Raw genomic sequence first — 57671 nt, 5'->3', positions numbered from 1 at the left:
TTGTTGAAGGGAGGATGAGAGAATAACGTACACCGAGATTACTAAAATTTGACGAAAAATGAAAGTATTTGTTCTTTATTCATTGTTGGGTACGGGATTTTATCAAATGAATAACATTTTCAGATAGCAGCATAACAAAGAGACTTAACCGGTAATCATTAACGCGGAACGCAGAACGCTTAAGGCTTAACGCTAAAGGCGTTTTTTTGCGATATGCGATTTGCATTAAGCAGGTCCTCCCCGAGAAGCCACTACCCGAATAAAACGGGTAACAGGCGCCAGGGCCTACATGCATCAGTACGCTACCGAACCGCCTACATCGGGCACAGTGTGGATCAGTGAAGGAACTACCCTTGCTTATAACACATTCAAGGGGCTCCGGTCTACTGTGAGATACTGGTTCAGGGTGGTAGCGCTTGGTCGTAACGGCCAAACGGTGGTTTCACCGGTTGCCGGGCGGGTTATTCAATAATCCTGAGCGAAGTCGAAGGACAGAGTTCCGCAACGTACGAAAAGGATTATTATCCAAATAAAGGCTCTGGTTTAACCGGGGCCCTTTTCTATTGAAGAGCGTCTCCCCCATTTGTTTTGCTCGTATCATATTTATTTGTACCTTCTACTTCCAAATTCAACTTATCTACCTTCTTCCTTTACATATCCGCACAATCTGAATCTCAGTTCCCCAAATCAGCTTTGTTCATTTAAAAAAATAGGAGGTTTTATGATTGTTCGACTCACTTACCTGAGCTTTCTGCCGCAAAATCTGCAACAGGCTAAAAGAGTTTACAGCGAACAGGTTGTTCCTGTTGTAAGAAGCCAAAAAGGCAATCTCGATTGCAGATTGCTGGAACCCCTTGAAAAAAACGAAGACTATATTTCTATGACAACCTGGGAATCACAGGCCGACGCTGATGCTTATCAAAACAGTGGTACATACAGAGACCTCGTTGAAAAAGTAAGAAAAGATTTTGCCAAAGATCCGGTATTGAAAGTTTATACTACCGAAAGCATTCTGGAACATGCATAGGCTGTGAAGATATCTTATTAACAAGTAAGGGCCTGTCGAAGGCCCTTTTTACTTTACCTGCCGGCTCAATCGTACTCAACTATATCATCAATAAACAGCCTGCCGTTTTGAGCTATGATTTTTATATCTCTGTGATATTTTGTTTTAAAATCCAGGTCATCAATTACGACTTTATAAAGCGATGCGTTTTGTGATTTGTTTTTAAGGAAGTTACATGTTGTTACTTTTACTTTTCCATTGTCCTGGGCAGAGGTAATAAAACCGCCGCTACCCACAAATTTTATATTGTACTTATTCTGCCATTTCTTTTTAAATGATGCTACCGTTAGTGTTGTATCTCCATTGTCATAATCTAAATTAATGGCGTCCTGTTTGTAGTTGTAATAGTCGGGCGTCAGAGTCTGCTTCAGCTTTTCAAATCCTGCATTGAGATCCTGGCCGTTAGTATAATTTTCAATGACTGCAATCAGCCACTTTTTAACTTTAACGGTATCGGCCAGCATGTTATCCGTAGAAATCCCCTCCTTTTGAGTAGTTTTAACAGTCTTAGCGGTATCGGCTTTAGTCTTATCGCCGGAAGAAGATTCTGCGGAGCATGCTGCAAATGTCAATGCAATAGCTACCGGTAAAAAAAGTCGTGTCATTTTTGATTTTAGCGTTTTATAGGATGAGAACAAAAGTAGTATTTGGTAATTGTAAAATAATAGGATAATAATCAGATAATTGTTATCTTAGGTGTGATAATTTGAGCTTCGCAGTAGTAGTCATTAATTAAAAGCTTACCTGCATTTTTATTTAGTACTTACTTGTTGCCTTCCTCAGATTTTTTAAAATATTCAATCGCAAAGCATGAACATTTATGTCTCAAATTTAGGCTTCAACGTACAGGATGAAGACCTGAAAGATTTTTTTATTCCTTATGGAGAAGTAACCTCAGCCAAAGTGATCATGGACAGAGAAACAGGCAAATCCCGGGGATTTGGCTTTGTTGAAATGCCCGACGACGCAGCTGCCCGGAAAGCCATTCAGGAACTTGACCAGGGTACCGTTGAAGGCAGGGTCATAAAAGTTACAGAAGCCAAACCCAGAGAAGAAAGACCGGATCGTAAAAATAATTCTTTCCGTAATGATAACAGGGGCGGCGGTTTTAAAAAGAACAGGTGGTAACACCGATGTAGGTAATTTTTAAGTATTTGTATGTTTTAGGACAGGCAACACAGGTGGTATTCCTTCCCCTCCCTTAATTTATTATACGGCGTGGAATGTTATTTGATGCATTCATGATATATCTATGCCTCTCCCGGCCACATTGTGTGCGTAATTAATTGTCTTAAAATATTATCAATATGCTACCTCTTAAAATTGGTGTAATTGACCTTGTATGTAAAGGTCCGGCTAACACCTTATGGGCAAAAATTATGCATGCTAATCTGGCAAGCATTATGCCCCAGGTGATAGCGACCTGGTGCGAACAGGAAGGACATGAGGTAACCCTGATTTGCTATACCGGAAACGAAGATCTGCATAAAGAAATTCCCAAAGGAGTAAATCTGGTATTTATCAGCGCTTTTACACAGGCTGCACTGCATGCCTATGCACTGAGTAATTATTTTCGCAGTATGGGCGCTGTTACAGTGCTGGGTGGGCCGCATGCAAGATGTTATCCTGATGATGCTACACATTATTTTGATTATGTGCTGGGATTTACCAACCGGTCAACTATTACAGAGGTGCTGAATAATTGTACAGCACAACGCCCCGTTGGAAAACAATTGTCGGCCGATAAACAGCCGGCTACTTTATGCGGCGTTCAGGAGCGTTGGAAATTTATAGAACCCACTTTAAAAAAAGCTCCGTTAATCAAAATTGTGCCCATGCTTGGCAGCGTCGGCTGTCCTTATACCTGCCCATTTTGTATTGATTCAACAGTGCCCTATCAGCCACTTGACTTTCAAACCATCAAAGCAGACCTTCGGTTTTTACTAACCAAATTTAAAAAACCCTGGATTGCCTGGCATGATCCGAATTTTGGCGTGCGTTTTAATGAGAATATGGAAGCCATTGCGTCGGCAGCCCCGGGTAAAAGCTTTCATTTTATAGCCGAAAGCAGCTTGTCGATTTTAACTGAAAAACATTTAAAAGTATTACAGCAAAATGGATTCGATGCCCTGTTACCCGGGATAGAATCATGGTACGATTTAGGTAATAAGTCGGGCACTTCACGTATTGCGGGTGAAGAAAAAGTAAAACAGATATCGGAACATGTTAACACAATGTTTCACTATGTTCATTATGTGCAAACGAACTTTGTACTGGGGCTTGATAGTGATTCAGGTGATGAACCTTTTGAGCTTACCAAACGATTTATAGATAGTACGCCCAGTGCTTTTCCCGGTTATTCGCTGCTCACCGCTTTCGGCGAAGCCGCTCCCCTTAACCTCGAATACCAAAAGAAAGGACGTGTTCTTCCTTTCCCTTTTCATTTTTTGAATAATCACCTCGCGATGAACGTTAAACCCCAAAATTATGATTGGATAGATTTTTATGATAAGGTGATCGACCTTACTCAATACTCTTTTTCGGCAAAGGCTATTTACCGCCGTTTCAGGGGCACGCCCGGTATTACAACCCGGTGGATGAACTTTATGAGAGCTATTTCGTCGGAGGGATGGGGCCGGTTAAAATTTTACCGGCAGATTCGTAAAAACCTTGTTGAGGACCGTGGTTTCAGGAAATATTTTGAAGGAGAATCGTTACAATTACCTGAATTTTATAAAAACATCATTAAAAAAGATCTTGGCAGTTGGTTTCAATGGTTACCCCAGGGGGCGATGGAACATAACCCAAATGCCTATTTACATAAATCAATACACAGTCATACACAACCTTCGCTGTAAATTTTACACCCGGTAGCAAACAGCATTAATATTCATACCTGCACCAACCGATGCAAACAACAATACATCTCCGGGATGAAGTGTTTGATTGTTCACTTTTTCTTTACGAACGAGGTCATATAATGTAGGAATGGTAGCCACCGAACTGTTGCCAAGCCAATGAATGCTCATAGGCATAATATGTTCAGGCGCCTGTTTACCATAAAGATTATAAAAGGCTTTCACGATAGCTTCATCCATTTTTTCATTGGCCTGATGGATAAATATCTTTTTTAATTCCTCAATAGCCACGCCGCTTTTTTCCAAACAGCCTTTCATGGCTTCAGGAACATATTTCACGGCATACTCATACACCTTTCTGCCCTTCATTTTGATATATCGTGTACAGGGATTCGAGTCAGGCAGGAATGATTTACCATAGTTTATGTATGAAACTTCATCCATGCAATCAGACCTTGTACTGGCTCCCAATATTCCGGCCGGGTTGTCGCCGGTTTCTTTATATTCTATAATGCAGGCGCCGGCGCCATCCGAAAAAATCATGCTATCTCTGTCGTGCTCATCCAACACCCTTGATAGTGTTTCGGCACCTATTACCAAACAGGTTTTGGCACTGCCTGCTTTAAAAAAAGTGTCGGCCTGTATCAAACCCTGAACCCATCCGGGGCAACCAAACAAAATATCATACGGTACACACCAGGGATTGCGAATGCCCAGCTGATGTTTTACGCGCGATGCCAGTGATGGCACGGTATCGGGCTGTAAAGTTCCGGCCAGTATATCGCCATAATTATGCGCTACGATCACCTGATCAATAGTTTCGGCATCAATGCCGCTATCTTCAATAGCCAGCCGGGCAGCCCGGGCAGCCATATCAGATGTGTTGATGTTATCGGGAGCATACCTGCGTTCGGCTATGCCTGTAATTTGTTTGAATTTTTCTACTACTTCCGCTGGCGAAAGACTATTGGGTTGTTGATTGGCATTATAAAACGTAGTGGTGGTAAAGTCACCGTTTTTCTTAATAACAGGAGGGATATAACATCCTGTTCCGGTAATGATGGAACGTAACATATTCTATACAAGGGCATGTGAGATTGCACTCCTTGACCGGATGAATCGATCATCCAGACAACAGAATAGCAAATAAATGAGTTATAATTCAGCAGCACCACTGATCAATCTATGGTGCACCCAGCTTTGTTATTTCAGATCCGCTGAATATCCTGGCCAGATTCATATCTTTCGACTTCCGGTAACTTTCGATATTTAATTCACCTACAATTCGCCAGAAATTCTTCGATTTAAGTTCACTGTAATCGGCTGTTTTGATAAAAATTCCTACAACCGGCTTCCTTGTTTTAAAAGTGATTTTAACAGGAGCTTTGTCAAGGTAGTTCTGTTGCAGAAATCTTTCAATCTGATCGTTTGTCATAAATAAAAAACATTTTCAATGTAGGCCAAACGGGAGCCGTTTTGCCGGCAGGCTTACGATCTTACCTTCACGAATGTTGAATTATGAAATCAAGATAAGTGTAGGGAGGAAATAAGTTGCGCAAAGGTACACTTTATTATGGAAATAGACCGGGAAAACATCCGATCACAAGTGTAACGCATTCATTTATACCTATTTGCAAAATATTTATGCCATTTCCTTCCAAAAATAAACCAGTTTTTTACCATTTATCAGGCCTGTAACACATTGCATTGCAATTATTCATCATATGCCCGGCTAAAGTATCCGAACGCCCGCCGCAGGCAGCCATTTACCAAAATGATTGATAGTATCAACTAATTTTTCTACTTTCGTTTTATATACTCATATGGGAGATCAAATAAAATCCACGCCGCTCATTGCAGGCATCGGCGCCCTGCGATTAAACATATTGCGTGAGTGCGACAGGCTTTTCAGGGAAAAAGATTTTCCCCTTGATATGGAGCAGGTATCTGTACTCAGATTGTTGTATAGCTCTCCGGGCATCTCGCAAAAGGACATTGCAATCCGGTTGCAGCGCGATAAAGCCTCTGTTAACAGAACCGTAGCCCTTTTCAGTGAAAAAGATATTGCGAAGATTGTTCCCGATAAACAGGATAAGCGGAAAACCAGCATTGAGTTAACAACCGAAGGAAAGAAACTGGCGAAGCAAACGGAACTTGTACTTGCAAAATACGAGCAGCAGCTTGCCTCTCATTTCAGCGAAGAAGAATATCGAACATTCAATCTTCTTATAGAAAAATTGCTCAATCAGCGTTCTGTTTAAACTCAAAACTCCGGAGGCTTAAGGCCTGATCAGTTAATATTTTAATAATACATAAAGATGATGCATTCAAACAATCAAAACACAGCCCTGCTGGTAATGGATATGCAGTTAGCAATAGTTCGCAATCTTTCTGATTACAATGAAATTACCGGTAAGGTGGCCAGGTCCATTGCATTTGCACGCGCTGAAAATATACCTGTTCTTTTTGTGGTAGTTGGTTTTCGGCCGGGAATGCCTGAAGTAAGCATGAACAATAAAATTTTGTCGGCAAGCAAGCAACGATCGGCTGGTATGAATATGGATGACGCGATGAAAATCGACAGCACAGTAACTCCGGCACCGGGCGACATTATCATTACCAAACGTCGTGTTAGTGCATTTACAGGTAGTGACCTTGAAGTTGTTCTTCGTGCCCAGGGTATTCAGCACCTTGTACTTACGGGCGTTGCCACCAGCGGAGTGGTGTTATCAACTTTACGCGAAGCTGCAGATAAAGATTATCGCATTACGGTACTGTCAGATTGCTGTACCGATGCAGACGCTGAAGTACACAGCATTCTTATCAATAAAGTTTTTCCGCGCCAGGCATCTGTTTTTACATTGGATGAATGGACTTCAGCGGTCAACATTTAATCTTCTACTAATCTTCTACATTCAATATTATTCCACTAATGCCGTTATTTTGTATCGCCTTGCCGTAGCATGTTTATGTATAGCATAATTATCCCATGAATACCAGGACCCGTAAAAGACTATTCCGTTTTTTGTTAATACCCCTTTTTGCCCTGATTTTGTTGTTGGCAACGGCATGCTTCATCTTATATTCCCAGCAACAGCGGCTGGTTAAGCTGGCCGTAAAAGAGTTGAATAAAAAACTGCACGGCGAAATATCAATAGACGGCAGCAATATTTCATTATTTCAGAATTTTCCTTATATCTCTGTTCGGTTGAACAATGTACGCTTTTATGCTTCCAAACAAACGACGGGCAAACCTTTGTTTGCCGCAGAACGGCTGTTTGCCGGATTCAGCCTCCCCGATGTGCTGAAACAGAAATATAAAGTAAAAGTGATTGTACTGAAAAACGGACAGATCGACCTGGTTGTAGAAAAAAACGGACAGCTGAATATTGTTGAAGCCAGCCGCCTCACCAATGATACAACCACTACCACCGATACCGCTTCAACCGCGCTCGACCTCGATATAAAAAAGATCGTGCTTAAAAACATGACCGTTTCTTATCTCGACAAACAAAACGGTCAGCAGGTGGTTTCGCATATCGAACGCATACAGTCGGCCCTTGAATACGACAGCCTGAAATTAAGCGCCGGCTTGAAAGGCAAACTGATCATCGATTACACAAGTCCGGGTAACACCACCCTGTTGTTCCGGAACAAACATATTGAAACCGACCTGGCCATAGGGTATGAAAAAAACACCCGGGTGCTATCGCTTACTACCGGTAAACTGAAACTCGAAGACGCTGTTTTTAACATCACCGGTACTGCCGACCTGCAGCATGATAACACGATCGATCTGCATTTTTCGGGCGATAAACCCGACCTGAAACAGTTGTTTGCTTTTGCACCGGAACCGGTAGCTAAGGAACTGAAACATTTTCGCTACGATGGCCATGTGAATTTTGAAGGAACCGTAAAAGGCAGCGTTGCCAGGGGCCGCCAGCCGCGAATCGACCTGTCGTTCTCCTGCGCAAACGCCTGGGTGCACAATGCCCAATCCAATAAAAAACTCGATTCAGTTGCCTTTAAAGGATCTTATACCAATGGCGACGGGCACAATATGCAAACCTCCGAACTGCGGTTGCTGAATTTGCATGCAAAGCCGGGCACAGGCATTTTCGACGGCAACTTTATCATGCGCGATTTCAGCAATCCTAAAATTCTCATGCAGGTGAACTCGAACCTCGAACTGGAGTTTGTTGGTGCATTCCTTGGCATAAAAGACCTGCAACGCTTAACAGGCCAGATCAGCCTTAAAATGAATTTTAAAGATCTCGTCGATATCAGCACACCCGAAAAATCGATTGGTAAATTAACCGAAGGTGTACAAAGCGAGCTGTCGGTACGCAATCTTACCTTTCGCATTCCCTCCTATCCGTACAATGTGGAGCACCTTAACCTGCATGCCGATATGAAAAACGGATTTGTTCATCTCGATTCATTGGTGTGCAATATTGGTCAATCAGATTTTTATGTAGATGGATCGCTGAGCGATCTGCCCGCGATCTTTCATGCGCAGCACAAACCGGTTATAGTGAATGTAAATGCACGCAGCCGTAAAATGGTTATGCGCGAACTGCTGAACATCGATACTACCAAAACCCGCAGGGGAAAAGAAGAAATTTACGGATTTACCGCCGGCCTGTCGCTCGAAACTTCGGTCAGCGAACTGTTGCATCCCGCTCCGTTGCCAAAAGGTGTTTTGAAACTGGAACACCTCAACGCATCTTTCAAACGATACCCGCATGCCTTTAAAGAATTCGGTGCCTTGTTAACCATCAGCGATACTACGCTGCGGTTAAAAAATTTTGGCGGACATATCGACAGCAGCGATATCCTTTTCAGCGGCCGTGTAAACAATTATGCCTTGTGGTTCGAAAAAGTAAAACGAGGCAGAACCGAAATCGCATTCGACCTGAAATCGCAACGCCTGGCTATGAATGATCTGCTCGGCCGTCGCAGCAAAAAATTAGTGTCGAAAGATTATCAGGATGAAGTGGCCACCAATGTATGGCTGCGTTCAAAAACCATGTTGAAGTACGATTCGGTTTTCAGGTTTGCCAATGTTAAAATCGCCAATATCTCGGGCCAGCTGCAAAAACATGCCATTCAGCTCGACAGCATCAGCGGCAATGTAAAATTCAATACCGATAATTTTATAAAGATCGATACGCTGCGCGGAAAAATAGGCCGCAGTGATTTTAATATCAGCATGCGCCTGTATACGGGCAACGATTCGGTAAGAGCCGCAAAAGAAAATTACCTGCAGTTTGCTTCACGTTTTCTCGATGTTGACCAGCTCACCAATTACAGATTAACCGCAATGGAAGAAGCCGCTCCTGCCGGTAACGACTCAACAAATAATACAACTACAGCATCCGCAACTCCATCATCGGCACATGCCAAAGCATTTAATGTTTTTCAGGTTCCGTTTATAAATTTCAATGCAAGTGTAAATGTAGGCAGGGTAAAATACCATCGCCTGTGGTTGAAGAACGTGTGGACCAACGTGCGCATGCTCAATAACCATCATCTGTATCTCGACACATTGCATGTTGAAATGGCGGGAGGAAAAATTGATGCCCACGCCCATTTTAATGGCAGCGATCCCGAAAAGATCTATTTAACCAACCGCATCAACGTTGATAATGTGGATCTGGAAAAACTGATGCTGAAGCTGGATTATTTCGGACAGGATTATGTGATCAATAAAAATATCAAAGGCAGGTTTACCGGAAGAATCAGAAGCTATGTGCGGGTACATCCCGATATGACACCAATGGTTGATCAGTTAAAGGCACAGCTCGAAGTAAATATTTATAACGGCGAGCTGATCAATTTTGCGCCGATGGCAGCCATGTCGTCGTATTTCAAAGACAAAAATCTTAAACAGGTTCGCTTCGATACCCTGCGCAATACGCTTACTTTTAAAGATAATACCCTGAACATTCCCGCTATGAATGTGAACTCGTCGCTGGGTTTTATGGAAATCGCCGGCAGCCAGTCGCTCGATATGAAAATGCAATACTACCTGCGCATTCCGCTGAAAATGGTAACACAGGTAGGTTTTGGAATGCTGTTTGGCAAAAAGCGCGAAGAAATAGACCCCGACCAGGTAGATGCGATAGAATACCGCGATAAAGACAAAAAGGTTCGCTTTATGAACCTGACCATCACCGGTACACCCGATGATTACAAGGTGAAACTGGGTAAACCGAAAAAAGCATAATCTCACGTAAAACAGTTTATAGTTTGTGGTTTGTGGTTTGTGGTTCTTTCGGTGAATCTTACTTTTGCAATATTAATCCTGTTACAATTTTAAGGTGCCGGGAGATAATAATGCTTTTCCAAAGCGCGGTAGCAACCACAAACCTCAAACCTCAAACAAACAAACAAACAAATAAAACCTATCTTCGCAGTCATATCCCATATCCTCCCCCATTTCCTCCAATATTTTAATTAACCACCTTACAGTTTTAAAAATCCAACAAAAATTTATCCTGATACACAAACTTCTATAATTGTACGGTATGAGCCTGCTCAAACTGTTTTTGTTGTGCGCGGTGATAATGGTATTATCCGGTAATAAACCACCGGTACAGGTGATTTCATGCGGCCCGGCATCTTATGTTGCCAAAGGAACAATATACAGCGTTCGGTCGGGCAACTGGAATGACCCTGCCACCTGGGGCGGACGCATACCCACCCCCAACGATGCACCGGTCATTAGTGCGGGGCATGTGGTAGTAGCCAATGTGGATGCATCGGTTAACGGTTTGCAGATTGCCGGTACGTTAACTTTTACGCCCGCAAAACCGATTACGCTGAAAAGCAGCAAGAACCTGCTGGTTACCGGTCTGCTCGAAATTATCTCTCCCAAACCATCCATTGTTCATACCATACGGTTTATACATGTAAACGAAAACATATTTGAAGGCGGCGGTATGAACCCGGTCGACAGCGATGTTGGCTTATGGGTAATGGGCGCGGGAAAATTGAACCTGCAGGGCCAAACAAAAACTTCCTGGACAAATGTGACCGGGTCCATTGTCGAAGGCGCTACTACCATTACCGTGAAAGACGCCACCGGCTGGCAACCCGGTGATGAAATCATGATCACGCCAACCGCCGAAAACGCCAATAATTTTGATGTAACAACCATAAAAGCCATTCATGGTAATACGATCACACTAAGTACTGCCACAACCAGCCATCCTATGATCAACGGCCAATGGACGGCCGAAGCAGCCAACCTTACCCGTACGGTTCACATCGAAGGCACCAACGAGGGTAAATCGCATGTGTTTATCAGATCATCGGTTCTGCAAACCATTAAAGATGTGGCATTCCGGTACCTCGGTCCGCGTAAAGATCAGGGCGAAACGCCGGCCACTGAACTGATACAGGGCCGTTATGGATTGCATTTTCATCACTGTATGGATGGCAGCACCGGTTCGGTTGTGGATGGGTGTGTTATGCGTGATATCGACAACCATGCCTACGTGCCGCATGTTAGCAACGGCATTGTAATGAGTAATAATATTGCTTTTAATGTAACGGAAACGCCATTCTGGTGGGATATTCCCGATCCATCGCATAATATACAATGGCTGCACAACCTCGTAGCTTTACCAAAATACATAAAACGTTCAATTGGCATGGATACCAAAGGAGCGCCCACGTTAGGCGTAAATGGTTTTATACTGGGGTTTGGCGATGATAATGTTTGCAACGATAACGTAGTGGCGGGGCAAACAGGGCTCGAAACCACCAATGCCGCTTATGACTGGGAAGAAATGAATATCGAAAGCGAATGGACCTTTAAAAATAATATGGCCCATAACTGCAATAGCGGTTTACGAAGCTGGCAAAATAATACCCGCCTGCATGTTATTGAAAATTCAACGTTGTATCATAATGGCATTGGCATATTTCACGGGGCTTATGCAAATATGTACCGGTATGTGGGCGGCCGGCTGTACAAAAGCCCTGTTCACATCAAAGCAGCATCGGGCGACAGCAGCCGGCTTCGTTTCGAAAACCTGTATATAGATGCGGCCGGCGCTGATTATGCGGTTATACTGGATGAAGGACCATTGAACGGCCCCATCCCTGTTCTGTTCAGGAACTGCACCATAATCGGCGCCCGCAAAGCGCAGGTGATCGACGACAATCAGGGCCCCGGCATCAAATGCGCCGATTTTATTGAGTGCCGGGTGAGTATGCCCGATTTTATGATTTCATCAAACGCACTCAACAATGAAGTGCTGCGTGTTCAACCGGCAACGGGCCCGGCGTTCCAGATAACGAGGAATGGTAAAACAATTATTCCCCCTTTTGCTGCGCGTTCGTGGGGCGAAGGCACCGGGTTGAAGGTCGAATACTATGCAGGAAAATTCGATTCACTGCTTTTTACGCGAACCGAACCGGCCGTTCATTTAACCGAGTTCACTGATGTGTTGTTCCATCATAAATTAACAAACTACCGGTACTCAATCCGCTACACGGGTGATATTATGCCGCAGCAAAACGCCGAATACACTTTTTATACCGAAGCAGGCGGCGGTGTTCGTTTATGGGTAAACGATCGGCTGATAATCGATAAGTGGGCCGAGCGTTATCCCGGTTTTATTACTTCCGATACAATAAAACTCACACAGGGAAAACGTTGTCATATAAAGCTTGAATATTTTAATGAAGATGACCGGTCGGGCATTAACCTGTTCTGGTCTTCTGCTACGCATGACCGGGAATATATTCCGCAATCGCAGTTGTACACTAATTAATTGATAGAACAATCACATATTATTTATTGAACGCCACTCCTACCGCCCCAGGGTTCTTTCCTGTTATCGCTGATAACTGATTTGAATATTTATCTGCCAGTTCTTTCTTTCCGCATTGCAGTGCTGCGGTTGCCGCTCCATTCAAACCGTTGTACCGGTTAGGATGGTTTACCAAATCAGCTTCATATGCATTCAGCGCTTCAACGGGCCGATGCATTTGCAACAGCATATCTGCCAGCAATTCGCGGGCGGGCAATACTTCACCGGGTGTAACCGGATGTTTTTCGGTTTTATCTTCCATATCGGCAGCTGCTGTCATTTTTTCGAGCGCCGCTGCATTATTTCCTTCTTTCCATAATATCCAACCTTCCGAAGCTTTGATCTGAATATCTACCTGATTGGCTTTATAGCTTTCTTTTTGAGCAAGCAACTGGTTGCGAAGCATATTCAATGCGTTTAGCTCTGCCTGTGCACTATCGATGTTATTAATATGAACAAAGCCCAGCAGCCGGGCAAAATGAATAATTGATTTTTGCCAGGGAAATTTTTGCATGGGAAAACCGGCAGGCGATGTTTCAAGAGCGGCGGCTTCTTTCCATAACCGGTTCTCGAGCACATAACGGGCAGGAATAGCAGCAAATGTATAGGCGCCTTTCAAATTAGGCGGGTTTACTTCCCTGAAAGTGTTTAAATAATCCCATTGTTCCTTTGCCCGTTTCAAATCTTTCTTTTGCAGCAAGGCATATACTAAGTAATCCATACTGTGCAGTTCTTCGTCCCAGTGTCCTTTTATACCGGCATTTTCGGCATAACATTTTGCCGATGCAATAGAAGCCAGATTTGACCTGATGCAATCATCCCATAAACCCAGTCTGGTAAAAATATGCGAAGGCATATGCTGTGCATGGGCCGAAGCAGGCGCTACCGAGGCATATTTACGGGCAGCGGGTAATGCCAGTTGCGCCAGTGACGGATAATCGTAGGTATGAATAATATAATGAATAACACCGGGATGCATGGGGGCATTGGGATAAACAGCGTTTAATATGGCTCCTGCTTTTTTCTGATTCGTGTATGTTTTATCGGCAGGATCGGCAGCGGCATCGAGGGCCAGGGCGTAGAATATGGCTGCTTCAGGATCGGCAGCATACTTTTTATACACGGTTTCCATGGCTTTTTCGTACCGGTTACAACGGGTACGATGGTCCAGTTTCTTAAAGTCATTATAATACACCGATAAGGCCCTGATATAATCCGCTTCTCTGTCAGTTACCGGTTTTATACCGGCAGCGATTCGCAACGCTTTTTCGCCTTTTATCAACTCAGGTTCCTCAGGTGGCGTCCATAACGGATGATAATTACTCATGGCAACGCCCCACCAGGCCATGGCGCATCGGGGCTCCTTTTCAATGATGGCAGCAAAAGCTTTTTCGGCTTCGTCGTATTCAAAAGAGTGCAACAAGGCTACCGCAAAATTGAATTGTTTTTGCAGGTTTTCGTTGCCTGAAATGGTAAAGGCTACGGTGCCCACCTGTTTATCATCGGGCCCGCATAAAACGGTAGCGCCCTTTTTCAGGTTAATGGAACTCATTTCTTTTAATAACATTTGTTTTGACGGTTGTTCCCTGCACGACAACAACATAACCTGAACGTATAAAAACAAACCTGTAGATTGAATGAAACGGTTCATAACATAACACATTTGCATACATGAAGAATGGTGCAGGGAACAGATAAGTGTAGTTATCAACGGGATTAGAAACGATCGAAGAGGCTGCTAAAGTTAAAATTTTTACAAATACAAATGGCCACGGATTGCGTTGGCCGCGGCAGGCGGCCCTTTGCTCCTGCGGCCTCATTGCCGGGCGAAACGAAGCATTTCTATTTATAATATTAAATCAATATTTTTACGATTAGCGGTTCCCCTAACATCACCTTAAAAAACAACCAATGAACCAAAAACCCTCTAATGCTTTTATCGCTGCATCATGGATCGCCCTTGGCGCCGGAATGGCAGGCTTTTTAATCGGTTTATGGCGTGCTCAAATGCAGCTCAATGAAAAAGGATACTATTTCACCGTTTTAATGTTCGGACTTTTTGCCGTTATATCGGTTCAAAAAAGTGTACGAGACAGGCTCGAAGGAATTCCTGTTACAGATATCTATTACGGAGTAAGCTGGTTTTGCACCATTCTTTCTATTGTTTTATTAGTGGTGGGACTTTGGAATGCCACCATATTGCCCAGCGAAAAAGGATATTATGCCTTTTCTTTTATGCTGGCCCTGTTTGGCGCTATCGCCGTACAGAAGAATACGAGAGATGCGAAGGCGGTTGAGAAGAAAGATAGTTGATCAGTTGAAAAGTTGACCAGTTAACAAGTTAACTTGTCAACTGGTCAACTTATTACTAATACCTACCTTTATAATAAAAATAGCCATGGATAACAAGGGGCTGCTTTTTATACCCGATATCAGCGGCTTTACCCGTTTTGTTAACGAATCGGAAATTGAGCACAGCCGCTATGTGATACAGGAATTGCTCGAGGTGCTGATCAATGCCAACCGCATCGGGCTTGAAATTTCTGAAATTGAAGGAGATGCCATTCTGTTTTACAAATTTGGCGAAGCGCCTGCCCTTGAGCAGATTTATCAGCAGGTGTCGGACATGTTCTGCGCGTTCCACAGCCACATTACCGCCTACGACCGCCGCAGATATTGCCAGTGCGAGGCCTGTAAAGGCGCCATTAACCTCTCATTAAAAGTAATATCGCATTATGGTGAGTTTACCGATTACCAGGTAAAAAATTTCAGGAAACTGATCGGTAAAGATGTTATAGTTGCCCACCAGTTGTTAAAAAACGATATACAGCAGCATGAATACTGGCTGGTGACAAAAAAACTGATAAATGACCAGCAACCGGCCGATCTGACACAATGGATGCAATGGGCCAGCAGCGCCAAGGAAACCGAAACAGGCGTTATTCCCTTTCACTATACCATGTTAAGCCGGTTGAAAGACCAGTTACCATCCGAACCCGTTGCGGAACCTGATCTTTCGGATAAAGTAAAGATCATTTCGGTATCGAAAGAATACGAAACCAATTTCATCAGGTTGTTTCATGCTACCGGCGATTTCAATCAACGCGATAAATGGTTCGAAGGTGTTAAAAAAGTTGAAACATCAGGGCCTCTGCTGCCACGGGTAGGCATGAAATGCCGTTATATACTGGAAAACGATGAGGCGGTGATCGAAAGCAGCAGCATCAATTTTAATACAGAACTAATCCGGTTCAGCGAAACGGAAGGAAAAAAGCATATTACCAGCCTTTATACCCTTGAAAAAACCGGCGAAACAACCGCCCGGTTTACACTTGATATTTACCTCAGGAAAAACATCATCGCCCAGTTGCTGTTTAATCTCACCGGAAAACACAAAATGGAACAAAATCTGCAAAAATCACTGGCAAATCTCGAAAAGCTATTACTGAAAATGAATGTACCCGCCGCATAACCGCTTTTGTCATTTTGCCGGTTTATTACAGTCTGTTACAGGAATAAATAATGACGCCGGAAAGTCATCATCACAATTCTGTAAAAAAAATATTTTAATTCTGGCAAAGGTGTATTATAAACGAAAAAAAAATGGTAAATTAGGTTAGATTGTAAAACGATCGATTGCTATCAAAAATGAAAGGGTAAGCACTATCACTTTCAAAGGTGTATTGTCTGTAAACGGGCCCAACGAAGCGAAGCAATTCATCGTATAAGTGAAGAAGCATAATTGATGCACGAAAAGAAATTAATAGTTTCATAAAAGAAGAACAAGGATACGCCGGAACAATTTGTTGCGGTTCGCCCGGCATAATTTTTGATCTTTTATTAATAGAAAATATGCACATAACCAGTGCGTTTGCAAAGTGGGGGATTGGCATTTTAACAACTTCCAACAGGTACCGGATCGATTGATGAATTTCATGAACAGGATCTTTTAACTACCACCATTTTGAGAACACTCCGGATGAAAGCATAGCTCAATCAGCTACCTTTTTTGCTTGCATATTGGGCAATTAACAAAAGCAGCATATTACAGGCAACCGCTGTCATAAGTAGAAGATCATATTATCCTCTTTTTAGCTCCACCCTAATGAGCCGATAATATGTTGTAACACCTTTTAACACCACTAACAGATCCGAAGAAAGACGAATTGTACACTCTGTATCCTATTTACTGAATAGAATAGATCGGAATAAGAAACTTATTTAAGCCAAGATTTTTACGCTCGTATAAGGCAAACTCCTTAGAACTGTTTTTTGTAACTAAAAATTTAAGAGATATGAAAAAAGAACACACCTCCCTTTTCAGCAATCTCTTTGGTGCAAAGGGCAAGCCCACAGAGTCAGAAAAGTCAACACCGGTTGTAATTACTTCTTACTCTCAGCCGCATGTTCTGCAACAGAGAATGAAAGAAGAAAAATTGTCGCATGGTGAAACTGTGACAGCAAACATTTCACCGGTTAGACTTGAAAGCAATTTCGGCAAAATGGTATTGTATTTTTGCCCGATGCAAACAATTGAGATTGTTCAAAAGGTTAATGCCGGAGACGGAGGCAGTTTGCCGGCTGAAGCTATTGTAGATGGTTTAACAGTTCCCGGAAACTGTAAACCCGGCTTGTATACATTAAAGAATGTACAGCTATCTTCCAATGGAACCATGCAGGTTATCGCTACTGAAAACACAATGTGGGAAAGCGTTTAATCTGAACAGATCGGTTTAATAAGTGTATCCAATGGAGTAGTTATTTTTGATGTGTAGCCCTGATGAAGCGGGATGCAGGTACATCTTCGTCTTTGTATTCTATCTACTAACAAAAGTTTCACCATTGTCTCTGCCTCACTTACAGATCTAAATATTAAAACCTCCCGACGCATCGGGAGGTTTTTTAATGTCGCTATTTTACTTACCCACACATACAAATAATCCCGCCATTTGGCGGGATTGCTTTATAAGCGGCATTTAAATTGTCAAGGCCTATTTACATTCCTTTTTCATGTTCACATTTCCATTCGCCTTTTTTCCATTTAATAGTTCCCCATTCGCCTTTCATCTTGCCTTTTTTCTCATCACCTTTTTGTTTCTTTATAGCACCTACAGGAGCCATACTGGTAGTACCACTCCATTCCCTGATCTTTACGCCCTCTGGAGTCCAGTAAACACGGCGACCTTCAGGATTCATCAGGCGCAAATCATCGCCCACGATCATTACCTTCCTGTTGTCGAGTTTGTATTTTCCATCGGGTGTTCTGACCAGCATATTATTAACAACAAGCCCCGTTACACCTTCCACGGTATCTTCATTATTAATAACATAGTAATCAACCGGCATACGCGTTTTTCTGTTAATTGTCATATACCGTACGGTATCATAATAAATGTCTACAGGCATGCCTGTATTCAAATCAAGATAGCTTACCGGAGCGGGGGCGCCGCTGAGAGCAGATGTATCCGATTTTTTCGGAACGGTATCTACCTGCTGTGCATACATTGTTTGAAATGAAAAAGCGAACATTGTGCAAAGAAGCATCATTACCCTGCGGGAGTTTCCTGGTTTCATACTCTAAGTTTTAAGGATGGATGAATATAGTTATCAGAACAAACCAGGTATAACCATCTTCAGCTTTATTACTACCGTAATTTTAATGCCATCTTAATTTAAGACAGCTATTAAGATTTTCAGGTAGTTAAGCTTCCGGGATGCTATTGGCAAACCAGCGATATTATAATCTGTTGCCATATTTCCGCATTTATGGGGTCAGATACCATTGAAGCGTTTCGTGGAGTACAGTTGTTGTTACAGAAGTTAATTCAAACAGGGATTGTACAGATAAAAACTGATGGTTATATGTTATACTCAAAATGCATACCATCATTTTAAAATGTGTAAGAACCCATGCCCGTATATTGAACGATTTCGTGTAATCCCTATTTTTATACATTATTACTTAACCATTTACCTTTTTGCTCTATGAAAAAAATACCCTCTTCATTATCTTCAGGTATTTTACTACGCTCATTTTTTTGGTATCAACCCATTTTTTACAGGCACAGCTGAATACAATGGCTGCAGACGACTCCATCGGCGATGGCAAACCAGCTGCCACCGTTCGCATAGCGACTGTAAAGGGATTAGCAACCGACAAAGCCGACAACCTTTATATACTTGATAATAAACGGGTGCGAAAGGTGAATGCAGCAACCGGTATTATTACCACCGTAGCCGGAAATAGTGAACCGGGCTCAACCGGAGATGGCGGGCCCGCTGTAAATGCAGGCTTGCAGTTGCCCGAAGCTATGGCCATAGATGCCGATGGAAACATATACATTTCAGAACTTACCCGTATCAGAAAAACAGATGCTGTTACAGGTATTATTTATACAATAGCAGGTACAGGCACTGCAGGTTTCAACGGCGACGGCGGAGCAGCCATCAACGCACAATTGTTACGTGTAAATTCCATGGCTATTGATGCAGCAGGAAATATGTATATGACCGACGGACAACGCATCAGAAAAATTACCAAAGCTACCGGTATTATCAGCACCATTGCCGGCACCGGCATAGCAGGTTATACAGGCGATGGCGGCCCCGCCATTCATGCGCAATTCGGAGGTCCCAGGTCAATTACCGTTGATGCAGCCGCCAACATATATGTGGTAGATAATAATAACAATGTAATTCGTAAAATAAACGCTACAGGAATTATTTCAACATATGCAGGTATTGGTGGTGAAGCAGGATTTAGTGGCGACGGCGCACCGGCAAAGGACGCCCGTTTGGCTTATACCTGGAGCATTGTGACCGATGCCGCCGGCAATTTGTACCTGAGCGATAATAACAGAATAAGAAAGATAGATGCCGCTACCGGTATTATTAGCACCGTAGCAGGCACCAGTTCAAAAGGCTATGCCGGCGATGGGGGCAATGCTGCAGTTGCCAGGTTTAACAATACCCGGTATATAACCATCGGCCCTGCCGGCAACCTGTATATTCACGACTTTAATAATTTCGCAATCCGAAAAATAGCCGCTGCCACCAACATGATAAGTACCGTTTGCGGTAATCAGCCATAGCAACATCGGAAATTACGGTTACCTGCACACTAATAGCCGGTTTCAGCACAGTTATCGGCCTAAACTGCGCGGTTATTAAAAAAACGTGTATCCCTGTTGGTTGGCTTTTGGTAATGATTAATTTTACACACATTTCCAAAACCATAAACCTTTCCATATGAATAAAAATTTACTTGCCTTCAGGCATTCTTTCACCATTATTTTTTTACTGTTTACTCACTTTTTACAGGCGCAGATCATTACAACCGTTGCAGGAGGAAGCATTGGGGACGGCAAACCGGCTGCATCTATTGGCATTGTGGAAACAAAGGGATTGGTTGCCGACAGCGCCAATAACCTGTATATACTTGATAATATTAACAGGCGGGTGCGAAAGTTAGATGCAGCCACCGGAATTATTAATACGATTGCAGGAAACGGAACATATACATCGACCGGTAATGGCGGGCCTGCTGTGAATGCAGGCTTATTCATGCCCGAAGCGATTGCCATTGATGCATCGGGGAACATTTACATTTCAGAACTTACCCGTATCAGAAAAGTTGATGCTGCTACCGGTATAATTAATACCGTTGTAGGAACAGGTGTATCAGGATTTAGCGGCGATAGCGGTCTTGCAGTGAACGCACGGGTATCATGGGTAAGTTCCATAGCTGTAGACACTGCAGGGAATATTTATTTTACCGACTTACAACGTATCAGAAAGGTCACCAGCGCAACCGGCATTATTAATACCATTGCCGGTACCGGAACAGCCGGTTATACGGGCGACGGTGGTTTGGCCATTAATGCCCGGCTCGCCGGCCCCAAATCAATTACTGTAGATGCAGCTGCAAACATTTATGTGGCAGATAATAATAACAATGTAATACGAAAAATTACTGCCGCTACCGGCATCATAACTACTTATGCCGGTACAGGTGCATCAGGATCAGGTGGCGATGGCGGCCCCGCAACATCAGCACAACTGGCCTACACTTATTCAATCGTTGCAGATGCTGCAGGCAACCTGTACCTGAGCGACAATAACAAAATAAGATTGATAGATGCGGCCTCCGGAATTATTAAAACAATAGCAGGGGGAGCTGGCCAGGCAGGCTATACCGGCGATGGAGGCAATGCACTGTATGCCACATTTTATAACACCAAGTATGTAACCATCAGCCCCTCGGGTAACCTGTATATTCACGACTTTAATAATTTTGTAATTCGTAAAATATCAGCAACCACCAACATTATCAATACCATTTGCGGAAACAATTCCATGGGATACGGCGGCATCCCGGGTCCTGCATCACAAGTGCAATTTTATCATCCGGCACATATTGCTGTTGATTTACACGACAACATTTATCTCGCCGATAATTATAATCATAAGGTTTACCGGCTGGATGCCGCAACCGGCACTATCAGTACCGTTGCCGGTACCGGTAAACAGGGCCTGCATCATGGTGATGGCGGGCCGGCAACATCAGCCAATATTCTTACGCCGGCAGGTGTTGTGACTGATTCAACCGGGAATTTTTATTTTTTAGACGGTGGCATTGCTGTAAGAAAGGTAAACATTTCTACAGGCATCATTTCAACCGTGGCGGGCAATGGTGTTCAATATGGGTACAGCGGAGATGGGGGACCGGCAACGTTGGCAAAAATTAACTTTGCATCGGGACTGGCTTTTGACAGGGCCGGTAATTTATATATTGCCGATAAAGAAAACAATGCAATACGAAAAGTAGATGCGGTAACCGGTACCATCAGCACTGTTGCAGGGAATGGCACAGCCGGTTATTCGGGAGATGGCGGTTCGGCCACATCGGCCACCCTCAACAAACCAATTGGAGTAACGGTTGACCGGTGGAACAATATCTATATTTCTGATAATTCGAATAACGTAATACGCAGAGTAGATGCTGCAACCGGTATAATTACTACAGCAGCAGGAACAGGTATAGGAGCTTACAGCGGAGATGGCGGGCCTGCCACTGCAGCAGCCATCCGTTACCCCTATGGCCTGGCAACCGATACAGCCGGTAATGTTTTTATAGCCGATCAGTTTAATCAAAGAGTTAGAAAAATAACCATTGCAACCGGAATCATAACGACTGTAGCGGGAACCGGATATTCATTATATAATGGAGATAGTATTCCTGCTTCAACTGCAGGCTTAAACAATCCAACGAACGTATGCTTTGATGCAAGAGGAAATTTACTCATCGCAGATAATGGTAATAACAGGATACGTAAAATTATTTATGATACAATACCTGCAGATGCTATAGCAAGAGCAGCGTTAAACAATACGGCTGCAATCGCGGCCAATATAATCACTACAAAAATTTATCCCAACCCTGCCCGTGAAAGCGTGATCATTTCACTGAAAGGACGTATTGACGGAATAACGGCTATATCAATTACCAACATAACGGGAAAAGTATTGTTGAATCAGTATACCAGCATGCAGAATAGTCCTGCATTCACCACTACCCTGCCCCTGCAGCAATTTTCAAAAGGAATTTATTTTGTGACCATTTATGTAAACAAGGCAAAATATGTACATAAACTGGTGATCCTGTAAGCAATAGTCAATAGGCAATAAGCAATAGACAATAAGCAATTAGCAAATACCGGTAAGGGAGTCTATTGCCAATTGCTTATTGCCTGTTGCTTATTGATTTTATATACTAAATCCACCATCGATGGTCAGCATGGCGCCTGTCATGAAACGGCTTTCATCGGCGCTGAGGTAAGCAACCAGTTCGCCGATATCACCGGGAGTGCCATATTGCGGAATGGCCATCATGCCCCGCACAAAATCGGCATGGGCGCCGTTGGCAGGGTTCATATCGGTATCTACCGGGCCCGGCTGAACGAGGTTCACGGTTATTCCACGCGCTCCCAGGTCGCGCGCCATTCCTTTGGTAAGGCCTATCAATGCCGATTTGCTCATGGCATACAATGTTCCGTTGGTAGCCGCCACCCGGTATGCCATATTGCTGCCGATGGTAATGATACGGCCGCCTGTTTGCATATAACGGGCAGCTGCCTGCGAGGCCGCAAATACAGCGCGAACATTAACAGCAATGGTTTTGTCGAAATCTTCTGTACTATATTCGTTCAGTGCTTTACCAATATATATACCGGCGTTGTTCACCAGAATATCTATACGGCCGAATTCGGACACTGTTTTTTCAATGGCTGCAGCCAGGGCATCAGGTGCTGAACTGTCAACTAACAAAGCGAGTGCCTTTTGTCCTGTTTTTTTAATTTCGTCTGCAACCTGCTGCGCCTGTTGGGCGCCATTTACATACGTGAACACCACGTCGGCTCCTTCTGTTGCCAGCCGTTTTGCAATACCGGCGCCAATACCGCGACTACCGCCCGTAATAAATGCTACTTTGTTTTTTAATCTCTTCATAATGATCTTATTTTTTTATCGCTTGCAAAACTATCGGCTACCTGTTAATTTTGCCGGTACGTATAATGTTGTTAAGTACTATCAAAAATGTAAGTAATGCGAAAAGAGAGCTCAACGAACTCATTGAATAAAATCAGCATAGAAAACGGATGCGGCATGTCGTATACGCTTACACTAATAGGCGGAAGATGGAAACCTGCCATCTTATGGAGATTAACGAAAGGCAAAATGCGTTACAGCGAACTGCGCAACGCCATACCCCTTGTAACGGAACGGATACTGGTGTTGCATTTGCGCGAAATGGAAAAAGACGGATTGATCAAACGCATTGTATATGCCGAAGTGCCACCGCGTGTGGAATATGAGTTAACGGAAAAAGGAATATCGCTGCGGCCTGTGCTGAAGCAGTTATCTGATTGGGGAGATACGAACAGATAGCAGGATTTTACTTCAGGGTATATGTTTCAGGTTGCAGGTTTTCCTTGTAACCTGTAACCTGAAGCCTGCAACTATTCAACTGGTTCTACTCTTTCATGCTCTTAGATATCATATCCTCCGGAGTCAGCTTCCATTCATTATCAAAAAACCCCGCCATTTCAATACCGTTTACACCATCCTGCAGCATGTTCGTCCGAAAGATCATATAATCGGGAAAACCGCTGCCACCGGCAAAGTACTGGTTTGCATTGGCTGCATTCATTCCTTTGATGCCTGTGCCTCCTATAACCGCTACAGAAGCAATTGGTGAGTTGCGCAACGGCCATATGAAATATGCAGCAAGGTCATCGCCTTCTATTTTTTTATCACCGGCTGTTATGTTATTGCGGTTCACCTGAACCGGACAATCGCTTAACAAAATTTTCCAGGCTGCATTGGTGGCCGCATTGCCATATAACACTACCCCACGGCCGGCATATTTTGCAAGAGAGAATTCTTTATCGGCAATGATATCAACAGCGCCATTACCGCGGTAATACCAGGTTTCGGCATCATAGCGCGCTTTGTTAAAGCTCCACGCCTGTTCTTCTTTGCTGCCGCCTGTTGCATATACAAAAACCATGTGGTTATTAAAAGCTTCTTTAAAGGTACCATACCGGTGCGGACCTTTTTGCTCTACTGATGGCGGGGCGCTGATTGTCCACACACCATTTTCATTGATCAAAAACAAACTATCGTTATCACCGGAGGTAGTATAAACAACCGGCTGCCGGTTATCGAGCTGTATACGTACTGTTGACCGGCTGCCAAATTGAGTAAGCAATAGTTTCAGCAGGCGTATATTTTCAGTGGTGCCTGTAATGGTACGCTCCTTTACGTTCCGGGTAAGCTGCAGGTGGCTGTATTGTAAGGGATGCTGTTGCTGATATATTGTTGCCCAGCGATAAGCAGCCGAAATACCCGGGTTGGCAGTGATAAAATCAATCTGATGAAATGAACTATCGGGCAGGCGTGTGTGCCATTTAAAAAAATCGAACAAAGGCTTCCAGTCAACGCATTGATCGCCGAACCAGTGTTCCCCGCCCGGGTATTCATAATAACTCATATCGGTATGAAAATCGGCCAGCAGCTTTTTCATCTGACGGGCATACCGAACAGAAACCACTTTGTCAGAATCGCCATGCAGTACATAAACGCCCAGCGCTCTGTAATTGGTGGCCAGTTTGGGCACATCGCTTTGATTGCTGGCGCGCAGTAACATTTGTTCCATGGGCGATTTACTGCTGTCGGGGATCAGGCCATCGGCCGATCCATATCCTTTTAAAGTAGGATAACCCGAGCAAGGCGCAATACCGGCCCATTGAGCGGCATAGGTAGCGCCCAGAAACCAGGTGCCATGTCCACCCATTGAATGACCGGTAAGATAAATTCTGTTGGGATCGGGTTGAAAGCGGGCTTTGGCAATGTTCAGCACTTCCAGCGCATCGAGCCGGCCCCAGTCTTCCCAGTTAAATCCACGCGGACGCCGGTTGGTAGCCGCCACCAGCGTGCCCCAGTCTTTCGACTGGTACGCTTTCGCCTGGCCAATGGCTTCAACACCCGCCCCATGTACCGATAAAAATAAAGCCGATCCGGGTGCAGGCGATGGTGTTTGCGGTGTAACTGCATAATACTGCAAACTTCCGTCGATGGAGCTTATAAAAGTATTACTGTATTTTTCACTGGCTGTTACAGCTTCAAGGGTGATTTTCCTTTCATCGGCAACCTGGTTCTTTTTCATAAAAACAACGGTACCGTCGTAACGGCCTTTTTGTTCAATGCCTTCTGTATTAAAATCAACAATAATTTTTCGACTGCTCATGGGCGGCACATCGGGTAATGCACTTCGCGTTTCTTTTTGCGCCAGCACCGTTTTTACCTGAAGTCCTTTTTGCCATTTATCTGTATTGTTAATAACTACAATGGCGCCCTGTACCGTGCGGAGGCCGTTGTTCAATACGATATGTGGCAATGTAGCATCTTCGGTATTCAACAGCAGCGGCTTTTGTTCAAAGATCAGGGTCGCGCTTACCAGTCCGCCACGCACGTAAAATTCGTTAAGTCCTTTTTTTAGTTTCACCGGAATGTATAACCAGCCCGAAGCATAGGCATCGCCCATATGCAGTATTTCGTTGGCATATACACTCCCGTTACCTTTAATATTCAACAGGGCTGTTTGTTCTTTAGCCGAAGTATAGGTCAGGTATAAATAGCTGGCGCTGCCGCCGCCAAAGCCGCCACGCATGCGAAAACGATGGGCGCTATCTGCTGTTACCGGTTCCCACGTAATGCTTTTATAGCGCTCGTCGACACTCAGCGGGCCGCCTGCCACAGGTGTATTCAGTGTATGATTATATAGCAACCAGGCCAGCTGATCGGTGTATATCGCCTCACGGCCATACCGGTTCGCTGCATTCACCATCAGTCCCTGGGTGAAATTCAGCGTGTCTTGTGTGAACACTTTCAGATTGGTGAGAAGAAGTATTAAAATCAGCTTTAATCTATTCATGGAGATACAAGTTACAGGTTACAAGGTACAGGTTACAAGGTACAAGGCGCAGGATTTTGCATGAGGGGCAGGTGAACGTAGCGAATGGTTACAGGTTACAAGTTACAGGGTACAAGGTCTTGATATTCGATCGACGTTCATTACAATTAACCCTCTCTGCCTTGCAACCTGAAACCTGCAACCTGTAACCTGCTCTTTACAACCGTTTAACCATTTTTTTGTAATATTGTTGCAAATTTATCTACTTTTGTAACCACATGGCAGGGAATCGGACCATAACAAAGATCACGGCTATATTGCTCATGCTGGTTTTCAGCCAGAAGATGGGACTGAGCCTGTATCTGCACAACTGGTTTCACGCTGCCAAACTGCATTCCACCGCATCAAAACCCGTTTCGAACCAGGAACTGAAGTTTGCCTGCGGTTGTATCAACGATTTCACCCTTCCGTTTACCGAAACAACAGCATTTGAAATACAAATACCTCATTCGGTAAAACAGAAGCTGTTCCCCTCACCTGCTTTTAGTTACCCTTCTATATACAAATACTTCCATTCGCTTCGCGCACCCCCTGTAATTGCCTGACAACTTATTGCACGTTTACTTTTTTATGCGTACAGCTTAAAAATTCATCATTCATTTATTGTGAACCCGCCCGAACTGTAAACACATTTTTACACAATCACGCAATCATTACCCAACCACGCATTGGCAATTGGGCAAATTCAACCATTTATGAAATCAGTAAATGTATTACTCACATTCCTATGTAGTTTATTTACTTTATATAGCTATAGTCAGCAAAGCATCAACATTGAAAATATTCACGAGCCGGCGCATACAACCGGCGGCAGTATCCTATCGGGCAAAATAACCGATTCAAAAACCGGTGAAATATTGCCGGGCGCCAGCATTTATTTACACGATCTGAAAAAAGGAACTCAATCCGATGATAAAGGCATGTACCGCATTACCAATCTGAATGCCGGCAAATACTTGCTCGAAATTACTTACCGTGGATATGCTACTATCATTGAAACAGTAGTGGTGAACGGTGATACGCAAAAAGATTTTGCGCTGAAAGAAGCCGTAGTAGAAAATGAAGAAGTGACTGTAACCGGCGTTTCAACCGCTACCCGCACCAGGCAATCGCCGCAACCGGTAAATGTGATTAAGAAAGAGCAACTGTTCCAGATCTCTGCAAGCAATGCCATCGATGCATTAACGAAAACCGTACCCGGTGTAAACGGTTTGAGTACAGGCCCTGCTATTTCAAAACCGTTTATTCGCGGACTTGGTTATAACCGCGTTGTAACTATTAACGATGGTATGCGGCAGGAAGGTCAGCAATGGGGCGATGAGCACGGTATTGAAATAGACGATTACAGCATTCAGCGTATTGAAGTGTTGAAAGGCCCCGCATCATTAATGTATGGCAGCGATGCACTGGCGGGTGTTATAAATATCATTACGCAACGGCCGGTTGCCGACGGACATATCACCGCCAACGTATTAAGCGAATACCAAACCAACAATGCCCTGCGTGGTTTTTATGGAAATGTAGCCGGCACCAAAAACGGTTTCAGCTTTAATGCCTATGGTTCGTACAAAGGCGCCGAAGATTATAAAAACAAATACGACGGCCGTGTTTTCAATTCAAAGTTCTATAATAAAAACTTTGGCGGTATGCTGGGTTACAGCGGCAGCTGGGGTTACAGCCACCTGCTGGTGAGCAATTTTGATCAGCATATCGGCATGGTCGAAGGCGATCGCGACAGCGCTACCGGCGCTTTTATCAAAGCATTGCCGGGCGGTACTGAAGGTATTGCAACCAATGCAGACTTCAAATCGATGACACCTGAAATTCCTTATCAGCATATCAGGCATTTTAAAGTAGCCACCGACAACAGCTTTTCACTGGGCAAAACCAGTCTCGATGTTACTGTAGGTTTTCAGCAAAACCAGCGACAGGAATTTGGCAATGCCGATGAACCTTCAACACCCGATGCATGGTTCAATTTAAAAACAGTTAGTTATTCAGTACGATTGCATTTGCCATCTGCCCAATACTGGAAAACTACTATTGGCATCGGCGGTATGTCGCAAAGCAATACCAACAAAGCCAATGACGTAATTATTCCTGATTATAATTTATTCGATGTAGGCGGATTCGTATTTACGCAATACAACAAAAACAAATTATCGCTTACCGGCGGTGTACGTTTCGATACCCGCCATGTAAACGGAAAACCGATGCAGGTAGATAACCAGCTTAAGTTTAACAACTTTACCAGCAACTTTTCGAATGTATCAGGAAGCGCAGGACTTAGCTATGCCGCCAGCAATCTTGTTACGCTCAAATTCAATCTGGCCCGTGGTTTCAGGGCGCCCAACCTCGCCGAGTTGGCCAGCAACGGAGCACATGAAGGCACCAACCGCTACGAAGTGGGCAATAACAACCTGAAATCAGAAACCAGCTTACAGGCCGATGGCGGATTTGAACTGAACTCAGAACACGTTTCATTTGAAACCAACCTGTTTTATAATCACATAAGCAATTTTATATTTTATGAAAAGATGCAGAATGCTGCAGGCGCCGATTCAATACTCACCAACCCCGATACCGGTAATGAGCTGAATGTATTTCGTTTTGATCAGAGAGATGCTAACCTGGCCGGGGTTGAACTAACGCTGGATATTCATCCGCATCCGCTCGACTGGCTGCATTTCAAAAATTCTTTTTCCTATACACGTGCGCAGTTTGCGCAGGCAGTAGATGGAACAAAGAATATTCCGTTTATTCCGGCAGCCCGTTTGTTTACCGATCTGGGTGTAAACTTTTTTTCAAAGGGCACTCGTTTCCGCAATCTGCATATCAATCTTGAAAGTGATTACACCTTCAAACAGGATCATCCTTTTACAGGTTTTAATACCGAAACCGCAACCGGCGACTACTGGCTGATCAATGCCAGCATCGGTACCGAATTTGTAAACAATGGCAAAACTATTTTCAGCATTCTTTTCACCGGCAATAACCTGGGCGATGTAGCTTATCAGAATCATTTAAGCAGGTTAAAATATACAGCGGTTAATAATGTAACAGGCCGTATGGGTGTGTTTAACCTGGGCCGCAACTTTGGCATCAAACTGAGCGTGCCGCTTGATTTTATATTTTAAGTCGGAAAGACGGAAAGTCCGAAAGACAATACAATTCAGCGTGCATCTTTCGGACCTCCGGACTTTCGGTCTTCCGGACTTTTCTGACTTTCCGACTATCTTTGATCTAAACCATATCCATGAGCAGGAAAGCAACATTACCCGAAATCCCCCAATATCCATTACAGGGATTCCGCCGATTGCACCGGCAGGAAGAAGAGACTTCAGATTTTGGCTATAACCGGTTAGATACGATTCAACCTGTTGAAGGTTTTGAAGTGTATTCCAGTTCGGGATTAAAACCTTCACTAGGTCCGCTGAAATCGGCTTTTTACCGCATGAGCTTTACCATTCGCGGAGGTGTTGATATACAAATAGGTCTTGAACATTTCAAACATCAGCCGGGCACAGTTAGTTTCACCTATCCCAACCAGGTTTTTTCAAAAAGCAATATCAGTCCTGATACATTTGGATATTATCTTTTATTCAATGATGACTTTTTAAACGACATCATCCCTTCGATTAAAATTCCGCAGGAGTTTCCGTTTTTTGATAGTACCGGTATTCCGTTTTTTCAATTATCGCCCGATGAAACAGTTCGTGTTGAGCAGTTTCTGCTAACCATAAATGAAGAGTTGAAGCAAAATCGCCTCTGCAGAGAAAAAGCCATTAAAATGTACCTGTACCTGCTGTTGCTCGAAGCAAAAAGAAGTTATGAACGGCAGCAATTACATCTTACCAATAATCGCTCCGAAGGCGAATACCTCGTTTCGCGTTTTCAAAAACTGGTGGGCCGTTATTTTTTATCAAAAAGAAAAGTAAGCGATTATGCCGATCTGCTGGCTATAACGGCAAACCATTTAAACAGAATGGTAAAAGAAGTGACTGGTAAAACTGCATCCGACGCCATTTCAGAAATGCTGGTGCGGGAAGCAAAGGCGGTACTGAAATACACTGATGCAACTGTAGCTGAAATTGCTTATCAGTTAAACTTTAGCGAACCCGCCTCGTTCAACCGCTTCTTCAAAAAAATGACGGGTGAACCGCCTGCCGCCTTTCGAAAAAACGCATTGCAGCAACATGCATGATCCGGTCAATACAAGGCATGATCGGGTCAATCGCCGGCTTTACCATTCGTGCGAAATTTGTTCTCACAAAAACAGAACAACATGAATGGAGTATTTGAAAACAAAAAGGCAGTTATAGTTGGCGGTTCATCAGGCATTGGTTTAGCAGCGGCACAGTTACTGGCCGGGCAAAAAGCATTGGTTACCGTAACCGGCCGGGATACAGAAAAATTAAAACGGGTTGAGCAAACGTATGGTTTTAAAACAGCCGCGGTCGACAGCACCGATCGCCCTGCACTGGATGCATTTTTTAAAACCACAGGCAACATCGATTATCTTGTTATAACAGTGAGCGGTGGTAAAGGCATGGGCAATTTTGCCGACTTATCACTCGACGACTTACGCACTGGTTTTGAAAGTAAATTCTGGCCGCAGTTACATACACTACAGGCCGCTTTGCCTTATATGAACAAAGGCGGCAGCATTACACTCATCACAGCTATTTCATCTGTTGCACAAAAGCCGGGCACATCAGGATTGGCCGCTATCAACGGTGCTATTGAATTGATGATACCTGTATTGGCGCAGGAAATAAAACCGCTGCGCATCAATGCAGTATCGCCCGGTGTGGTTGATACGCCCTGGTGGAACTTTGTTCCCGAAGATGCCAAACAACAGGTATTTGAACAATTTACAGGCAACATACCTGCAGGCCGCGCAGCTACTGCCGAAGAAATTGCCGATGCTATAGTATTCACATTAGGGAATACCTATATGACCGGCTCAGTAGTTTCTATTGATGGAGGATTTAGTTGCTGAGATAAGCAATATGCAATGGGCAATTGGCAATGAACCCCATTTTCTGTCTTGCCTATTGCCTATTGTCAATTGCCTATTGTCAATTGAATTAATCAGACATTTCAATAGCTGTATCAGTTATAAAACAATTATTCAAACGATTTCATTACAATAAAGGTTGTTGCTACACTACATATAATCAATGATGGCATAATGCTTGTTGCTTATGCACCCAATATTAACCTTATACATCATTTTTAAGAAGTAAGAAAGGAATGATTTTAGCGTTTAATAATTAGAAAAAAAATCCGCACACTACCAGAAGAACTATTCGACTCAACAGACCGTGCTAATATTCTTTCCCGATTTTTTTTTGGCAACCTGTTCCTTTCATCAACGTTTGTAAGGGCGCTGTGTGCAATTTTTAAATACAGCTACTGAACATATTGCTGATGCACTATTTCTCTGTGTGTAACAACATGTAGAGACGACCAGGTATTTATGAAAACAAAAAATAAACGTTGAGAAACAATGCGATTAGTACACCTATGGAAGGTGCTTATTCCGGCCCTTGGATTTTCCATTTATTGGATGGCCTGTAAAAAAGAAGACTCCGCTACCCAATCAGAACAGCAGCAGTCACAGCTACCCAAACTATCGGGTGTGCTACCCGATGATATTAATGTGGTGAACAAAACCCCATTAGTATTGTCTGCTGAATTTTTAATAACGGTAAAAACAGCCAGAAGATCAAAACCAACCACTAACCCGGTCGATACTACGACAACTACGCCGCCCATTCCTCAGCCACCAATCGATACCACTACCACTACACCACCGTCAACCGATACCACCGTTATTACTACGCCCCCTGCCCTGCCTTCAACTTATTCATTGGATATGCCACCTGTTCGATACCAGGGAACCGAAGGTTCGTGTGTAGCCTTTGCCGTTGCCTATACAAGAGCCTGCGAACAATATTATAAAACCGGCGCAGTAAGCTATAGCGATGCTTCAAATGTATTTAGTCCTGAATATATTTTCAACCAGGTACGGCCCACTGCCGATTGTTCGGGATCATCGGTTACAACCTCACTTGACCTGTTAAAGAACCAGGGCGTTTGTACATGGCAGTCTATGCCATACAGTTCATATAACGGATGTTCATTGATGCCCACAGCTGCACAAACGGCCGAGGCTTCTGATTATAAAATCGCTTCCTATTCTAAAATCATTAATACCGATCAAACTGCTATCAAATCAATGATTGCAGGTAAACATGCTGTAATTGCATCGTTTATTGTTGATCAGAGTTTTTATAATGCTAATCCCGGTTTTATATGGAAATCGCTGACCGGTAATTCCGGCTCGCATACCATGGCGTTGTGTGGTTATGATGATGCCAAACATGCCTGGAAAGCCATTAATTCATGGGGCACAGCCTGGGGCGACGCGGGGTACATCTGGATAGATTATGATTTCTTTCCGGTAACCTCATCTTATTACACATATGTAATGACATTATAATGCACAAGGAACAAGGTTCAGGGTACAAGGTTCAGGGTGTAAAGTGGATATTGATTAAACGCATTGATGTTTCAACTTTCCGCCTTCTAATTGTACTTCCTGTATTGCTTGTTCCTTGTGCTTTTTTTTTATAATGCTAAAATGTTGCAGACAGGCCGATATAAGCCATGCGGCCAATAGATGGTATAATACCAGGGCCGGGATATTCATCTGTACGGCGGGTGAAATAGGCTTTATCAGCAATATTATTTATACCCGCTTTCAATGCAATATTTTTTATTTTGTAAGTAGCGCTCACATCCAATACTGTATAAGCCGGAATGTAACCCGCAACCGGATCATCGCTTAGTTTTACATTAGTGGCATCGCCGTATGCATCTCCAACATTGCTCATCTGAAAAGTAGCAGATAAATGGGTGTCGTAATAAGTGACTCCCAATCTGTTTATATACTTAGCCGCTGCTTCAACCCGGTTGCCTTTAAATTCGCCATTGGTATATTTTGCATCGGTAATGGCCAGCGAATTAAAAATACTCAGTCCTTTTTTAGATTGCGGATGCAGGTATTTCAACAGGTTAAATTCAATATAACTTTCCAGTCCTTTGTGTACGCTGTTAGCTACATTGGTACGCAGGGTATATTCATCGGCTGTACCTTCATTCATTAATACCGTTCCGATGCGTTTATTGTAAGCCAGGTAAAATAAGCCGATATCAAAATTCAGGAAATTATTAATGGTGCCCCGGTAGCCCAGGTCGGCATTAAAGCCATTGGCATCTTTTAAGTTGGGATCAATTTTAGAAGTTACCCCTATCGGCGTTAACTGTGAGTAATCAATAGGGCGGTATGCCTGGCTGATGTTTGCATACACATTCGTATAACCGGCCACTTTATATTCTATTCCTAATCCAAATAATGGTATCGAACGGTTCCTGCTTTCATTGGCAATCAGCTTATCGCCATCTTCTACTTTATAACCTTTCGCAGTGCTTTTTAAATATTCAAACCTGAAGCCAGGTGTAACCGTTAAACGATTGGTTAACCTGAAAATATTTTCTATAAAGGGAGCGAAATTGGTAGTGGTAAAATCAAGGTCATATTCGTAGGGGCCTTTAACGGTTAAATCAAAATCCGATCCTGTTGTGCCTTCTCCGCCTCCCTGTCGTTTAAACCATGCATAGGCATAGCGCATACCGGCTGCCAAAGTATTATTCATTCTACCTAAACTATAATTGTGCAACAGACGCAACTCGGTAGTGCTGTTGTGCATATCTTCATTTTCCACTTCTCTTTCAACATATTCACCGGTGACGGGATCTTTTTCATCAAGGGCTTCGGCTCCGCCATCTTCATTACGCCAAACCAATGCCCTGTTGCTAAACAGCAACGATGTTTTTACATTCAGCGAAGTTTGAGGCGACAATTTGTAATTGACATAGGCACTCACTACATTCCAGGGACTTTTGAGCCAGTTTCTGCTACGAAACGAAGAGCGTGGATTGGCATTGAACATACTATCTGTAAGTCCACCGGGCATTTTAATCCGGTTTCTCAATAACGAATATTCTACACCTATATTTAATTTATCCGAAGCATTGTATTGTAATCTTCCAAAACCCGATAATTGCCATTGGCGGCTGTTGGGGCGCCATCCGTCCATTCTTCTGTATTGAACAAATCCATAGTAGCTCCATTTTTTGATGGTTCCGCTGATTGCATTAAATGTATTAAACATACCATAACTGCCGCCGGTTTCTGAGGTAGTCAATTCAAACGCTTTGTTCTTCGGTGCTTCATTTAACACATAGTTTACCATACCGCCAAATTGCGAACCAAATTGCAGCGAAGCAGCGCCTCTGATCATTTCAATGCGGCTTACCGCTTCCATAGGCGGTAAATAATAGGCTTCGTTATAACCGTAAATATCTGCACTGATATTATAGCCGTCCTGGCGGGTATTCATTTCAATGCTTTGGGAAGGGTTCAATCCACGGGTGGCAATGCCATTGGCCGTAAAGCCGCCGCTTTCTGTTTCTACAATATTCAATCCGGGAATCCGGCCCAATATCTGGCGGGTGTTATTGATGGCCTTATTGGCATCAAGGCTATCTACTATAATCACTTCATTTTTTTTACCGGCATAAATAATCCCGTCTTTGGCTTCGGGCATATGGCCGGTACCACGAACTGTTTTAATAGCGGTAACAGTAACTTCATGCAGGTAAGTAGCTTTGGTGGTATCCCTCGATCGTTGTGCAAAAAGGGTTGCGGGTAGTATGCACAGCAATACAAGGCAGTAATTTTTCATTGTCTGATTTTGATTTGGCTGCAAAGCTGCGCATACTTATTTTAAAAAGTCATATAAAAAAGGAAAAATTGTTACGAAATAGGGAAAGAAGTCTCCTTTAACATATTGGATTTTCCTGTTGAGCAACTTATAAGCCTCATTATTCGTAATTATTACAAACGTTTGTATATGAAAAAGCAATATTTCCTACCATTGCTTGTCATTGGAGCATTGGTAGTCGCGCTTGCAAGTCATTGCAGTAAAGGAAGTTCCTATGGTTCATCCACGAATAATAATAATACAGGTGGAAACAATAACTCAGTGACCATGCAATACATGAGTTATTCTGTAACCAGCCTTGCGGTGAAAGCAGGAACGACTGTTACCTGGACTAATAATGACAATACCACACATACAGTTACCGCAGATAACGACAGTTTTAACAGCGGCGACATTACAGCGGGGCATTCCTTTACGAAAACATTTAACGCACAGGGTACTTTTCCTTACCACTGTATATACCATTCTACCATGAAAGCTACTATTATTGTGAATTAGCCTATAAAAGATTCTTACGATGGGCGACAAAAAAATCATATGAAAGTATGCTTTCCAGGGTGTAACTAAGCGGCACTTTTCTTCATAACCATTGGCTTGTTCATAGCGTCAAATCAAACCGGTTTTCATTTCCCCCGAATTTAACACATCCGGCATTTCAATAGCTGCATCCGCTATAAAACAACTAATCAAATCGCTTTCAATACATTGAAGATTGTAGTCAATAGTTCATACATTCAATCATGGCATAATGCTTGTGACTAAAGGAACCAACAAATTGACCTTACTCCTCTTTTAAAAAAAGTAAAAAAAGGAACGATTTTAGCGTTAAGTAATAAGAAGAAAAATCCGGTACACTACCAGAAGAACATTTGAATCAACAGACCGTAACCGAGCTACTTTCTTTCCCGATCTTTTTTATGGCAACCTGTTCCTTCCATCAACAACTGTAAAGAGGCGTTGTGCTACACTTACAATTGCTTTCATTACATATTGCCGATGCACTATTGTTCTGTGTAATTACACACAGATGAAGCAGTATTTATGAAAACCCAAAAATAAACTTTGAAAAACTATGCGTTCCCTACAACTTTTGAAAGTGCTTGTACCGGCACTTGGGCTTGTTATTATTTATACAGCCTGTAAAAAAGAACAATCCGCTACCGTAGAAAACAAAAGTAACACAGAAGCCAATTTAAAATTATCCGGCGTTGCTCCCGTTGATCCCGCCCTACTGGCTAAGCTTCCGGTTGTGATGTCTTCGGAGTTTTATCAGAAAGTTCAAACAAGTGCCAGAAAACAAAGACCATCTACTCAGCCAACAGACACTACAACAACTACACCACCACCTACAACGGTATTACCGCCCACTACCTTGCCGGCCAGTTACCAGTTAACAGCTCCAACACCCGGTAACCAGGGCAGCGAAGGTTCCTGCGTAGCCTGGGCTGCAGCACAGGCAAGATCCATTGAACAGTATTACCGAACCAAAGCAACCGGTTATAGTTATTCAACCAATATTTTCAGTCCTGAATTTATATATAACCAGATTAAGATGGGCGATTGTGGTTCAGCAGATATGGGTAGTGCAATGAATTTACTGCGCGACAAAGGCGTTTGTACCTGGCAAACCATGCCTTATAGCAGTGAAAACGGTTGCAGCCTGATGCCAACCAGCAGCCAGTATGCCGAAGCAGCCAATTATAAAATAGCTTCCTATTCATTAATTTACGCTACCGATATAACGGCGATCAAGTCTACAATTGTTTCCAATCATCCCCTGGCAACAACAGCCGTGATTGATAATAATTTTTATAATGCGGGCCCGGGTTATATCTGGAATTCATTAGGAACACCTGTTTTGGCCCACGGACTGGTACTGGTTGGTTACGACGATTCAAAACATGCTTTCAAGGCAATGAACGAATGGGGTACTAACTGGGCCGACGGTGGATTTATCTGGATTGACTACGACTTTTATACTACGGTTTCTTCTGAACTTTTTCTGATGAATTAAATTAACAAGGCACAAAGTTCAAGGTACAAAAGAAAAAGGCTGCCCGAAAAGAGGCAGCCTTGAGTTTTTAAAAAACACACACCATTTTTATCTCTTAAGCTCCAAAACTGTACCTCTTACAACTTTACCTCCTACCCTAAGTGTATAGATGAGCGCCTGGTTGGTTAAACGCGTACTGAACTGTACGTATTTAATAACACCGGCATCAACCTTTCCATCAAAAGCAATTCCTACCTGTTGTCCCTGTGTATTGAAAATTTCGAGTATCGCCCGGCCGCCAACCGGTGAAACAAAGCGGAAGTTTACTTCATTACTGAAAGGATTGGGGAATGCCTGTATCTGCAAATCTTTGCCTAATCCGGTGTTTAATGAAGTACCATTCGGACTTGTTAATGAAGGTATATCCCTGGGCTTTGTAGTTTGATTCGACGGAGCAATATCACTTATAAGAGTTGGGCCCGATGTAAGTGTTTCGGTGCTCTGCCTTGCCGGAAGCGTATTGGTTACTACGCAGGTGTCGACCCTGATAACCTGTCTGCAGGTCTTCTTACTTCCGCAGGCATCTATAGCAACCCACGTTCTGTAGATGGTATCAATGTACATGAGCTTAACGCCGCAACCATTATCCGGTGCTGTAGCTGTTCCGGTATTCGATGGATTGGTCGAAGCGCCGCATGCCAGATTTTTATCTGCCGGGCATGTAAGCGTGAGTTCTCCTTTTACAGCAATCACAGCCGAATCACTGCAGGTAACCGTGGTTGGTATACCGCCTCCGGTTGAAGTGAGCGTGAGTTTTACTCTGAATCCGGTATTATTACATAATGTGCTTGCAGTAACTGTTACCGTATTACTGTTAAGCGGAGGATTGATGGTAGCTCCATTGGTATTGTTTACCAGGCTCCATAGTGCCGAGAAACCAGTTGGAATCGGGTTGGCAACTCCATTACTATCCGGATCATAGATCCAGGTACCGGTTTGCTTAGGACATAGCGTATCAGGACCTATTACTCCACACCGTGGCGGCTGACCTCCTGGACTCAGGCAGACCGAATCCTTGTCTTCGCACCCCGGTGCATTTGAACCTGTTACTACGACCTTATAAGTAAAGGCAGTAGCTGTAAGGTTGTTAATTGTAAATGTAGCGCTATCACCATTTGGTGTAAATGTTACTTCAGAACCAGGAGTTCCGGTTGAACGTGATAGAACCCAGGTATAGGAGGTTGCTCCTCCGGTTACTTTCAGGCCGACAGTTGATGTTGCAAGCGCATCAATGCTGAAACGTCTTGGACATCCCGGTGTTCCACCAACTGAATCTACGCCTGTTTTGAGGGCTACTTTCAGGGTAATATTAGGCAGTACATCGAACGTACCTGCTGCCAGATCCTGTTGAGAAGCAGATATCGACGGGGAATTCCTGGTCTCCATTAAGTACTGCTGGAAACATATATTCGATCCCGGTATTTTTGACAGGTCAACAAATCCTTCAAAAAATGAACCGGTAACATACTTGTTCGCAGGCCCCCCTTTTGATGTATAAGTCCAACCGGTTACATTGTTTGGCACATCGTATTGTTGATTGTTAACAACTGCTCCCCCTACAAGACTGCTTACCGGTATCGAATCAAACGCAGCCTTGCCCTTTTCTACACCTTTATATACAAACACCCTGATGTTCACGGCTCCACCCCCATTGGTAAAGTTACTCAGTATCAGCAGATCGCCTGGTGCATGGGTGCCATTGAATGTACCGTCTGACTTTTGCGTCACATCATTGAGAAAAAACCAGAAGCCGATCTGGGCACTCCCGTTTATGGAAGTACGATCCCCGAAGAAAAACAGCTTTGTACCAATAAGCGTTACACCGGTATTAACAATGTCGCCCTTGTCATTGGTTTGGCCACGATTCCAGCGCCATTTTTCAATGAGGTCAACATCCGAGCTGCCTTGTGTAAACTGATCATCATTCGAGTTGGTTGAATCATGTACAAAAGTTTTGACCGTACCACCATTGGCATTTAATACCGCAGGCCAGTCGCCCGGGTTACCATCTACCACAATCTGGGCGAAAAGTGGCATTACAGAAAAGCTGAGTAAAATAAGCATCAGGACGCTCCTGAAAATGCCTGTTACACCCGATAACCATTTCGTGGAGTTACTACATTGGCAACCGGGTAGATTTTTATTATCCATACATCGCATATTTGAGGTTAAAAAAGTTGTAGTTAGTTTAGGGCTGAAGGATGAAGGATATTGCCAGTACAGTGAACAGTAGGCGCCCGCGCCCTGTGGATGCATAATACATGTGCGTCAATCATCCACCTGAGGCCGGTTAAGGACTTTAAAAAACTTAGATGATATGCAGAAAGAATATTGGATTGCGGGCGCAGGAATCGCCTGATGCCGCTTGTATACTCATAAAAACTTTTATCAAAGCAAAAAGCAAAAGAATCCCTTTCCATAAAACGTAGTTAAATGGCACAAACAATAAAATACCCTTCAGCATGCAGCCATGCAAAGCACGCCCGCGCTGTTAATTCAATAAATAGAAACAAACCTGGTGTAAAGCAGACCAGATACTAAAAGAAGCAGGTATAAACACCAATTAGCACCTGCTGTCGCAGTTCCTTTTTAATGATAGTAAGTAGATAACCTTTTAAAACTGGTTAGATCTGTAAGTTTCAAGCCTTTTTTTAAAACGATTTCCTTTTACCGGTTCTGCTTAACACGACTCAAATAGGAGATTGGAGAAAATTATACGGATGAAGAATGGTTGCCGGATAGAATATAAAATCAAACATTGACAGGGGGAGCGAATTGAGAAGAACTTTTTGATTGTAACAGATAACAAATAATAACCGACCCGAAGATATAAAACTTTATTTCAATACAACCACTTCTTATAATCTTTTCTTATTGATTTTGACAGATATCAAAGATGAAATGTAACAACTCCCATTGACGTTTTAAACGCTCAATAGTATTTTTTATTTGTGCCGATATAACTAATAAAAATAAAAGAACGCCATAATTAATAATGCAAAATCAAACTGCGTAAGTAGTTTATTTTATTCTGTGCAAAATAAAATCCCGCCACGTGGCGGGATTTTATTTTTACTAATTAACCAGTATGTTAACCGGAGTGCTTATTTTTTAATTACAATGACCAGGGCCTGTAGCGCCTTCGTTATAATTCGTTAATGCTGTTATAAGAGCACTGGCTGATGAAGGAGCGATATAACCACTCCCCACAGGAGGAATTACCAGGCCGCCTATCATGGCATCTGCTGCTGCAATTGATGAAGCAATGGCAGCACCATTTGATCCATGGGCAATATTTATTTTTGCGGCTATTAACTGGTGCGCCAATGCCATTAAGCCATTTCCACCCGCCGGCGTATTTAAAATGTTACATATTTGCAGGTCGGTATAAGAAGATGTGCCAAGTTGTAAACTGGCTACAGGCCAAACATTCGTGTTATTACCGGTTGCGCAACCTTCGGGACCATGGGTTTTCCAGTACCCCTGCGTATAGGTACAACCATCACCACCACAAGGTAATGTTGAACAGGTTATAGTTGCTGAGAAGTCGCTTTTTCCAGCACCTGACGAAGGATCATTGTGTGCAAATGAACGGAAAACATACTCCTTACCACAATCAAGTTGAGTGATGCAACTGGCCGACGCTCCGCAATTATCGAACAGGTTTTCACCAATATTTACAGATATACATCCATTAGCGCCTAAATTATAATTTGAGCAACCCGGAACACCCGAGAAAGACGCTTTACAAAAGCTGGTAGCATAGCCAGGATTATCTGAATTTGCAGGCCAGCCGTATGCAACGTAATCAGATTTTAACATCCACTGAACAGAAAAGCCGGCAGGTGCTCCGGAAGCGCCGGCACATACGCTGATTGTAATAGAAGCGCCGGTAGCGCTTCCGCAGGTGAGCGTTGGTACATTTAATGCAGCCTTTCTTAATGTGCTTCCATTTGATACAGCGGCACCGGTTTGCGTTGTATTGTTTCCTGTTTTAGGCAAGGTATCGCGTTTACAACCAAAGAATATAGCTAAGGTAATCGCCATACCAGCTATAGAAATCTTAAAATATTTCATAATTATTGTTGGGGGGTTTAGGTGTTATAATGAAGAGCAATGAGCAAACCCATAGGTTAATGGATTGCAATTTTAACGATCGCATTATGCGAACAGTTTAATAAATAATTGGTAATTCCTTTTTTAGTTAAACAGAGGTAATGTAATAGAAGGTTGGGGTGATAAAGCTAAACTCATACACGAAGACAAAAACGTTGTTGTGAGAATCACTATTCAAATATATCTGATTTAGCCGATGGATAAGGGATTACAATTAAGAATTAAAATACAGAACCTATTATATGATATCAATCAATTTTTGATTAAGCTTTATTTTAACGGCAGGCATTTGTAAACTCATTTTTTATTTATCATTTTTTGGAAAAGACCGGCACATGAACGAACTTAGTATTAGCTTGATGAATCTGTTATCCCGAAACAACAGCTGATCATCCTTTCTTTTTATTATCTGCCAGAGGTACCACATGAAGCTATCTACTTTTTGAAGGACTGATTTACCCCGCCTCGCCATGAGGTTATCCTACAAAAAAACCTTCAGGTTAATTAGCAATATCCCACAGGAATACTTACAGGCCTAAGCAAATTACGTAGTGTAATGCGCTGAGGAATTGTTATGTTTTGTTTATCCGTAGTATTAAACTATTTAAAATTAAGGATTATGAGAATCAACCCGCCAAACGCTCCCAGCTGTTTCATTCCTTCATTCATTTTATTAAGTTCAATAGCATTTATAACCATATTGATAGCAACAGGTTGCCAGAAAACGAATGCACCTGATGTGAAAAAAGCAATTGATATAGAACTGGTTGCCGACGACCTGGTATCGCCTGTACAGGTTATTGGTATACACCATAGCCGACGGCTTTATATAGTTGATCAGATCGGAAAAGTGTGGGTACTTGATAAAGATCTTTATAAGCGTCCGGTTCCTTTTCTGGATTTAACCAGCAAACTCGTTACACTTAATCCAGATTATGATGAACGCGGTTTATTAGGTTTTGCATTGCACCCCGATTTCAAAGTAAACGGCCGCTTTTATGTTTATTATCAATTGCCTCCGCGTGCAGGCGGACCAACCAGTTCCGTTTCATGGAACAATCTCAGTCGCGTTTCAGAATTCACCGTTTTACCCGACGTTCTCAGAGCCGACCCGAACTCTGAAAAAGTGCTTCTTGAATGGGACGATCCGCAATTCAATCACAATGGAGGAACACTGGCATTTGGTCACGATGGATATCTGTATATATCTATAGGCGACGGTGGCGCCGCTAATGATGTAGGGCCGGGTCATGTGGATGATTGGTATTCTGTTAATGCAGGTGGCAATGCGCAGGACATTGAAGCCAATTTTTTTGGTAAAATATTACGCATTGATGTAAACACGGGAGATCCTTATGGCATACCGGAGGACAACCCGTTTGTAAATAAACCTGGTAAAGATGAGATCTATGCTTTTGGTTTTCGCAATCCCTATCGCATGTCATTTGATAATGAAGGAGAGCATATGTTAATAGCAGGTGATGCCGGCCAGGCCTTATGGGAAGAAATTGATGCTGTAAAAAAAGGCGGCAATTACGGATGGAATGTAAAGGAAGGCAGGCATTGCTTCAATGCAACCGATAGTTCAAAGGAATTACCTTCATGTCCTTCCTTTGATAACAGGGGAAAAACAATATATGATCCTGTCATAGAACTCAACAACTGGCAAAATCCCCAGGGTGGTAAAGCAACTACCGTTATAGGAGGATATGTTTATCGTGGTACTCAAATTCCTGAATGGCAGGGCAAATATATTTTTGGAACCTTTTCGCAAACGCCTTCCACCGCAAATGGCGAACTGTTTATGGCAACCCCGCAAGGCTGGGAAGGCAGCTGGCCGTATGAAGAAGTTTCACTTAAAAGTCATCCCGATGATATAGGCTACTATCTGAAAGGATTCGGACAAGACGATGATGGTGAATTATACATCACCACTTCTTCCACACAGGGCCCATCGGGCAATACCGGAAAAGTATTTAAACTGGTCTTTAAATAAATAATCCGGCCAGTAACGACCGGATTATTTAAACTTTAATAACCCGAATGATTATGACTGCTTTAATCTAACTATAACGAATATATTAATAAAACCCGGGAAACAATCCGGGAACCATTGATTCCGTAGCAAAGTTGATGATCATCAATATTGATGTACTATAATACTGATATAAATCAGTTTCTCCAGGCATTGAATATCCCTACGAATTGATTGTAATGAAGAAGATCAATGCATTAGTGTGGAATACATTTATGAACCCACTTATACTCATAACAATTCAAAGGCATCGTTTAAAAATTGATAAAAGTCACTTTTTAAGGTGATAAGGTTTACGGCAAGCGGTTTAGCGATAAGGTAACTTCGTGCCATGAGTAAACCTCTAAAAAAAGATCTGTATTATACCAATAATCATGAGTGGATTGACTTTCAGGGTACAGTAGCCTATATGGGGATGGGTGGCTTTTTATAGGACTTGCCCGGCCTTATGAGAGAAAAGGATTAATGCAGCCTGAACAATACAAACTTTTTACCAAAGGGAAATTTTAAGAACCGACTCTATGTCATCAATAACAAGTTCCACCTGTTCATTAGATCAATGGTTTAGTACCGATTCACAATTACATGCCCTGTACCCTGAACCGATTCAATTATTAGCCTGCCGCCATTGGACTCCATTAAATATTGCCCAAATGGTGGCATCATTTCTTGCACCGCATCCGGGTGTTAAAGTAATGGATATTGGCAGTGGCGTAGGAAAATTTTGTCTGGCTGGCGCTTATTATAAACCCTATGCTTCCTTTTTTGGGGTTGAACAACGCAAAGACCTGGTAGAACATGCCGAAAAAGCCAGGAATGTGCTTGGATTACAAAATGCTCAATTTATACATGGTAATATAACCGAACTCGATTTTAAGCAATTCGATCATTTTTATTTCTTTAATTCCTTTTATGAAAATATAATGACTACAGATAAAATTGATGATAGTATATCTTATTCACCCCATTTATATAATTATTATCACCGCCAACTGTATAAAAAGCTGGAAGAGATGCCGGCAGGAACCAGGCTAGCTACCTTTCATTGCCTTGAAGATAAAATACCGCCGGATTACTTCCAGGTAGAATCAAAGGTTGGTACTTTATTAAAGTTCTGGTTGAAGGCATGATCGCTGGTTCAGCATGCATAAATTTAGCAGTAAAAATATTTTTTGGAGAGTAAATTAAAGTTATCCAATGCCCATGAATTTTACTTCGGAAGCAGAGCAGATTATCGACGATCTTAAACTCGTAAATGGATATTTAGCTTGTGAAAGAATTATGATAAAAAACATCATAAAACATCTTGAAAATGGTTTGGATGATGTTAGCATTGAAATTCACCTCAAAAAATTAGTCAAACATCTTGAAAACACGTTGGAAACAGGTAAGATTAAAGATATCCATATCAATTACCAGTTTGCGGTTGGTTTTGTTAATGTCCTTTTGAGAATCCCTGCCTGGAAGAGCTGGGTAAAAACAATTAATACTAACTATGTGTGCTGAAAAAAGAGATTATTTAATGCGGTTGTCACGAGCAATATGGCTTTCATTTTTTGTTCGGTACAATGCAAATTGGCAAATTGAAAAAACCGCTGATTCTGAACGGGGTTAATAATATTAGAGAGCCAACCAAAAGGTTAAAATTTGTGCCTTTGCTGGAAATGAGAATTATTTTCCCCAATAAATATTTAAAATTGGCTGGTTTGCCTGAAAATTGATAAAAATCACTTTTTACTGTGATAAGTTTTACTGCATATAGTTTCTGTTCCGGGTAACTTTATAAGATGGATGCTCCCAAACCATTAAACAGAAACTTATACTATACAAATGATCATGAATGGATAGATTTCCAGGGGTCTGTGGCATACATTGGCATTTGTGCGTTTAAGTTGTCAGGGATTAAGGAAATTCAGCAGATTGTATTCACGGAAAATTCTGACCTGACGAATCAAGGCGAAGTTATAGCCAGTATTCAATACGACGATTACCAGGTTCCGGTACACATGCCGGTAGAAGGAAAAATTATTAGCTTCAATGATATTTTGCTAACCGACGAAAAAAATATTTTACTTCAACAGCCAGAAGATAATGGATGGATTGCATTGATAGTACCTGATCAACTTAAAGAAAGAAAAGGCTTACAGTTACCTGAGGAATATAAACTTTCACTTAAGAAAATGTGAATTATAAATTTTAGACATGTCCTTTGTCCCAACTTCATACTATTCCGATAATTATTTTTCAGAGGAGTCGCATTTTTGCCAATTATTCCCTTTAGCTATTCAGCAACTGGATAAAATACATTGGTCACCATTATTAGTTGTTAACCGGGCGGTAAAATTTCTTGTAAATACGCAGCATGCTAAAATTTTAGATATTGGAAGTGGTACCGGAAAATTTTGTTTGGCTGGTGCTTATTACAAGCCCTCGGCTTCTTTTTTCGGGGTTGAACAGCGCAAAGAACTGGTAGATCATGCTGAAAATGTAAGGAAACTACTCGGATTGCAAAATGTATATTTTATTCATCGAAATTTTACACAGCTGGACCTAAAGCTATATGATCATTTTTATTTCTATAACTCCTTTTTTGAAAACCTTGATGGAACGGATAAAATAGATAATAAAATAGCCTATTCAAATGAACTGTACAATTATTATAGCCACTACCTGTATAAACAATTAGAAGATATGCCGGTCGGTACACGTATCGTAACTTACTGTAGCTGGGACGATGAAATACCACCAGGTTATCAGTTAATCGAAACACAATTAAACAACTTATTAAAATTTTGGATGAAAAAATGATCCCTTTATCACTAATCCTGACCCCTTAAAGTCCTGACCCTAATTTCTGCCATGATTGTTTGGATGGGCTGCCGCCAGAAACAACAAACCCCTATGATAACCGACGCAGCCCTCCAAACTTCTTTGAAAAAGCTGTTAAATGGCGAAACGCTTTTTCGTATTTGCCCCCCAATGAAAGCACGTTGAATTCCTGAGAGTAAAGGATATGATCCTGTAGTGAACAAATCATATAACTAAACCCAACCAAATTGCTTTATTATGACATTAACTATAGATGAATACCGATGTGAACTCATTAATAAAATTTTGTTTGCCGGGTCACAGGATGAAGTTAAACGTTTTATTGATGTTGCAATGAAAAGCCTGGAAGAACATAAAGTAAACGGCCATATCATTGCCCGGTTTATTGATAAAATGTTACAGCATATAAATGCGTTCCGGCCGGTAGATTATAATGCTCAACAATGGAGTAACATCAATATGGCAAGGATAAAATTTAACCAGGTTAAACGCTCCATGCAAAAAGAGCACCTCCATTAATATAATAAGTTAATATCGTTTATAATTAATGAAAGAATTTGATTTGATAATTAGTTCAGTAGCATCCATTTTTGTAAGCCTTGCTCTTATACCTTTTTTGCCTGCAGGGAAAAAATCAATAGCGGGTTTTCTGCTGGTATTAATAAATGCAATATTTACATCTATTCCTGCTATTCATACCTTGTTTGGAAATACTATTATTGAACATAGTTTTTTTTTAGGCTTTCCATTTGAAAATATCCCCTTTCGTATTGACCCGCTTGCAGCCTGGTTTATGCTCATAATAAACTTCACCTGTATTAACGGCGCTTTGTATGGTATCGGGTATATGAAGCCATATGAAGCACAAAAAAACAATACCTCATTGCACTGGATATTATTTGTTATCTTCCAATCGTCTATGCTTTGGGTTTGTATGTTGCAGCACGGATTGGCCTTCCTCGTTGCCTGGGAGATCATGTCTATCTCATCTCTTTTGCTGGTGATATTTGAACATGCAAAACCTGATACCTTGAAGGCAGGTGTGAATTACCTGATACAGATGCATATTGGGGTAGCCCTGTTAACCATTGGCTTTATTTGGGTGTATCTGGCTGAAGGGTCGTTTGATTTTTCGGCTACCGGCAAATTCTTCAGCCATAATGCTGACCTTTGGCTTTTCCTCATTTTTTTTATTGGCTTTGGCATCAAAGCAGGGTTTATACCGCTGCATACATGGCTGCCACATGCGCATCCGGCAGCGCCATCACATGTTTCGGGTGTAATGTCGGGAGTAATTGTTAAGCTGGGTATATATGGAATACTCCGCATGATAACGTATCTCCATTCCGGTTTCCTGCAAATAGGCGAAGGCGTTCTTATTCTATCTGTGCTTACCGCATTTTATGGTATTCTGAATGCTGCCGTTCACCGCGATTTTAAACGTATGTTAGCCTACTGTACTGTTGAAAATATTGGCATTATAGGCATGGGAACAGGTATCGGTTTAATCGGCAAAGCAACCGGTAATTCATTTATATTTTTCATTGGTTTTGCCGCTGCGCTATTGCATACGCTTAATCATTCCCTGTATAAATCGCTCTTGTTTTTTACAGCTGGTAACATTTATCAGCAAACACATACCCGCAATATGGAACACCTGGGTGGATTAATTAAAAAAATGCCTTCAACTGCTTTTTTCTTCTTATGCGGTTCACTGGCTATCAGTGCACTCCCTCCATTCAATGGTTTTGTTTCTGAATTTCTTATTTACAGCGGATTGATAGAAGGGATAAAGACCAGCAATGTTCAATTCAATTTGCTGATGATACTAAACATTGCGGCTTTGGCTATGGCGGGTGGTATTTCCATGCTTACGTTTACCAAATCATTTGGTACTATTTTCCTGGGCATGCCCCGCACGCCACTTGCCCACCAGCCAAAAGAAGTTTCAATGATTATGCAAATACCACTGTTTATCATTTTGACCGGGATGCTACTGATTGGTATTTTTCCAAATGCAGTATTGCATGCTGTTGTTCCTGTGATCAAATTATTTGATACCTTGTATAAACCCGACAATGGCGCTAATATGCTTTCTCCGGTGTTGATAATGACAGGAAGAGTTTCCGCGATACTCCCCGGATTGATTGCCGTTATCTATTTTATACGGGTAAGCATTTCGAAAAAGAAGTCCCGGGCTTTTTTACCTACATGGGGATGTGGGTATGTGGCGCCAAACACCCGGATGCAATATACCGGCAAGTCGTTTACCAAAAGTTTGGCAAAACTGTTCAGTTATTTCACTGCTGAAAATAAGAAATATCATGAAATAGAAGGCGCCGTCATTTTTCCATCTGCCCGTAGTTATCAATCACACTATAGCGAATTTTTTGGAACACGGATTATTGACAGGCTGAATAAGCGGCTGATGGGCTTTATGAATTACTTTACTTTTATTCAAAGCGGTCAAACACAAATGTATGTACTCTATGGTCTCTTTTTTATTATAGCACTCATTGCTGCCACCTTTTTAAATTTACTATAAATGTGATACCGGGTATTGCCATCATTGCCATTGTTATTATTTTTTCTTTTCTGATCGTATGGGTAAAGGAAAGAAAAAAAGGAGATATTGCGCTGCTGGGGGTAATACTTAATAGCGGGCTTAGTTCATGGATAGCCATACAAACTTTGCAAGGCAGGTTATTTGAAGAGAAGTTTTATGGTGGAACTGTTTTTGGGGAAATTGTTATTCGTGCCGATGCCCTTTCGGGATGGTTTATTCTCCTGATGAATTTTACCATGCTTACGGGTATTCTATATGGCAGGCGTTATATGAAAGCCTATGAAAAAAGATCTGCCGATATAACCCTCCATTATATCAGTTATGTGCTGAACCATTTTGCCATGATTGCTATTTATTGCGTTCAACACATGCTTGCCTTTTTGTGTGTTTGGGAAATAATGACCCTATCGGCTTTTTTAATGATCATATTTGAACATGGAAAAATTGATGTTCTTAAAGCGGGTATCAATTATTTTATCCAGGCCCATATTTCCATCACATTTCTAACATTGGCTTTCATTTGGGTCAGCTCGCATACAGGCTCGTATGATTTCAATACCATTGTTAATTACACCACACATGCTCATCCGGCACTCAGCTTCCTGCTTTTCCTGTTTTTATTTATTGGTTTTGCCATTAAAGCGGGGTTTGTTCCGTTTCATACATGGCTGCCTCATGCGCACCCGGCTGCGCCGTCGCATGTATCGGGGGTAATGTCGGGCGTGCTTATCAAGCTCGGCATTTTTGGCATTTTGCGCATGATATTACTAACAAAATTAAATTACCTGCTGGCGGGTTATACCATTTTGATAGTTTCTGTAATATCGGGTGTATATGGTGTAATGCTGGCCATTATACAGCATAATGTAAAAAAACTCCTGGCTTATCACAGTATTGAAAATATCGGCATCATCGGTATTGGTATCGGATTGGGTTGCCTGGGCTTAGGCCTGAACAACCCCTATCTTTCTTTTGCCGGCTTTGCAGGCGCCTTGTTACACACCCTCAATCATTCCCTTTTTAAATCACTTTTATTTTACGCTGCCGGAACGGTACATCAAGCAACCCATACTATGGACATTGAACAATTAGGAGGCCTGATCAAAAAAATGCCCCGGACTGCTACCTTATTTTTAATTGCTTCCCTGGCCATTTGCGGGCTACCTCCGTTCAACGGTTTTATTTCGGAGTTTCTTATTTATTCGGGCTTGTTCAATGGCATTGTAAACAATCCACTTTCATCCGCTATTGTGCTGGTGTCTGCGCTTTTCGGTCTTGCACTCATCGGTGGTTTGGCCATACTTTGCTTTACCAAGGCTTTCGGTATTATTTTTTTAGGAACGCAGCGCCATCCATATCCTGCCCCTATACAGGAAGCTGAATTTGCGCGCCTTTTTCCTAAGTATATGGTGGCCTTTATAATTATTTTAATTGGATTGTTGCCGCAGCTATTTATCCGGTTTTTGACTCCGGTAGTAACTCTTTACACGGGTTCTCAAACTGCACCTGTATTATCAGGCCCTTTTGCTGAAACCCTGCAAAAGGTAAGTATAAGCTCTGTTTCTTTTCTGATTACTTGCATTATCGTGTACTGGTTAAAGTTAAAGATGACAGCAATGAGAAAGATTAGCACCTCTGCCACCTGGGGTTGCGGATATACAGCTTCCTCAACCCGCTTTCAATATACTGCTAATTCGTTCGTACGATCCTGTCGTAAACTGATAAGACCATTACTCATGATGAACAAATCGGAAGGAGAAATTAAAGATGTATTTCCCCAGCCCATTCATTCTAATACACATCCGTATGACAAAATGGAGGCTGTATTTATCGACAGGCCGTTGAAGCTTTTAAAAAGTTTACTGGGCCGGTTCAATTTTCTGCAAAACGGCAGTGAGCAATTTTATATTTTATATGGGGTAGCTTTTATCATTATAGTAATTACTATACCCATGCTAATAGATGCGATTACTTATTTAATAAACTTATTTAAACAGGTATAGATTTATGGGGATACTGAATTTTTTATTAATTGTGACAGCCAGTTTATTTTTTACAGGTATTGTTGGCCGAACAAAAAGTATTTTTTCCGGTCGCAAAGGGCCGGGAATTTTTCAGCCGTTGAAAGATGTTTGGAGATTGCTGAAGAAAGGGGCGGTTTACAGCGAAACAACCAGTTTCATTTTTCAGATTGCCCCCAGCGTATATTTTGCTTCTGTACTCATGGCCATTGCCATGATTCCTTTCGGCAGTCAACCGGGTCTTATTTCATTCAATGGCGATTTTGTATTTTTTGCATACGTACTGGCGCTTGGAAAATTTTTCAACATTATAGCTGCACTGGATACCGGCAGCAGCTTTGAAGGGATGGGTGCCAGCCGCGAAGCATTGTACTCGCTGCTGGCTGAACCGGCTTTCTTCATTCTTATGGGATCATTTGCTTTATTAACAGGCTACACCTCCTTCCAGGAAATTTTCGGGTCGCTTCATTTTAAAACTTACATATCCTATGCAGTAGGTGTATTGGCTGCTTTTGTAATCATCATCATTGCTTTAATTGAAAATAGCCGCATGCCCATTGATGATCCCAAAACACACCTTGAATTAACGATGGTGCATGAGGTGATGATACTTGATAACAGTGGTTTTGATTTGGGTCTTATACTTCATGCTACTAATCTAAAGTTTGCTATGTATGGGGCACTCATTGCCAATTTCTTTCTTACACCTGGTTCTGAATTATATTTCTCCATACCCATTTTTATTGCAACCCAAATAGTAATTGCTGTAGTGATAGGGATCATCGAGTCATTTATGGCAAGGTTTAGAATGAATCATAATCCGCAATACATATTTACACTGACGTCTGTTTCATTGCTCATATTTTTAGGTGTATTGCTGATGCTCGGCAAAATTGTTTAATGAAAAAGCAAAGCGATGACCAATATTTTATTAATAGCATTTGTAATGAGCCTGTTGCACATGGGATTGTCCAAAAGGTTGAATACCTATATTGGTGTACTGGCCTTGCAGGGTGTTTTGCTATTTGGGGTGGCTTTTATTGAGCTTATTGAAATCAATGTGGCGAATCTTTTATTTGTGCTAACGGAAACGATAGTTTTTAAAACAATTGCGATTCCTTATTTTCTGAATTATGTTATTAAAAGAAATAAGATCACCCGCGAATCAGATCCGTTTCTTCCTGATTTTCTTTCCGTAGTAATCATTACAACTATTATAATAGGCTCTTTCCTTTTATCCAATACCATTGGTGACCCACAAATAAGGAAAATATTTTTCGTTACTGCCTTATCTGCTTTGTTCACTGGTCTTTACTTTATTATATCAAGAAAAAAAATCATCACCCACGTTATGGGGTTCCTGATCATTGAAAACGGGGTGTTTGTTTTATCGCTGGCTGTGGGTACCGAAATGCCTATGCTGGTAAATATTGGCATATTGCTCGACATTTTTGCGAGTGTATTAATACTGGGTGTATTTGTAAATAAAATTGGCGATATCCTGAAGGAACAGGACGTTGATCAGTTAAGAAACCTGAAGGACTAAAATTATGATCGGAATTTACCTTATTGGTGCAGCACTTATAAGCCTTGCGCTATTCCTGAACAGGAATAAGCGTTTAAATTATTTATTGATAACCGTTTTTACCCTGTTACAATGGGGATTGACAATTTATGAATACAATCACCAGAACAGGGATGAATTGGGTTATTTTACTCCCGACGCATTAGCTATCATTTTCCTGGTTACATTAAGCATTATCAGTGTGCCGGTTTTCTGGCATAGTTATATTTATTTTGCTACAGACAAGGATATTCCCCGTGAACGGGGTATTTATTTTGCGGCGATGGTGGTTCTGCTGACTGCACTTAGCGCCGCCTATTTATCCAATCATATTGCCATTACCTGGATTTTTGTTGAGCTTACTACACTAAGTGCATCAGCCCTGATCTACCACCGGCGTAATGTTCGTACGCTGGAAGGTACCTGGAAATACGTGTTTGTTTGTTCCATCAGCATTACACTCGTTTTTATCGGTATACTTTTTCTTACAGTGGCGGTACAGCAGGTGGGGATTACAAATCTTAATTACAAGGTATTACTCATCAATGCCGGAGCATTTAACGTGTTTTGGCTAAAACTGGCCTTCCTGTTTATCTTTACCGGGTTTACTGCCAAAGCGGGTCTGGTGCCGATGTACACTGCCGGTATTGATGCAAAAGACAAAGCCCCTTCGCCGGCAGGCGCCTTATTTGGTAGTGTACTGATGAATGTGGGGTTTTTGGGCATCTTTCGTTTTTACGGCATTATCAGCCATACAGCCATTTTTTCCTGGGCTAATAAAATACTACTCATTTCCGGCATCTTATCCATTTTTGTCGCCACTGTGTATATGCTTAAAGTGAAGAATTTCAAACGCATGTTTGCCTATTCAAGTGTTGAGCATATGGGTTTGATTGCGTTGGGACTGGCTGCCGGTGGCATCGGTTACTACGCAGCTATCCTGCATCTCGTATTGCATTCCTTTGCCAAATCCACCATGTTTTTCCAGATAGGCCAGGTGTATCGCATTTATAAAAGTAAAAGCATTTATGATGCCGGCGATTATTTCAAATACAATATTGCAGGAGCCATGGTATTGTTGGTTGGCTTTTTTATTGTAACAGCCATGCCGCCATCGGGCATGTTTGTAAGTGAGTTCCTGATATTCCGCTCACTGTTTGAAAGTAACCACCTATGGTTGCTTGCCATTGTATTGTTATTGTTAACGATGATCATCTGGTCATTTGGAAAAAATATTTTTAAAATGCTCTTTATAAAGCCGGTTGGGTTTAATGAAGCAACTGTGGAAAAGATTAGCCCGGTTGAATCTTTAAGTCAGTATATTTTCCTGGCATTAGTCGTTTATCTGGGCTTAAATCCACCACAGGTATTTGTAAACCTTATTAATAATGCTATTCAGCACTTACCAAAATAACATGACCAATTATTCAACGATAGTAAATAATCAAACCATTCCATTGCAAAAAATCCCGGTTTTGGAGTATGACAATTTTCTGGAACTGAATACAAAACTGGTACAAAAAAGGGAGTGCCATTGTGTCAATTACTATGGTTTTTTTATCGACAACAGGATAAAACTTATTTGCTGTATTGCTAATGACACGGAACACACTGTTTATGTTTCTTCTGCAGAAATGGAAAAAGATCATCTGCAGCTATTGCCATCGTTCACGGCCCGCCACCTTTGCTTTCATATTTTCGAAAGAGAACTACACGAAAATTATAGTATTCAATACACCGATCATCCCTGGTTAAAACCGGTGCGATATTCGTTTAACAGGAACAACCCCGAAAGCCGGATTGAAAATTATCCTTTTTACCAGATACATAGCGAAGAATTGCATGAAGTAGGCGTAGGCCCCATTCATGCAGGCGTGATTGAGCCGGGGCATTTTCGGTTTATTTGTAATGGGGAACAAATACTGCACCTGGAAATTCAATTGGGCTACCAGCACCGGGGCATTGAAACACTGTTTTTAAATAAGAAAAAATTACTGCAACGCACCGTATTGGCTGAATCCATAGCTGGCGATACTGTAGTTGCACATACCACTGCATTTATAAATGTTTGGGAAAGTTTAAATGGGTTTACTCCTTCTTATGATTTACTATTTGTCAGAACCCTGGCGTTAGAGCTGGAACGACTGGCCATTCACACCGGCGGCCTGAGTGCCATTTGTACAGATATAGCTTACCAGTTGGGTAGTGCTGTTTTTGGCAGGTTACGCACACCCGTTATTAATTTTATGCAGGAATGGTGTGGGAACCGGTTATCGAAAGGATTAATAAGAGCTGGAAAAAATAATTTCCCTTTTACCAAGGAACTTACACGGAGACTAATTACTGTCTTAAATGCTTATGAAATTGATTTTCGGGAGATGTATAAAGAAATGAAAAGCCTCCCTACAGTACTTGCCAGGCTTGAAAAGACGGGGGTGGTAACACCTGCACAGGCTGAATCTATAGGAACAGTGGGTATGGCAGCCCGAACGTCGGGCATTGTACGTGATATTCGTAGTTCACATCCTACCGGTTTATTTAAACATCTAAACCATGAACCGGTTATTAAACATCATGGTGATGTATATTCCCGCACACAAATTCGCAAAGAAGAAATTCTGCAATCCATCGGTTATATACGTCGATGGTTGCAAAATATTCCGGAACCACTTACCATCAATTCTGATTTGCAAAAGCCTGCGCCTGGTTTATTTACTATTTCACTTATAGAGGGATGGCGGGGAGAAATTTGTCATTGTGCTGTTACTAATGAACAAGGCGATTTGTTGCATTATAAGATAAAAGACCCCTCTCTGCACAACTGGCTGGCGTTGGCGCTGGCAGTGAGGAACAATGAGATTTCCGATTTTCCGATATGCAATAAAAGTTTCGATTTAAGTTATTGTGGACACGATTTATAATTAAACCTATGCTGGGAAATATTAAAATACTCATTCACCAGGGCAAGCAATACATTCCGGATATAACGCAGGTTGAAGTGCCGGGTATTTTTCGTGGCCGCCCGGTGATCAGCAATATAAAAGTTGACGAGGATGCATTAGTTGAATTATGTCCTACAGGCGCCATTAGTGCCAACCCGGTTTGTATAGATTTGGGCAAATGTATTTTTTGCGGTGAGTGTGCTTTTGCCCATCCGGATAAAATAATCTTCACAAAGGATTACAAAATGGCTACTAACTACCGGGATGTATTGTTGGTAAAAGAAGAGGAAGATAAACCAATTACCCTCAATCCTGATTTAATAAGACAGGAAATAGCCGATTATTTCAGCGGATCATTAAAGTTAAGACAGGTATCTGCTGCGGGGGATAATAGTTGTGAATTGGAATTGAATGCCTGTGGCAATGTAAATTTTGATATGGGTCGTTTTGGAATTGAGTTTGTGGCATCGCCAAGACATGCTGATGGCATTGTGATCACCGGCCCTATTAATGAAAATATGGCTGAACCACTACAGATATGTTATGATGCCACACCTGATCCCAAAATTATCATCCTTGCCGGAACGGATGCCATCAGCGGAGGAATTTTTGCCGGTAGTCCTGCCCTAAACCGCGGCTTCCCGGATAAATATAAAATTGATTTGTATGTGCCGGGCAACCCCGTGCACCCGTTGACCTTTATTAATGGCGTACTTGAACTTATCAGAAAAAGAAAGTGAACAATAATAAAAACCATATTAAAGAAAAAAGAAAGGGAATAAGCAAAGATATTCTCATCAGTATATTTATAGCTTTTCCTTTTGCTTTTATTGATCTGCGCACGGCTTTAGCAATTGGTGCTATGTGTGCATTAATACTACTTGTTCGAAGAACCATCCGTTACCCCAATCCGGAACATATCAATGGCTATAGAATTTTTAGAAGTAATGAAATATCTGTTCCCAAAAAAGTCGAAGTATTCGAGCTTAGTAATTCCGCTACCATGGAAATTCTATATAAATATGTTGATGTATTACAAATGATGTCTATTCATCCGGAAATACTGATTATCCGGTTTAAACAAATCCTGCTGATTAACGCTGATGATGTTCGAATATTCGATGAAGTGATTAAACGGCTTTCCGGTAAAAAGATAATGATTTTTTTATCAGATGTAGATGAGAATCTTAAAGATCAATTTAAAAAATATAACCTGACCCAAAAAATCGATGAGAATTACATTTATTATAAAATTGAGGATGCTTTATACTATGCTGAAAAAATAATCAGCGCTCATTAGTAAACTTTAATAACCCGAATGATTATAACTGTTTGAATCTAACTATAACGAATATATTAATAAATTTTTGGAAAAAACATGGCAACCATAATTCCCGCAGCAAAGTTGATAGCTATCAATATTGATGCACTATACTTCTGATATAAATCAGTTTCTGTTCCAGGCTACAATTTTATTTGTAAATTAGGTAAAGTCAATTTTGAATACCGTCCAATTATCGCGTAGTCCTCTGTGTCTTTTAAGTTAAGAAAAATCTGATCGCTCACAGATCAGATTTTTCTTTTAACACCTCCGGAACTTACCAACTAATAGTTATCATGTATTACAAAACTCTTCTCCGACAAAAGTGATTATATTTTGGCATAGCTTTTGTCAACCTTGTGTATTACCCTATTAATCCCAGTACGTTATGAAAAAAACTATTTATCTTTTAGCAATCGTATTATCCTCTGTTCAACTTTCAGCTCAACAAACCTGCGAAGAGTTACGAAAAGAAAATGAATATCTGAAAAGAGCACTTCTCTTAAATAACCCGGTTATCGAAGTTCGAAACGGAGACCTGAACTTTTCTATCATTAAGATAGAAGGTAATAAAAAAAGTCAGTTGGTAACCATTGAAATCGTTGTAAAAAATACAAGAAGAAATATTGAAGCGTTTGCCGCTAAAGTAAAGTCGATAGTAGACATTAACGGTGTGGAATACCAGGTAGACAAAGCATATATTGGTTTAAAAGATGCCACCACTTTTGCTTTTACCGATCTTCGCAAAAATATTCCTTTAAAATGCAGGTATGTTTTTAAAGGTGTTCAACCCGAAGTAAAAGCGCTCAGTTTATTTAATTATCCGGTAGAATATCACATCCCCGGCACAGACGCTTTTAATTTCGAAAACAAAAATGCTGAGTTCAAAAACCTTAGCATAGCATGGAACTGATACGAGGACAAAATCTCAAAATACATAAATTAAAGAGGCCGTCTTTCAAAAATAAGAGACGGCCTTTTTTATTACACACCACACTATCGAACTTGTCAACCTGTCAACTTATTAACTTTTCAACCCAAATCTTTAATGTATGGTGAAGATGAACCGGAAGATTGATCTTTTGTACA

Annotated in this window: 47 protein-coding genes; 37 read left to right on the top strand and 10 right to left on the bottom strand. The window is 41.9% G+C overall.

What is annotated here, in order from left to right; genetic code table 11:
* Positions 1-289: 289 nt before the first annotated feature.
* Both AC59IL_RS34230 and AC59IL_RS34225 read left to right on the top strand, forming a co-directional pair.
* Positions 290-472, top strand: coding sequence for a hypothetical protein (locus AC59IL_RS34230; RefSeq protein ID WP_496556766.1), 183 nt, complete (start codon positions 290-292; stop codon positions 470-472).
* Positions 473-721: 249 nt separating this feature from the next.
* Complete coding sequence (locus AC59IL_RS34225; protein WP_496556765.1) at positions 722-1027, top strand: antibiotic biosynthesis monooxygenase family protein; 306 nt, start codon at positions 722-724, stop codon at positions 1025-1027.
* 65 nt (positions 1028-1092) lie between these two features.
* On the opposite strand, the gene AC59IL_RS34220 is transcribed toward AC59IL_RS34225, so the two are convergent.
* A complete protein-coding gene (locus AC59IL_RS34220; protein WP_496556764.1) occupies positions 1093-1671 on the bottom strand; it encodes a hypothetical protein in 579 nt (192 codons plus the stop codon).
* Positions 1672-1876: 205 nt separating this feature from the next.
* Between AC59IL_RS34220 and rbp the strand changes: the two genes are divergently transcribed.
* Both rbp and AC59IL_RS34210 read left to right on the top strand, forming a co-directional pair.
* Positions 1877-2194 carry an RNA-binding regulator gene (gene rbp / locus AC59IL_RS34215; RefSeq protein ID WP_496556763.1) on the top strand — a complete coding sequence of 106 codons (318 nt, stop codon included), beginning with the start codon at positions 1877-1879 and terminating at the stop codon, positions 2192-2194.
* Between the two features lie 179 nt (positions 2195-2373).
* Positions 2374-3924: a B12-binding domain-containing radical SAM protein gene (locus AC59IL_RS34210; RefSeq protein ID WP_496556762.1), complete on the top strand. Its 1551-nt coding sequence runs from the start codon at positions 2374-2376 to the stop codon at positions 3922-3924.
* A gap of 3 nt (positions 3925-3927) precedes the next feature.
* Here the strand turns inward: AC59IL_RS34210 and AC59IL_RS34205 are convergent, their stop codons facing one another.
* Positions 3928-4998, bottom strand: a complete 1071-nt coding sequence (locus AC59IL_RS34205; protein ID WP_496556761.1) for a 3-oxoacyl-ACP synthase III family protein — start codon at positions 4996-4998, stop codon at positions 3928-3930.
* Between the two features lie 109 nt (positions 4999-5107).
* Positions 5108-5359 carry a short-chain dehydrogenase gene (locus AC59IL_RS34200; RefSeq protein WP_496556760.1) on the bottom strand — a complete coding sequence of 84 codons (252 nt, stop codon included), beginning with the start codon at positions 5357-5359 and terminating at the stop codon, positions 5108-5110.
* A 388-nt stretch (positions 5360-5747) separates the two neighbouring features.
* Between AC59IL_RS34200 and AC59IL_RS34195 the strand changes: the two genes are divergently transcribed.
* The 4 genes from AC59IL_RS34195 to AC59IL_RS34180 all read left to right on the top strand — a co-directional run bounded on the left by AC59IL_RS34195 (position 5748) and on the right by AC59IL_RS34180 (position 12710).
* Positions 5748-6185: a MarR family winged helix-turn-helix transcriptional regulator gene (locus AC59IL_RS34195; RefSeq protein ID WP_496556759.1), complete on the top strand. Its 438-nt coding sequence runs from the start codon at positions 5748-5750 to the stop codon at positions 6183-6185.
* 57 nt (positions 6186-6242) lie between these two features.
* Positions 6243-6818: a cysteine hydrolase family protein gene (locus tag AC59IL_RS34190; RefSeq protein WP_496556758.1), complete on the top strand. Its 576-nt coding sequence runs from the start codon at positions 6243-6245 to the stop codon at positions 6816-6818.
* A gap of 95 nt (positions 6819-6913) precedes the next feature.
* Positions 6914-10153: an AsmA family protein gene (locus AC59IL_RS34185; protein WP_496556757.1), complete on the top strand. Its 3240-nt coding sequence runs from the start codon at positions 6914-6916 to the stop codon at positions 10151-10153.
* Between the two features lie 301 nt (positions 10154-10454).
* Positions 10455-12710, top strand: coding sequence for a PA14 domain-containing protein (locus AC59IL_RS34180; RefSeq protein ID WP_496556756.1), 2256 nt, complete (start codon positions 10455-10457; stop codon positions 12708-12710).
* A gap of 19 nt (positions 12711-12729) precedes the next feature.
* On the opposite strand, the gene AC59IL_RS34175 is transcribed toward AC59IL_RS34180, so the two are convergent.
* Positions 12730-14400, bottom strand: a complete 1671-nt coding sequence (locus AC59IL_RS34175; RefSeq protein WP_496556755.1) for a tetratricopeptide repeat protein — start codon at positions 14398-14400, stop codon at positions 12730-12732.
* A 260-nt stretch (positions 14401-14660) separates the two neighbouring features.
* Between AC59IL_RS34175 and yiaA the strand changes: the two genes are divergently transcribed.
* The 3 genes from yiaA (at position 14661) to AC59IL_RS34160 (ending at position 17467) form a co-directional block, all read left to right on the top strand.
* Positions 14661-15062 carry an inner membrane protein YiaA gene (gene yiaA, locus AC59IL_RS34170; RefSeq protein WP_496556754.1) on the top strand — a complete coding sequence of 134 codons (402 nt, stop codon included), beginning with the start codon at positions 14661-14663 and terminating at the stop codon, positions 15060-15062.
* Between the two features lie 85 nt (positions 15063-15147).
* Positions 15148-16221 (top strand): DUF2652 domain-containing protein, encoded by a 1074-nt coding sequence (locus tag AC59IL_RS34165; protein WP_496556753.1) that lies wholly within the window; start codon positions 15148-15150, stop codon positions 16219-16221.
* A gap of 823 nt (positions 16222-17044) precedes the next feature.
* A complete protein-coding gene (locus AC59IL_RS34160) occupies positions 17045-17467 on the top strand; it encodes a hypothetical protein (RefSeq protein ID WP_496556752.1) in 423 nt (140 codons plus the stop codon).
* A gap of 277 nt (positions 17468-17744) precedes the next feature.
* Here AC59IL_RS34160 and AC59IL_RS34155 read toward each other — a convergent pair whose 3' ends face one another.
* Positions 17745-18323 (bottom strand): hypothetical protein, encoded by a 579-nt coding sequence (locus tag AC59IL_RS34155; protein WP_496556751.1) that lies wholly within the window; start codon positions 18321-18323, stop codon positions 17745-17747.
* A gap of 404 nt (positions 18324-18727) precedes the next feature.
* Between AC59IL_RS34155 and AC59IL_RS34150 the strand changes: the two genes are divergently transcribed.
* Entirely contained in the window at positions 18728-19840 is a 1113-nt protein-coding gene (locus AC59IL_RS34150; RefSeq protein WP_496556750.1) for an NHL domain-containing protein, read from the top strand.
* Positions 19841-19997: 157 nt separating this feature from the next.
* Positions 19998-22415: an NHL domain-containing protein gene (locus AC59IL_RS34145; RefSeq protein ID WP_496556749.1), complete on the top strand. Its 2418-nt coding sequence runs from the start codon at positions 19998-20000 to the stop codon at positions 22413-22415.
* A 99-nt stretch (positions 22416-22514) separates the two neighbouring features.
* Here AC59IL_RS34145 and AC59IL_RS34140 read toward each other — a convergent pair whose 3' ends face one another.
* Positions 22515-23255, bottom strand: a complete 741-nt coding sequence (locus AC59IL_RS34140; protein WP_496556748.1) for an SDR family NAD(P)-dependent oxidoreductase — start codon at positions 23253-23255, stop codon at positions 22515-22517.
* 96 nt (positions 23256-23351) lie between these two features.
* On the opposite strand from AC59IL_RS34140, the gene AC59IL_RS34135 reads away from it, so the two are divergent.
* Complete coding sequence (locus AC59IL_RS34135; protein WP_496556747.1) at positions 23352-23693, top strand: winged helix-turn-helix transcriptional regulator; 342 nt, start codon at positions 23352-23354, stop codon at positions 23691-23693.
* A gap of 85 nt (positions 23694-23778) precedes the next feature.
* Here AC59IL_RS34135 and AC59IL_RS34130 read toward each other — a convergent pair whose 3' ends face one another.
* A complete protein-coding gene (locus tag AC59IL_RS34130; RefSeq protein WP_496556746.1) occupies positions 23779-26241 on the bottom strand; it encodes a carboxylesterase family protein in 2463 nt (820 codons plus the stop codon).
* A gap of 257 nt (positions 26242-26498) precedes the next feature.
* On the opposite strand from AC59IL_RS34130, the gene AC59IL_RS34125 reads away from it, so the two are divergent.
* From AC59IL_RS34125 to AC59IL_RS34105, 5 genes are all read left to right on the top strand, one after another.
* On the top strand, positions 26499-26825 hold the full coding sequence (locus tag AC59IL_RS34125; protein ID WP_496556745.1) for a hypothetical protein: 327 nt from the start codon (positions 26499-26501) through the stop codon (positions 26823-26825).
* A 150-nt stretch (positions 26826-26975) separates the two neighbouring features.
* Positions 26976-29417 (top strand): TonB-dependent receptor, encoded by a 2442-nt coding sequence (locus AC59IL_RS34120; RefSeq protein ID WP_496556744.1) that lies wholly within the window; start codon positions 26976-26978, stop codon positions 29415-29417.
* 119 nt (positions 29418-29536) lie between these two features.
* Positions 29537-30484: a helix-turn-helix domain-containing protein gene (locus tag AC59IL_RS34115; RefSeq protein ID WP_496556743.1), complete on the top strand. Its 948-nt coding sequence runs from the start codon at positions 29537-29539 to the stop codon at positions 30482-30484.
* Positions 30485-30565: 81 nt separating this feature from the next.
* Entirely contained in the window at positions 30566-31282 is a 717-nt protein-coding gene (locus AC59IL_RS34110; protein WP_496556742.1) for an SDR family oxidoreductase, read from the top strand.
* A gap of 510 nt (positions 31283-31792) precedes the next feature.
* A complete protein-coding gene (locus AC59IL_RS34105) occupies positions 31793-32788 on the top strand; it encodes a C1 family peptidase (protein WP_496556741.1) in 996 nt (331 codons plus the stop codon).
* Positions 32789-32924: 136 nt separating this feature from the next.
* Here AC59IL_RS34105 and AC59IL_RS34100 read toward each other — a convergent pair whose 3' ends face one another.
* Positions 32925-35096: a TonB-dependent receptor family protein gene (locus AC59IL_RS34100; protein ID WP_496556740.1), complete on the bottom strand. Its 2172-nt coding sequence runs from the start codon at positions 35094-35096 to the stop codon at positions 32925-32927.
* A gap of 168 nt (positions 35097-35264) precedes the next feature.
* Between AC59IL_RS34100 and AC59IL_RS34095 the strand changes: the two genes are divergently transcribed.
* Both AC59IL_RS34095 and AC59IL_RS34090 read left to right on the top strand, forming a co-directional pair.
* Entirely contained in the window at positions 35265-35633 is a 369-nt protein-coding gene (locus AC59IL_RS34095; RefSeq protein ID WP_496556739.1) for a cupredoxin domain-containing protein, read from the top strand.
* Positions 35634-36207: 574 nt separating this feature from the next.
* Complete coding sequence (locus AC59IL_RS34090; RefSeq protein WP_496556738.1) at positions 36208-37149, top strand: C1 family peptidase; 942 nt, start codon at positions 36208-36210, stop codon at positions 37147-37149.
* A gap of 87 nt (positions 37150-37236) precedes the next feature.
* On the opposite strand, the gene AC59IL_RS34085 is transcribed toward AC59IL_RS34090, so the two are convergent.
* The gene (locus tag AC59IL_RS34085) at positions 37237-39339 is read right to left on the bottom strand and encodes a hypothetical protein (protein ID WP_496556737.1); all 2103 of its coding nucleotides are present in this window, start codon (positions 39337-39339) and stop codon (positions 37237-37239) included.
* A gap of 960 nt (positions 39340-40299) precedes the next feature.
* Positions 40300-41265 carry a hypothetical protein gene (locus AC59IL_RS34080; RefSeq protein WP_496556736.1) on the bottom strand — a complete coding sequence of 322 codons (966 nt, stop codon included), beginning with the start codon at positions 41263-41265 and terminating at the stop codon, positions 40300-40302.
* A gap of 658 nt (positions 41266-41923) precedes the next feature.
* On the opposite strand from AC59IL_RS34080, the gene AC59IL_RS34075 reads away from it, so the two are divergent.
* From AC59IL_RS34075 to AC59IL_RS34000, 16 genes are all read left to right on the top strand, one after another.
* Positions 41924-43300 (top strand): PQQ-dependent sugar dehydrogenase, encoded by a 1377-nt coding sequence (locus tag AC59IL_RS34075; protein WP_496556735.1) that lies wholly within the window; start codon positions 41924-41926, stop codon positions 43298-43300.
* Between the two features lie 560 nt (positions 43301-43860).
* Positions 43861-44469 carry a methyltransferase domain-containing protein gene (locus tag AC59IL_RS34070; protein ID WP_496556734.1) on the top strand — a complete coding sequence of 203 codons (609 nt, stop codon included), beginning with the start codon at positions 43861-43863 and terminating at the stop codon, positions 44467-44469.
* Positions 44470-44536: 67 nt separating this feature from the next.
* Positions 44537-44845, top strand: a complete 309-nt coding sequence (locus AC59IL_RS34065) for a hypothetical protein (protein WP_496556733.1) — start codon at positions 44537-44539, stop codon at positions 44843-44845.
* 77 nt (positions 44846-44922) lie between these two features.
* Positions 44923-45060: a hypothetical protein gene (locus tag AC59IL_RS34060; protein WP_496556732.1), complete on the top strand. Its 138-nt coding sequence runs from the start codon at positions 44923-44925 to the stop codon at positions 45058-45060.
* A 66-nt stretch (positions 45061-45126) separates the two neighbouring features.
* A complete protein-coding gene (locus AC59IL_RS34055) occupies positions 45127-45525 on the top strand; it encodes a glycine cleavage system protein H (protein ID WP_496556731.1) in 399 nt (132 codons plus the stop codon).
* Positions 45526-45541: 16 nt separating this feature from the next.
* Positions 45542-46147 carry a methyltransferase domain-containing protein gene (locus AC59IL_RS34050; RefSeq protein ID WP_496556730.1) on the top strand — a complete coding sequence of 202 codons (606 nt, stop codon included), beginning with the start codon at positions 45542-45544 and terminating at the stop codon, positions 46145-46147.
* Between the two features lie 258 nt (positions 46148-46405).
* The gene (locus AC59IL_RS34045; RefSeq protein ID WP_496556729.1) at positions 46406-46687 is read left to right on the top strand and encodes a hypothetical protein; all 282 of its coding nucleotides are present in this window, start codon (positions 46406-46408) and stop codon (positions 46685-46687) included.
* A 28-nt stretch (positions 46688-46715) separates the two neighbouring features.
* A complete protein-coding gene (locus tag AC59IL_RS34040; RefSeq protein WP_496556728.1) occupies positions 46716-48713 on the top strand; it encodes a proton-conducting transporter transmembrane domain-containing protein in 1998 nt (665 codons plus the stop codon).
* A gap of 2 nt (positions 48714-48715) precedes the next feature.
* Complete coding sequence (locus AC59IL_RS34035) at positions 48716-50737, top strand: proton-conducting transporter transmembrane domain-containing protein (protein ID WP_496556727.1); 2022 nt, start codon at positions 48716-48718, stop codon at positions 50735-50737.
* 4 nt (positions 50738-50741) lie between these two features.
* A complete protein-coding gene (locus tag AC59IL_RS34030; RefSeq protein WP_496556726.1) occupies positions 50742-51656 on the top strand; it encodes a respiratory chain complex I subunit 1 family protein in 915 nt (304 codons plus the stop codon).
* Positions 51657-51671: 15 nt separating this feature from the next.
* Entirely contained in the window at positions 51672-52301 is a 630-nt protein-coding gene (locus AC59IL_RS34025) for a hypothetical protein (protein ID WP_496556725.1), read from the top strand.
* Between the two features lie 4 nt (positions 52302-52305).
* A complete protein-coding gene (locus AC59IL_RS34020) occupies positions 52306-53733 on the top strand; it encodes a complex I subunit 5 family protein (protein WP_496556724.1) in 1428 nt (475 codons plus the stop codon).
* The gene (locus tag AC59IL_RS34015; RefSeq protein WP_496556723.1) at positions 53708-55240 is read left to right on the top strand and encodes a hydrogenase large subunit; all 1533 of its coding nucleotides are present in this window, start codon (positions 53708-53710) and stop codon (positions 55238-55240) included. The genes AC59IL_RS34020 and AC59IL_RS34015 overlap by 26 nt, the downstream gene beginning before the upstream one ends.
* 8 nt (positions 55241-55248) lie before the next feature.
* Positions 55249-56001: an NADH-quinone oxidoreductase subunit B family protein gene (locus AC59IL_RS34010; protein WP_496556722.1), complete on the top strand. Its 753-nt coding sequence runs from the start codon at positions 55249-55251 to the stop codon at positions 55999-56001.
* A complete protein-coding gene (locus tag AC59IL_RS34005) occupies positions 55998-56561 on the top strand; it encodes a hypothetical protein (protein WP_496556721.1) in 564 nt (187 codons plus the stop codon). The genes AC59IL_RS34010 and AC59IL_RS34005 overlap by 4 nt, the downstream gene beginning before the upstream one ends.
* Before the next feature lie 409 nt (positions 56562-56970).
* A complete protein-coding gene (locus AC59IL_RS34000) occupies positions 56971-57495 on the top strand; it encodes a hypothetical protein (RefSeq protein ID WP_496556720.1) in 525 nt (174 codons plus the stop codon).
* Positions 57496-57671 lie beyond the last annotated feature (176 nt).

The organism is Niastella sp. sgz303648 (genome assembly GCF_059587045.1).
Note: the sequence above shows the minus strand (reverse complement) of the source record. Positions and strands in the feature narration are given on the sequence as shown.

Excerpts from the sequence above, each read along its gene's own strand:
- AC59IL_RS34055 (WP_496556731.1), top strand. The coding sequence starts at position 45,127 with ATGGATGCTCCCAAACCATTAAACAGAAACTTATACTATACAAATGAT.
- AC59IL_RS34110 (WP_496556742.1), top strand. The coding sequence starts at position 30,566 with ATGAATGGAGTATTTGAAAACAAAAAGGCAGTTATAGTTGGCGGTTCA.
- AC59IL_RS34175 (WP_496556755.1), bottom strand. The coding sequence starts at position 14,400 with ATGAACCGTTTCATTCAATCTACAGGTTTGTTTTTATACGTTCAGGTT.
- AC59IL_RS34140 (WP_496556748.1), bottom strand. The coding sequence starts at position 23,255 with ATGAAGAGATTAAAAAACAAAGTAGCATTTATTACGGGCGGTAGTCGC.
- AC59IL_RS34125 (WP_496556745.1), top strand. The coding sequence starts at position 26,499 with ATGGCAGGGAATCGGACCATAACAAAGATCACGGCTATATTGCTCATG.
- AC59IL_RS34230 (WP_496556766.1), top strand. The coding sequence starts at position 290 with ATGCATCAGTACGCTACCGAACCGCCTACATCGGGCACAGTGTGGATC.
- AC59IL_RS34050 (WP_496556730.1), top strand. The coding sequence starts at position 45,542 with ATGTCCTTTGTCCCAACTTCATACTATTCCGATAATTATTTTTCAGAG.
- AC59IL_RS34130 (WP_496556746.1), bottom strand. The coding sequence starts at position 26,241 with ATGAATAGATTAAAGCTGATTTTAATACTTCTTCTCACCAATCTGAAA.
- AC59IL_RS34145 (WP_496556749.1), top strand. The coding sequence starts at position 19,998 with ATGAATAAAAATTTACTTGCCTTCAGGCATTCTTTCACCATTATTTTT.
- AC59IL_RS34120 (WP_496556744.1), top strand. The coding sequence starts at position 26,976 with ATGAAATCAGTAAATGTATTACTCACATTCCTATGTAGTTTATTTACT.
- AC59IL_RS34135 (WP_496556747.1), top strand. The coding sequence starts at position 23,352 with ATGCGAAAAGAGAGCTCAACGAACTCATTGAATAAAATCAGCATAGAA.
- AC59IL_RS34065 (WP_496556733.1), top strand. The coding sequence starts at position 44,537 with ATGCCCATGAATTTTACTTCGGAAGCAGAGCAGATTATCGACGATCTT.
- AC59IL_RS34015 (WP_496556723.1), top strand. The coding sequence starts at position 53,708 with ATGCTATTCAGCACTTACCAAAATAACATGACCAATTATTCAACGATA.
- AC59IL_RS34220 (WP_496556764.1), bottom strand. The coding sequence starts at position 1,671 with ATGACACGACTTTTTTTACCGGTAGCTATTGCATTGACATTTGCAGCA.
- AC59IL_RS34070 (WP_496556734.1), top strand. The coding sequence starts at position 43,861 with ATGTCATCAATAACAAGTTCCACCTGTTCATTAGATCAATGGTTTAGT.
- AC59IL_RS34190 (WP_496556758.1), top strand. The coding sequence starts at position 6,243 with ATGATGCATTCAAACAATCAAAACACAGCCCTGCTGGTAATGGATATG.
- AC59IL_RS34210 (WP_496556762.1), top strand. The coding sequence starts at position 2,374 with ATGCTACCTCTTAAAATTGGTGTAATTGACCTTGTATGTAAAGGTCCG.
- AC59IL_RS34085 (WP_496556737.1), bottom strand. The coding sequence starts at position 39,339 with ATGGATAATAAAAATCTACCCGGTTGCCAATGTAGTAACTCCACGAAA.
- AC59IL_RS34090 (WP_496556738.1), top strand. The coding sequence starts at position 36,208 with ATGCGTTCCCTACAACTTTTGAAAGTGCTTGTACCGGCACTTGGGCTT.
- AC59IL_RS34000 (WP_496556720.1), top strand. The coding sequence starts at position 56,971 with ATGAAAAAAACTATTTATCTTTTAGCAATCGTATTATCCTCTGTTCAA.
- AC59IL_RS34115 (WP_496556743.1), top strand. The coding sequence starts at position 29,537 with ATGAGCAGGAAAGCAACATTACCCGAAATCCCCCAATATCCATTACAG.
- AC59IL_RS34200 (WP_496556760.1), bottom strand. The coding sequence starts at position 5,359 with ATGACAAACGATCAGATTGAAAGATTTCTGCAACAGAACTACCTTGAC.
- AC59IL_RS34165 (WP_496556753.1), top strand. The coding sequence starts at position 15,148 with ATGGATAACAAGGGGCTGCTTTTTATACCCGATATCAGCGGCTTTACC.
- AC59IL_RS34225 (WP_496556765.1), top strand. The coding sequence starts at position 722 with ATGATTGTTCGACTCACTTACCTGAGCTTTCTGCCGCAAAATCTGCAA.
- AC59IL_RS34180 (WP_496556756.1), top strand. The coding sequence starts at position 10,455 with ATGAGCCTGCTCAAACTGTTTTTGTTGTGCGCGGTGATAATGGTATTA.
- AC59IL_RS34105 (WP_496556741.1), top strand. The coding sequence starts at position 31,793 with ATGCGATTAGTACACCTATGGAAGGTGCTTATTCCGGCCCTTGGATTT.
- yiaA (WP_496556754.1), top strand. The coding sequence starts at position 14,661 with ATGAACCAAAAACCCTCTAATGCTTTTATCGCTGCATCATGGATCGCC.
- AC59IL_RS34195 (WP_496556759.1), top strand. The coding sequence starts at position 5,748 with ATGGGAGATCAAATAAAATCCACGCCGCTCATTGCAGGCATCGGCGCC.
- AC59IL_RS34020 (WP_496556724.1), top strand. The coding sequence starts at position 52,306 with ATGATCGGAATTTACCTTATTGGTGCAGCACTTATAAGCCTTGCGCTA.
- AC59IL_RS34095 (WP_496556739.1), top strand. The coding sequence starts at position 35,265 with ATGAAAAAGCAATATTTCCTACCATTGCTTGTCATTGGAGCATTGGTA.
- AC59IL_RS34030 (WP_496556726.1), top strand. The coding sequence starts at position 50,742 with ATGGGGATACTGAATTTTTTATTAATTGTGACAGCCAGTTTATTTTTT.
- rbp (WP_496556763.1), top strand. The coding sequence starts at position 1,877 with ATGAACATTTATGTCTCAAATTTAGGCTTCAACGTACAGGATGAAGAC.
- AC59IL_RS34025 (WP_496556725.1), top strand. The coding sequence starts at position 51,672 with ATGACCAATATTTTATTAATAGCATTTGTAATGAGCCTGTTGCACATG.
- AC59IL_RS34100 (WP_496556740.1), bottom strand. The coding sequence starts at position 35,096 with ATGAAAAATTACTGCCTTGTATTGCTGTGCATACTACCCGCAACCCTT.
- AC59IL_RS34155 (WP_496556751.1), bottom strand. The coding sequence starts at position 18,323 with ATGAAACCAGGAAACTCCCGCAGGGTAATGATGCTTCTTTGCACAATG.
- AC59IL_RS34010 (WP_496556722.1), top strand. The coding sequence starts at position 55,249 with ATGCTGGGAAATATTAAAATACTCATTCACCAGGGCAAGCAATACATT.
- AC59IL_RS34040 (WP_496556728.1), top strand. The coding sequence starts at position 46,716 with ATGAAAGAATTTGATTTGATAATTAGTTCAGTAGCATCCATTTTTGTA.
- AC59IL_RS34045 (WP_496556729.1), top strand. The coding sequence starts at position 46,406 with ATGACATTAACTATAGATGAATACCGATGTGAACTCATTAATAAAATT.
- AC59IL_RS34160 (WP_496556752.1), top strand. The coding sequence starts at position 17,045 with ATGAAAAAAGAACACACCTCCCTTTTCAGCAATCTCTTTGGTGCAAAG.
- AC59IL_RS34205 (WP_496556761.1), bottom strand. The coding sequence starts at position 4,998 with ATGTTACGTTCCATCATTACCGGAACAGGATGTTATATCCCTCCTGTT.
- AC59IL_RS34080 (WP_496556736.1), bottom strand. The coding sequence starts at position 41,265 with ATGAAATATTTTAAGATTTCTATAGCTGGTATGGCGATTACCTTAGCT.
- AC59IL_RS34075 (WP_496556735.1), top strand. The coding sequence starts at position 41,924 with ATGAGAATCAACCCGCCAAACGCTCCCAGCTGTTTCATTCCTTCATTC.
- AC59IL_RS34185 (WP_496556757.1), top strand. The coding sequence starts at position 6,914 with ATGAATACCAGGACCCGTAAAAGACTATTCCGTTTTTTGTTAATACCC.